49 protein-coding genes, 2 pseudogenes and 1 other annotated feature (1 of these 52 running past the window's edge) are annotated in these 57,671 nt (G+C 37.7%); of the genes and pseudogenes, 28 read left to right on the top strand and 23 right to left on the bottom strand.

Annotation, left to right across the window (positions count from 1 at the left end):
* The 10 genes and pseudogenes from allD to lrp form a co-directional block, all read right to left on the bottom strand.
* Positions 1-925, bottom strand: partial view of an ureidoglycolate dehydrogenase gene (gene allD, locus M997_RS07520; protein WP_064719493.1) — the 5' portion only. The gene continues 125 nt to the left of window position 1, outside the view; 925 of the gene's 1,050 nt are visible here — the first part of the coding sequence; it begins with the start codon at positions 923-925; its stop codon lies off the left edge, out of view.
* Between the two features lie 284 nt (positions 926-1,209).
* A complete protein-coding gene (locus M997_RS07515) occupies positions 1,210-2,034 on the bottom strand; it encodes a MetQ/NlpA family ABC transporter substrate-binding protein (protein ID WP_064719492.1) in 825 nt (274 codons plus the stop codon).
* A 55-nt stretch (positions 2,035-2,089) separates the two neighbouring features.
* Positions 2,090-2,776 carry a methionine ABC transporter permease gene (locus tag M997_RS07510; protein ID WP_064719491.1) on the bottom strand — a complete coding sequence of 229 codons (687 nt, stop codon included), beginning with the start codon at positions 2,774-2,776 and terminating at the stop codon, positions 2,090-2,092.
* 17 nt (positions 2,777-2,793) lie between these two features.
* Positions 2,794-3,780 (bottom strand): methionine ABC transporter ATP-binding protein, encoded by a 987-nt coding sequence (locus M997_RS07505; RefSeq protein WP_064719490.1) that lies wholly within the window; start codon positions 3,778-3,780, stop codon positions 2,794-2,796.
* A gap of 298 nt (positions 3,781-4,078) precedes the next feature.
* Positions 4,079-5,368 carry a serine--tRNA ligase gene (gene serS / locus M997_RS07500; RefSeq protein WP_064719489.1) on the bottom strand — a complete coding sequence of 430 codons (1,290 nt, stop codon included), beginning with the start codon at positions 5,366-5,368 and terminating at the stop codon, positions 4,079-4,081.
* Between the two features lie 135 nt (positions 5,369-5,503).
* Complete coding sequence (locus tag M997_RS07495; protein ID WP_064719556.1) at positions 5,504-6,853, bottom strand: replication-associated recombination protein A; 1,350 nt, start codon at positions 6,851-6,853, stop codon at positions 5,504-5,506.
* A 7-nt stretch (positions 6,854-6,860) separates the two neighbouring features.
* Complete coding sequence (lolA, locus tag M997_RS07490; RefSeq protein WP_064719488.1) at positions 6,861-7,469, bottom strand: outer membrane lipoprotein periplasmic chaperone LolA; 609 nt, start codon at positions 7,467-7,469, stop codon at positions 6,861-6,863.
* Between the two features lie 112 nt (positions 7,470-7,581).
* Positions 7,582-10,080 (bottom strand): annotated as a pseudogene (locus tag M997_RS07485) (DNA translocase FtsK); the annotation flags it as partial.
* 738 nt (positions 10,081-10,818) lie between these two features.
* A pseudogene (locus tag M997_RS17930) lies at positions 10,819-11,220 on the bottom strand (DNA translocase FtsK 4TM domain-containing protein); the annotation flags it as partial.
* A 245-nt stretch (positions 11,221-11,465) separates the two neighbouring features.
* On the bottom strand, positions 11,466-11,960 hold the full coding sequence (gene lrp, locus M997_RS07480) for a leucine-responsive transcriptional regulator Lrp (RefSeq protein ID WP_004244566.1): 495 nt from the start codon (positions 11,958-11,960) through the stop codon (positions 11,466-11,468).
* Positions 11,961-12,503: 543 nt separating this feature from the next.
* On the opposite strand from lrp, the gene trxB reads away from it, so the two are divergent.
* The 5 genes from trxB to infA all read left to right on the top strand — a co-directional run bounded on the left by trxB (position 12,504) and on the right by infA (position 18,365).
* Positions 12,504-13,463 carry a thioredoxin-disulfide reductase gene (trxB, locus tag M997_RS07475; RefSeq protein ID WP_064719486.1) on the top strand — a complete coding sequence of 320 codons (960 nt, stop codon included), beginning with the start codon at positions 12,504-12,506 and terminating at the stop codon, positions 13,461-13,463.
* A 140-nt stretch (positions 13,464-13,603) separates the two neighbouring features.
* Positions 13,604-15,373, top strand: coding sequence for a heme ABC transporter permease/ATP-binding protein CydD (cydD, locus tag M997_RS07470; protein WP_064719485.1), 1,770 nt, complete (start codon positions 13,604-13,606; stop codon positions 15,371-15,373).
* 2 nt (positions 15,374-15,375) lie between these two features.
* Complete coding sequence (cydC, locus tag M997_RS07465; protein ID WP_064719484.1) at positions 15,376-17,127, top strand: heme ABC transporter ATP-binding protein/permease CydC; 1,752 nt, start codon at positions 15,376-15,378, stop codon at positions 17,125-17,127.
* Position 17,128: 1 nt separating this feature from the next.
* Positions 17,129-17,821: a leucyl/phenylalanyl-tRNA--protein transferase gene (gene aat / locus M997_RS07460; protein WP_064719483.1), complete on the top strand. Its 693-nt coding sequence runs from the start codon at positions 17,129-17,131 to the stop codon at positions 17,819-17,821.
* Between the two features lie 325 nt (positions 17,822-18,146).
* Complete coding sequence (infA, locus tag M997_RS07455) at positions 18,147-18,365, top strand: translation initiation factor IF-1 (RefSeq protein WP_004244560.1); 219 nt, start codon at positions 18,147-18,149, stop codon at positions 18,363-18,365.
* Between the two features lie 155 nt (positions 18,366-18,520).
* On the opposite strand, the gene clpA is transcribed toward infA, so the two are convergent.
* Together clpA and clpS are read right to left on the bottom strand one after the other, a co-directional pair.
* The gene (clpA, locus tag M997_RS07450) at positions 18,521-20,815 is read right to left on the bottom strand and encodes an ATP-dependent Clp protease ATP-binding subunit ClpA (RefSeq protein ID WP_064719482.1); all 2,295 of its coding nucleotides are present in this window, start codon (positions 20,813-20,815) and stop codon (positions 18,521-18,523) included.
* A gap of 30 nt (positions 20,816-20,845) precedes the next feature.
* Positions 20,846-21,160: an ATP-dependent Clp protease adapter ClpS gene (clpS, locus tag M997_RS07445; RefSeq protein ID WP_064719481.1), complete on the bottom strand. Its 315-nt coding sequence runs from the start codon at positions 21,158-21,160 to the stop codon at positions 20,846-20,848.
* Between the two features lie 292 nt (positions 21,161-21,452).
* Between clpS and cspD the strand changes: the two genes are divergently transcribed.
* Entirely contained in the window at positions 21,453-21,662 is a 210-nt protein-coding gene (gene cspD / locus M997_RS07440) for a cold shock domain-containing protein CspD (protein WP_064719480.1), read from the top strand.
* Positions 21,663-21,870: 208 nt separating this feature from the next.
* Here the strand turns inward: cspD and macB are convergent, their stop codons facing one another.
* From macB to M997_RS07425, 3 genes are all read right to left on the bottom strand, one after another.
* Entirely contained in the window at positions 21,871-23,823 is a 1,953-nt protein-coding gene (gene macB / locus M997_RS07435; protein WP_064719479.1) for a macrolide ABC transporter ATP-binding protein/permease MacB, read from the bottom strand.
* The gene (gene macA, locus M997_RS07430) at positions 23,823-24,932 is read right to left on the bottom strand and encodes a macrolide transporter subunit MacA (RefSeq protein WP_064719478.1); all 1,110 of its coding nucleotides are present in this window, start codon (positions 24,930-24,932) and stop codon (positions 23,823-23,825) included. Before macA ends, macB begins: the two co-directional genes overlap by 1 nt.
* Before the next feature lie 118 nt (positions 24,933-25,050).
* On the bottom strand, positions 25,051-26,724 hold the full coding sequence (locus M997_RS07425; protein WP_064719477.1) for a DUF2813 domain-containing protein: 1,674 nt from the start codon (positions 26,722-26,724) through the stop codon (positions 25,051-25,053).
* Between the two features lie 345 nt (positions 26,725-27,069).
* Here M997_RS07425 and M997_RS07420 point away from each other — a divergent pair, with 345 nt between their 5' ends.
* From M997_RS07420 to artM, 6 genes are all read left to right on the top strand, one after another.
* A complete protein-coding gene (locus tag M997_RS07420) occupies positions 27,070-27,972 on the top strand; it encodes a LysO family transporter (protein ID WP_064719476.1) in 903 nt (300 codons plus the stop codon).
* A gap of 52 nt (positions 27,973-28,024) precedes the next feature.
* The gene (locus tag M997_RS07415; RefSeq protein WP_064719475.1) at positions 28,025-29,482 is read left to right on the top strand and encodes a DUF2867 domain-containing protein; all 1,458 of its coding nucleotides are present in this window, start codon (positions 28,025-28,027) and stop codon (positions 29,480-29,482) included.
* 112 nt (positions 29,483-29,594) lie between these two features.
* A complete protein-coding gene (gene artP / locus M997_RS07410; RefSeq protein WP_064719474.1) occupies positions 29,595-30,323 on the top strand; it encodes an arginine ABC transporter ATP-binding protein ArtP in 729 nt (242 codons plus the stop codon).
* A 14-nt stretch (positions 30,324-30,337) separates the two neighbouring features.
* A complete protein-coding gene (gene artJ, locus M997_RS07405; protein WP_064719473.1) occupies positions 30,338-31,072 on the top strand; it encodes an arginine ABC transporter substrate-binding protein in 735 nt (244 codons plus the stop codon).
* A 31-nt stretch (positions 31,073-31,103) separates the two neighbouring features.
* On the top strand, positions 31,104-31,808 hold the full coding sequence (gene artQ, locus M997_RS07400) for an arginine ABC transporter permease ArtQ (protein WP_064719472.1): 705 nt from the start codon (positions 31,104-31,106) through the stop codon (positions 31,806-31,808).
* Positions 31,808-32,476 (top strand): arginine ABC transporter permease ArtM, encoded by a 669-nt coding sequence (gene artM / locus M997_RS07395; protein ID WP_064719471.1) that lies wholly within the window; start codon positions 31,808-31,810, stop codon positions 32,474-32,476. The genes artQ and artM overlap by 1 nt, the downstream gene beginning before the upstream one ends.
* 100 nt (positions 32,477-32,576) lie before the next feature.
* Here the strand turns inward: artM and M997_RS07390 are convergent, their stop codons facing one another.
* The 4 genes from M997_RS07390 to M997_RS07375 form a co-directional block, all read right to left on the bottom strand.
* Entirely contained in the window at positions 32,577-33,761 is a 1,185-nt protein-coding gene (locus tag M997_RS07390) for a multidrug effflux MFS transporter (RefSeq protein WP_064719470.1), read from the bottom strand.
* Between the two features lie 105 nt (positions 33,762-33,866).
* Positions 33,867-35,000 (bottom strand): 23S rRNA (uracil(747)-C(5))-methyltransferase RlmC, encoded by a 1,134-nt coding sequence (gene rlmC / locus M997_RS07385; RefSeq protein ID WP_064719469.1) that lies wholly within the window; start codon positions 34,998-35,000, stop codon positions 33,867-33,869.
* A 24-nt stretch (positions 35,001-35,024) separates the two neighbouring features.
* Positions 35,025-35,549, bottom strand: coding sequence for a YbjN domain-containing protein (locus tag M997_RS07380; protein WP_064719468.1), 525 nt, complete (start codon positions 35,547-35,549; stop codon positions 35,025-35,027).
* A gap of 168 nt (positions 35,550-35,717) precedes the next feature.
* Positions 35,718-36,020 carry a YbjC family protein gene (locus tag M997_RS07375; protein ID WP_064719467.1) on the bottom strand — a complete coding sequence of 101 codons (303 nt, stop codon included), beginning with the start codon at positions 36,018-36,020 and terminating at the stop codon, positions 35,718-35,720.
* Positions 36,021-36,191: 171 nt separating this feature from the next.
* Between M997_RS07375 and M997_RS07370 the strand changes: the two genes are divergently transcribed.
* A complete protein-coding gene (locus tag M997_RS07370; protein ID WP_064719466.1) occupies positions 36,192-36,455 on the top strand; it encodes a GrxA family glutaredoxin in 264 nt (87 codons plus the stop codon).
* Between the two features lie 253 nt (positions 36,456-36,708).
* Here M997_RS07370 and M997_RS07365 read toward each other — a convergent pair whose 3' ends face one another.
* Positions 36,709-37,134: a secondary thiamine-phosphate synthase enzyme YjbQ gene (locus tag M997_RS07365; RefSeq protein WP_064719465.1), complete on the bottom strand. Its 426-nt coding sequence runs from the start codon at positions 37,132-37,134 to the stop codon at positions 36,709-36,711.
* A 244-nt stretch (positions 37,135-37,378) separates the two neighbouring features.
* On the opposite strand from M997_RS07365, the gene ybjG reads away from it, so the two are divergent.
* The 4 genes from ybjG (at position 37,379) to M997_RS07345 (ending at position 43,757) form a co-directional block, all read left to right on the top strand.
* Positions 37,379-37,990, top strand: a complete 612-nt coding sequence (gene ybjG / locus M997_RS07360; protein WP_064719464.1) for an undecaprenyl-diphosphate phosphatase — start codon at positions 37,379-37,381, stop codon at positions 37,988-37,990.
* A 916-nt stretch (positions 37,991-38,906) separates the two neighbouring features.
* Entirely contained in the window at positions 38,907-40,223 is a 1,317-nt protein-coding gene (locus tag M997_RS07355; RefSeq protein ID WP_064719463.1) for an HAAAP family serine/threonine permease, read from the top strand.
* Positions 40,224-40,350: 127 nt separating this feature from the next.
* Complete coding sequence (locus M997_RS07350; protein WP_064719462.1) at positions 40,351-41,715, top strand: L-serine ammonia-lyase; 1,365 nt, start codon at positions 40,351-40,353, stop codon at positions 41,713-41,715.
* A 371-nt stretch (positions 41,716-42,086) separates the two neighbouring features.
* On the top strand, positions 42,087-43,757 hold the full coding sequence (locus M997_RS07345) for a formate--tetrahydrofolate ligase (RefSeq protein ID WP_064719461.1): 1,671 nt from the start codon (positions 42,087-42,089) through the stop codon (positions 43,755-43,757).
* Positions 43,758-43,850: 93 nt separating this feature from the next.
* On the opposite strand, the gene M997_RS07340 is transcribed toward M997_RS07345, so the two are convergent.
* Positions 43,851-45,053 (bottom strand): serine hydrolase, encoded by a 1,203-nt coding sequence (locus M997_RS07340; RefSeq protein WP_064719460.1) that lies wholly within the window; start codon positions 45,051-45,053, stop codon positions 43,851-43,853.
* A gap of 157 nt (positions 45,054-45,210) precedes the next feature.
* On the opposite strand from M997_RS07340, the gene M997_RS07335 reads away from it, so the two are divergent.
* A complete protein-coding gene (locus M997_RS07335) occupies positions 45,211-45,831 on the top strand; it encodes a glutathione S-transferase family protein (RefSeq protein WP_064719459.1) in 621 nt (206 codons plus the stop codon).
* A 1-nt stretch (position 45,832) separates the two neighbouring features.
* Here the strand turns inward: M997_RS07335 and M997_RS07330 are convergent, their stop codons facing one another.
* Positions 45,833-46,654 (bottom strand): SDR family oxidoreductase, encoded by an 822-nt coding sequence (locus tag M997_RS07330; RefSeq protein ID WP_064719458.1) that lies wholly within the window; start codon positions 46,652-46,654, stop codon positions 45,833-45,835.
* A 324-nt stretch (positions 46,655-46,978) separates the two neighbouring features.
* Positions 46,979-47,108: a sequence feature (His leader region), on the top strand.
* A gap of 44 nt (positions 47,109-47,152) precedes the next feature.
* Between M997_RS07330 and hisG the strand changes: the two genes are divergently transcribed.
* From hisG to hisIE, 8 genes are read left to right on the top strand one after another with little or no spacing between them, the layout of a single operon-like run.
* Positions 47,153-48,052, top strand: coding sequence for an ATP phosphoribosyltransferase (gene hisG, locus M997_RS07325; RefSeq protein WP_064719457.1), 900 nt, complete (start codon positions 47,153-47,155; stop codon positions 48,050-48,052).
* Positions 48,053-48,058: 6 nt separating this feature from the next.
* Entirely contained in the window at positions 48,059-49,375 is a 1,317-nt protein-coding gene (hisD, locus tag M997_RS07320; RefSeq protein ID WP_064719456.1) for a histidinol dehydrogenase, read from the top strand.
* A 3-nt stretch (positions 49,376-49,378) separates the two neighbouring features.
* Positions 49,379-50,461 carry a histidinol-phosphate transaminase gene (hisC, locus tag M997_RS07315; protein WP_064719455.1) on the top strand — a complete coding sequence of 361 codons (1,083 nt, stop codon included), beginning with the start codon at positions 49,379-49,381 and terminating at the stop codon, positions 50,459-50,461.
* A gap of 46 nt (positions 50,462-50,507) precedes the next feature.
* A complete protein-coding gene (gene hisB / locus M997_RS07310; RefSeq protein ID WP_064719454.1) occupies positions 50,508-51,575 on the top strand; it encodes a bifunctional histidinol-phosphatase/imidazoleglycerol-phosphate dehydratase HisB in 1,068 nt (355 codons plus the stop codon).
* Positions 51,575-52,165, top strand: a complete 591-nt coding sequence (gene hisH / locus M997_RS07305) for an imidazole glycerol phosphate synthase subunit HisH (RefSeq protein ID WP_064719453.1) — start codon at positions 51,575-51,577, stop codon at positions 52,163-52,165. The genes hisB and hisH overlap by 1 nt, the downstream gene beginning before the upstream one ends.
* A 6-nt stretch (positions 52,166-52,171) precedes the next feature.
* Positions 52,172-52,909 (top strand): 1-(5-phosphoribosyl)-5-[(5-phosphoribosylamino)methylideneamino]imidazole-4-carboxamide isomerase, encoded by a 738-nt coding sequence (gene hisA / locus M997_RS07300; RefSeq protein ID WP_064719452.1) that lies wholly within the window; start codon positions 52,172-52,174, stop codon positions 52,907-52,909.
* Positions 52,891-53,664, top strand: a complete 774-nt coding sequence (hisF, locus tag M997_RS07295; protein ID WP_064719451.1) for an imidazole glycerol phosphate synthase subunit HisF — start codon at positions 52,891-52,893, stop codon at positions 53,662-53,664. The genes hisA and hisF overlap by 19 nt, the downstream gene beginning before the upstream one ends.
* Positions 53,661-54,281: a bifunctional phosphoribosyl-AMP cyclohydrolase/phosphoribosyl-ATP diphosphatase HisIE gene (gene hisIE / locus M997_RS07290; RefSeq protein ID WP_064719450.1), complete on the top strand. Its 621-nt coding sequence runs from the start codon at positions 53,661-53,663 to the stop codon at positions 54,279-54,281. Before hisF ends, hisIE begins: the two co-directional genes overlap by 4 nt.
* Before the next feature lie 486 nt (positions 54,282-54,767).
* Here the strand turns inward: hisIE and yiaY are convergent, their stop codons facing one another.
* Positions 54,768-55,919: an L-threonine dehydrogenase gene (gene yiaY, locus M997_RS07285; RefSeq protein ID WP_064719449.1), complete on the bottom strand. Its 1,152-nt coding sequence runs from the start codon at positions 55,917-55,919 to the stop codon at positions 54,768-54,770.
* A 313-nt stretch (positions 55,920-56,232) separates the two neighbouring features.
* Here yiaY and M997_RS07280 point away from each other — a divergent pair, with 313 nt between their 5' ends.
* Both M997_RS07280 and M997_RS07275 read left to right on the top strand, forming a co-directional pair.
* Positions 56,233-56,727 (top strand): YbaK/prolyl-tRNA synthetase associated domain-containing protein, encoded by a 495-nt coding sequence (locus M997_RS07280; protein WP_064719448.1) that lies wholly within the window; start codon positions 56,233-56,235, stop codon positions 56,725-56,727.
* 434 nt (positions 56,728-57,161) lie between these two features.
* Positions 57,162-57,671: cation:dicarboxylate symporter family transporter (locus M997_RS07275; RefSeq protein WP_156510814.1), on the top strand; the 510-nt coding region annotated here is incomplete at its 3' end.

The following is a 57,671-nucleotide window of genomic DNA, read 5'->3' as shown; positions in this document are numbered from 1 at the left end:
TGTTCTCTCCAGGATATAATACTTTTTCAACTCCTTCTGCCGGCTTAATGTCATTAAGTTCACTCATCACTTGAGAAATATGCTCTCTAAATAAGGTGGCATCAGTAAAATAGGCAGGATTAATAACAATATGTAATTGGCCTAGCTCTCGCCCCTGTGTTAAATCGTGATACATCGAACTGACATGTTTACCAAAAGGAAGCCCAAGCAAGATACCAGACAACACATCAACCATCATCATTAAACCATAACCTTTAGGCCCAGCAATAGGTAATAAACCTTTTACAGCAAAGGGATCTGTTGTCGGTTTTCCCGTTTTATCAACAGCCCAAGTATCAGGAATTTCAGCGTGACGTGAACGAGCATCAAGTACTTTACCCCATGCTTGTACTGTGGTTGCCATATCAAAAGTAATATGTTTGTCGCCTACTCCTGGTGCAGAAAAGGCGATAGGATTAGTGCCATAATAAACTTCACTGCCGCCAAATGGCACGACCATTGGATCTGACTGACAAAGAGATATGCCTATCATTCCAGCTTGTGATGCTTGCTCAACAAAATAAGACAGCGCACCACTATGACCAATGCGTCTTACTCCCACAACAGCGACGCCCTTTTGTGTTGCCATTTCAATAGCGCGTTCCATTGCCTCTTTTGCCGCAACATGACCTGCACCATTATCACCATCAAACACCGCACTGCAAGGTCCTGTTTCTGTATAAACAAAGTTAGGTGTGGTATTTGTGCCACCTTTACTAATACGCTCTGCATAATATTCAACACGCACAGCACCATGAGAATGAATACCTTTAGCATCCGCATGTACTAATACATCAGCAACCGTATCAGCATGAATTTGATTAAGTCCTGCAAGATGTAATTTATTTTTTATCAGTTGATGTAACTGTTGTTTGAAAATTATCATAAGATATGCTCTTTTTTGTAGGGTTCTAAATAAATAGAATTATCAAAAACAATAAAATATTGCTGATAAATCCGAGCGATATCCTCAATGTAGCAGCATAAAAAGAAACTGCTGTGATCAACTTAGCTGATAAAGTATTGCGTTATATTTTTGTTAAATAACCATTTTTTTATTAAAAAGCTTTTAATAATAACCGTATTAATAAATGAAAAAGTGGAATAATTGCTTATTCCACTTTGGTTAACATCAACTCAATAAGTAATTTTTTATTTACGATTAAAAAATTACGGAACGGGAACTGCCTCCCCTTTAAATTTTTCAAGAATAAACTGTTTAGTTGCAGGAGCCCGTAGTTCTTCCATTAATTTTGTAATACGTGGATCATCTTTACTTTCTTCTCTTACTACCACTACATTAGCAAATTTACTATTTGCGGCAGATTCGGTATAAATCACCTCTTTAGTTAAATCTAAACCGGCATTGATGGCAAAGTGTCCATCAATAGAAGCGACATCCGCTTCACCATTTTTATAAATTTGTGGTAGTAGTGGTCCATCGTAAGTAAATAAAAATTTAATATTACGTGGGTTTTCTACAATATCATCAATAGTTGAATCATCAGGATCAATACCTGAACGCAATTTAATTAACCCCTCATCTTGAAACAATTTTAAAATATGTCCATGCTGTGCCAGATTATTGCTACTAATCATTTTTGCACCATCGGGTAAATCTTGTAAGCTTTTATATTTTTGTGAGAAAAAACGATAAGGATGCATATGTACAGCACCAACAGAGACTAAATTCCAATCTGGATGATCTGCTAATGTTTTATTTAAATAAGGGACATGCTGAAAAAAGTTAGCATCTAATTCTTTTTCGGCTAAGGCTTGATTAGGAATAATATAATCATTGAAAACTCTAATATCTAATTCTAGCCCATTTTTTTTCAATTGCGGTTTAATAAATTCTAATATTTCCGCATGAGGTGTACTGGAGGCACCAATAATAAGTTTATTTTCCAGCTTTTCATCTGTTGGTTTACAAGCAGATAGAGCCAAACTAACAAGCAGCAGCGAACCCAGTTTTTTAAATACTGTTAATCTCATTTTTATGACCTTTATTTTAAATTTATTTTTAATACACTCTGTGATTTGTTTTTTATTAACGTTTATCTATGCTGCGTACTAAGCTGTCTCCTATTAACTGAATACATAAAACAATCAGTAAAATAACTAATGTAGCAACCCAAACAACATCATTATGGCTACGTTGAAACCCTTCTAAATAAGCAAGATTTCCTAATCCACCGGCTCCAATAGCACCAGCAACAGCTGTTCCACCTACTAATGAAATCAGTGTTACTGTTAAACCTGAAATTAAAGCCGGTGAAGACTCTGGTAATAATACTTTAAAAACTAATGTAGATAAGTTGGCACCCATTGATTGACTTGCCTCAATAACACCTTTATCAACTTCACGTAGTGCTAACTCAACTAACCTCGCATAGAAAGCCGCCGCTGAAATAACTAATGCAGGTAATGCTGCGTTAACACCTAAAATGGTTCCAACTACCCATTTGGTAAATGGGAAAAGAAGAATAATTAATATGATAAAAGGTACTGCTCTAAATACATTAACAATAAAAGAGAGTATTCGATAAATAAAAAGCTGCTCTTTTTTTCCTTCTTTGGCTGTTAAAAATAGAGCTACGCCAATTAATATTCCTAATATGCAAGATAATGCACCAGAAACTAATGTCATATATAAGGTGTTTATTGTTTCTTCGCCTAGTACATTTAATTTTAAATTAGGAAAATAAATAAATGACCACTGTTGTATTCTATCCATATTAAGTTACCGCTATATTAAAGTATTGATATATTAAATTTATTATTTTTAAGATACTGAATAATCTCATTTGATTTATTAGTTAATTGCAAATAAATAAAACCATTTTCTTGTGAAAAATTTCCCCTTACTAGTTTAATAGGCTCATTAAACTGAGAAACTAAGTCATAAAAAAGATAATCAAAATTTTTATTTTCTTGTAAAAATAAACGGATCACTGTACCTTGCTGTTTTATTTTTTCAATATCATCTATATTATCTGTAATATACGCTGTCTGTGATAAAAATTGCTGTGTTACTTTATGTTTTGGTTTATTAAATACATTTTTCACATCGCCCTGTTCTATTATTCGCCCTTGTTCTATTACCGCTACTTTGTTACAAATTGCTTTCACCACTTGCATTTCATGAGTAATAAGAACAATTGTAATATTCATTTTTTTATTTATTTCTGCTAACAACGATAATATTGTTTGTGTTGTTTTTGGATCTAATGCCGATGTAGCTTCATCACACAACAAAACATCAGGATTGTTAGCAAGAGCACGAGCAATGCCGACACGTTGTTTTTGTCCACCACTTAGCGTCGATGGGTATTCATCTGCTTTATCAGTTAAACCAACTAATGCCATTAATTCATCAGCACGCTGATGGCGTTTTTGTCTATCAACACCCGATATTTCTAATGGAAATTCAATATTTTCTCTAACAGTGCGTGACCATAGCAAATTAAAATGCTGAAAAATCATACCTATTGAGTGACGTATTTTTAGAATTTCTCGTTCACTGCTCGTTGTTATATTGTGTTTTCCTACAATCACCTCACCGTTTGTTACTGGCTCTAAGCGATTTAATAAACGGATCAGACTACTCTTTCCTGCACCACTATAGCCAATGATGCCAAAGATATCTCCTTGTGCAATGTTGAGGTTAATATCATTCACAGCAACAGTTTGCTTTTTTCCTCGGCGATAAATTTTGCTGACATTTTTTAGCGTTATCATTTTCTACTCACCTTTAATTGGATTTCTAGACGTCTAAACATCTAGAAATCCAAATTAATAATAATCTGTGAGATTGTCAAGAAAGTAATAAAGAATAAATAAACTTTTAAAATATATCATAGGATTAAACGTTATCTTTTGGGCCTAACATTGAATTTTATATCTAATATTTACGATATAACCAACGCTTTATATTGTTATAACGGATATTTTAAGATTGTAAATTTATTACAGATAATAAAAAACCCTCTGTAAAAACAGAGGGTTAAATATTTACATCATATTAATTGTTTGAAAATCAACCGATATATTCTAAACCATTCATATAAGGGCGTAACGCTGCTGGAATTTCAATACGGCCATCAGCCATTTGATAGTTTTCCATAATAGCAACCAATGTACGACCTACTGCTAATCCAGAACCATTTAAGGTATGAACTAGTTGAGTTTTCTTATCACCTTTAGAGCGGAAACGCGCTTGCATACGGCGTGATTGGAAATCCCAGCAGTTAGAGCATGAAGAGATTTCACGATAAGTATTTTGAGCAGGAACCCAAACTTCTAAATCGTATGTTTTACGAGCACCAAAGCCAATATCACCTGTACAAAGTACAACTTTGCGATATGGCAGATCTAGCAATTGCAGGACTTTTTCTGCATGGCCAGTTAACTCTTCTAATGCATCCATTGATTTTTCAGGATGAACGATTTGAACCAATTCAACTTTATCAAATTGGTGCATACGGATAAGACCACGAGTGTCGCGTCCGTAAGAGCCTGCTTCTGAACGGAAGCAAGGTGTATGTGCTGTCATTCGCAGTGGTAAATCGTCTTCATCAAGAATAACGTCTCTTACCATATTTGTAACAGGCACTTCCGCTGTTGGGATCAGTGCATACTGACTTTCAGCTTCTTCTTCTAGTGGTTTAGTATGGAAAAGGTCACCACTAAATTTAGGTAATTGGCCAGTACCATACAATGTTGCGTGGTTTACCAGATAAGGAACATACATTTCCTGATAACCATGTTCTTCAGTATGAAGGTTTAACATGAATTGAGTAATAGCACGATGCAAACGTGCAATTTGTCCTTTCATGATAACAAAGCGCGAACCGGTAATTTTAACTGCTGAAGCGAAATCTAAACCATCGGTTAACTCACCTAACGTTACATGATCTTTTAATTCAAAATCATAAGTTTTAGGTGTTCCCCAACGAGAAACTTCAACATTTTCACTATCGTCTTTGCCGTTTGGTACAGCGTCATCAGGCATATTCGGGATAGTTAATGCATAATCACGAATTTCTGCTTGAAGCACTTCAAGTTCTGCTTTTGCAGCTTCAAGTTTATCACCCAGCAGATTAACTTCCTGACGAAGTGGCTCAATGTCTTCACCACGCGCTTTGGCAGCACCAATGGACTTCGATCGAGAATTACGTTCTGCTTGCAGGGATTCAGTTTCAACCTGTAACACCTTACGGCGTTCTTCTTGTTGACGGATTTTTTCCACATCGAGGGTGAACCCCCTGCGAGCCAGTTTTTCGGCGACCGCGTCTAGCTCATTACGCAGTAGATTTGGATCGAGCATGCTTATCCTGTGCTTATCGATAGATTAATAAAAACCTTCTCTACGACTATATAAAAATACTCGTTATGTGATAAACACATATGAGAAAAGGCATAGTTAAGAAATTAATAATATTTAAACAACCTTACCGCATCTTTACAATTTACGATAGCGTTTTGTCGTACTATTTTGATCTTGCTGAGTAAGCCAGTCTAATTTCTCAGCAACCTTGATCTCTAGCCCTCTTTGAGCCGGATAATAATACTCCGTATTTGCCATTTCTTCAGGGAAATAGACCTCTCCTGCGGCATAAGCATTAGGCTCATCGTGTGCATAACGATATTCTGCACCTAGCCCCATTTCTTTCATTAATTTAGTTGGGGCATTGCGTAAATGAGCAGGAACATCGTAATCAGGCCGATTTTTTGCATCAGCTAATGCTGCTTTGTAAGCAGTGTATACTGCGTTACTTTTTGGTGCACAGGCTAAATAAACGATAGCTTGTGCAATTGCACGTTCACCTTCAGCCGGCCCTACTCGGGTAAAACAATCCCATGCAGCAATAGCCACTTGCATTGCTCGCGGGTCTGCATTACCGACATCTTCTGAAGCTATTGCCAGTAATCGACGAGCAACATAAAGCGGATCTCCCCCAGCTGTAATAATCCTTGCATACCAATAAAGAGCAGCATCAGGCGCAGAGCCTCGTACCGATTTATGTAAAGCAGATATAAGATCGTAAAATCTGTCGCCTTTGTTATCGAAACGGGCACTTCGCTCACCACTAATTTCTTTTAGCAACTCAGGCGTTAAGGTGCGTTTTCCTTGGCTATCGATTTCAGCCATATCTGCCATCATTTCAAGCAAATTCAGAGAACGCCGCGCATCTCCATTCACTAACTCAGCAATCATTCTGCGCGTATCATTAGGTAGAATGATATTTCTACCTCCTAAACCACGTTCTGTATCATCTAATGCCTGCTGTAAAACTTGCTCAATATCTGCTTCAGTAAGTGATCTTAATAAGTAAACTCGTGCTCTTGAAAGTAATGCAGAATTAAGCTCAAAAGAGGGATTTTCTGTTGTCGCACCAATAAACGTGATCGTACCATCTTCGATGTGCGGTAAAAAAGCATCTTGTTGGCTTTTATTAAAACGATGAACTTCATCCACAAATAAAATAGTTCTACGCCTTGCATTTCTATTTTGTCGTGCGATCTCAATAGATTCTCTGATCTCTTTAATACCCGATGTCACCGCAGAAAGTCGCTCAATATCCGCTTGTGCATAACGTCCTATAATTTCAGCCAGTGTTGTTTTACCTGTCCCTGGCGGGCCCCATAAGATCATCGAATGCAATTGACCCGCTTTAATTGCACGAGGAAGAGGCTTTCCTTCAGCAAGTAAATGTGTTTGGCCAATATATTGCTCCAGCGTTTCAGGTCGCATTCTTGCGGCTAAAGGCTGAAATTCATTGTGTGAAAAATCGAGCGATAAGTTACTCAAAACATCCTCACTGACGTTGGTCATCCACAGTGACACCAGCAGGTGGCGTAAAGCGGAAAGTTGATGCATCGATAGGTGCAACAGTTTGTGCTGTTAGCTGATAATTACTGACTTGGCCATCTTGCTCTGTGGCAGCAAATTGCTGAATTTGCCCATTAGGTAATACTGTAATAGTAAAGTGTTTTAAGTTGTTTTCTGTTTTAGGCGTTAACTCAAAACGATCACCACTTTGTTTTACTTCATAGTGTTGCCACTCTTTGCTGTCATTACGTGCAATTAACATAAATGGCGTGTTGGTTGTTGCGCTTTCAAGCCAAGTTGCCGTTACTTGTTCAACAAAAGGATTATAAAACCAAAGAGTTTTACCATCAGAAATTAATGTGCTTTCGTCAGGTGCAGTCATTTGCCAATTAAATAAATCAGGGCGTTGTACCTTTAAGTGACCTTCGCCTTTTTGGATTAATGCACCTTCGTTGCTTGTTACTGTTTGGCTAAAATTAGCTTGAAAGCTATTCACTTTATTTAAACGTTGCTGTAAGTCTTGGCGAGCATCAGCCCAAGTAACTTGACTAGCAAATAATGTTATTGCACACGCTGATAGTAGTATTTTTTTCATTCCACAAGCCCTCGGCATGAAACAGCGCCGACATAATGTCGGCGCATGATTTATTAATGATGATGCAGATTACCATGCTAGTTAAGTCGCTGATAACTGTGTTTTCAAGATATTACATATCTGAAGAAGGTGGCGCTAGTACTTCTCGGCTACCATTGTGTCCAGGTGAGCTAACGATATTTTGGTTTTCCATTTGCTCAACAATTCTTGCCGCACGGTTATAACCAATTCTAAATTGGCGCTGAACCCCAGAAATAGATACACGTTGTTTGTCGACAACAAAGGCAACTGCTTGATCAAACAATGGATCAAGCTCTTCACCATCATCAAATCCACCACTATTTTCGCCTTCTTCGCCACATTTAGTAATAGCTTCAATATACTGTGGACGACCTCGTGCTTTCCAGTCTGTCGCTACAGCATGTACTTCGTCATCACTAACAAATGCACCATGTACACGAACAGGAACTGCGCCATTAGGGGCATAAAGCATATCCCCCATACCTAATAATGATTCTGCACCTGCTTGGTCTAAAATAGTTCGCGAGTCTATTTTACTTGATACCGTAAACGCAATACGGCTTGGAATATTGGCTTTAATAAGTCCAGTAATAATATCAACTGAAGGACGTTGGGTTGCCAATACCAAGTGAATACCAGCGGCACGCGCTTTTTGTGCTAAGCGAGCAATAAGTTCTTCTACTTTTTTACCTGCGGTCATCATTAAGTCGGCGAACTCATCAACGATAACAACAATGTAGGGTTCTTTCTCAAGCATTGGCATAGTAGGAGACATACTGTCTGTTGGTTTCCAGAACGGATCAGGAATTGGCCGTCCCATTGCTTCAGCTTCTTTGATTTTCTCGTTATAACCCGCAAGGTTACGCACACCAAGCGCGGACATCATTTTATAACGACGCTCCATTTCAGCCACACTCCAGCGTAGCGCGCTCGCTGCATCTTTCATATCAGTAACAACTTCCGTTAAAAGGTGTGGAATACCTTCATATACAGAAAGCTCAAGCATTTTCGGGTCAATCATTATAAAACGAACATCTTCTGGTTTCGCTTTATAAAGAATACTGATAATCATTGCATTCACACCCACTGATTTACCTGAGCCTGTTGTACCCGCTACAAGTAAATGAGGCATTTTAGCTAGATTAGCAACAACAGGCTGCCCACCAATATCTTTACCTAATACAACCGTTAATGGCGATCCCGTGTCACGGAATTTATCGCTATCTAACAACTCACGCATATAAACCGTTTGGCGCTTTTTATTAGGTAATTCTAACCCGACATAAGGTTTTCCAGGAATAACTTCAACAATACGAACTGCAACAGCAGAAAGAGAACGCGCTAAATCACGAGAAAGATTCGAGATACGAGCTGCTTTTACACCCGGTGCTAATTCAAGTTCAAAGCGAGTAATAACAGGTCCTGGAGAAATACCAACAACTTTGGCTTTAACGCGATAATCGTTAAGTCGTGCCTCAATAAGGCTTGCGATACGTTCTAATTCAAACATATCAACAGGCTCTTCTTCTATTGGTGGTGTTGTCAGCAAATCCAATGATGGCATTGGTGTTGTTGATTTTGGCAATGGCTGATCATTACGCATCAGTAATGGATGAATAAGAGATTGTTGCTGTTGCTGTTGCTGTTGCTGTTGCTGTTGCTGTTGCTGTTGCTGTTGCTGTTGCTGTTGCTGTTGCTGTTGCTGTTGCTGTTGCTGTTGCTGTTGCTGTTGCTGTTGCTGTGCAAAATGTTGAACCATATTAGATTGAGGTTCAATACCAGCTTGCGGTGCAATATTTTGTTTAACTGCCTCTGTAATAATGGGAATAAATACAGGCTCGGCGGGTTCTTCATCTAAAAGATCATCAATAGGTGAAAACGCCTCTAATGCTGAAAGGTTTTCTTTTAGCTCAATAGTCGGGCTGTACTCTTCTTCTTCGTCATCACGGGGGGATATTTGCAAAAATGCATTACTGGTTGGGTAATTCATTTTTTTTGCTATCTCATTTGTCTCTGCTGCTTTAGGCGTCGATTGTGATGCAAAAGAATGTTGAATATGTGGCTGATAGCCTGCTACAACGGGTTGTGTGGTTGCTGCAACTACTGCCCCTATTGTTGATATTTGGGGCAAAATTTCATCGTCGTCTTCAAATGGAGCATCATCACCATAACGCGATTGCAACTGTTGTTTAAACTGCGCCGCAAGTTGCTGTTCTTCTTCATCAACCTCGTTATCATCTGTTGGCGAAAATGTATTTTCTGTAATGGTTGGCTCAAAATCATTGTGATTATTTTGCTGATAATCAGACGTTAGTGCATCTGATTCGTTATGTTGTTGTGCATCATCTTCACCATAACGTTCACGTTGTTGTTCAAGAAATTGCTGACGCAATTCTTGCTCAAAGTTAGCTTGTTCTTGAATATCTTCAAGCTCATTTTCAGATCCTGGCTGAATAGCCTCTTCTCTACGACGTAGTTCAGCTTCTCGCTGAGAAGGAATATGAATGCCATATAATTCACGGCGAGTAGGTAAGCGAACAGGATTGGGTCTAGGAAGTTCTGGTCCTAAGCCTTGTTTTACTTGTGCTGCATGAGCAACGACAGCACCGGTTGTCGCCGATGCTGTTTGAGCAAAAGAAGCCCCCTCATTTTCAGACGACAATGTAAAAGTCGGCTCTGCTCTACCCACACTAAATGCGTTTTCTGCTGGTTGTTGAGTCGATATTGTCGTTCTATCTTCAGTAAATGGTGAAAATGAAGGTACAACTTCTTGTACTACTGAAGTTACTGTATCCGCTGCATCTAACGGTGTTTCTGTTTTCAAAAATGCTTCGGGAATATCAAAACGATAATGTTCAGGCTCGTCATTTAATTGCTCTGTAGTTTGTTGAGCATAAACAGGTGTTTCAGCTTTAGCTGTATTTGAGGCTGTTGCAACATTTAAACTAGATTCAATTTCAGGTTTTACTGCTAATTCAGCACTTTCGTTTGTCGCTGAGAAAGAAGGTAAATTGAGATTTTTTTCTGTCTCTTGTTGTAAAGAATCAAGATCTTTTTGACGAGCTAATTCAAGTGCTGATGGTGCAGAAAATAGAATATCGTCACTATCTTCAGTTGTGCTATCTTCAGCCACAGTTATTTGTTGTTCGTTATTTTTTTCAGTATCTTCGATAAAGTCATCTGTTTGCTCTTGTGCTTCATCTTCATCATATTCTGCTTCATGTTGACCTCGGTTAGTAATAAAGCCAAGACCACCTAAAATAACTGCACCAATTTTTTCAGTAATGGTCAACCATGACCACCCGGTGAATAAAGTAAAACCAATAGCCCAAACAGACAGCAATGCAAGCGTTGCACCTAATAGATTGAACCACGGTAATAAAGCTTTACTAAATAAGCTGCCAATAACCCCGCCTGAGCTAAAATTGTAGATATCATCAAAATTAAGATCGGCTAATGCACAAGATGTCAATATCAACGCTAAAGCGCCAATTGTGCGTAATGAAAGCGAGAAGAAATCAGTATATTCGCGATTTTGTTGATAACGTAAAGAGTTCCAACAACCCAATACCACAACAACTGGGATAGCATAGGCAAGTAAGCCGAAAGCAGAAAATAGTATATCAGCTAACCATGCTCCGATATTGCCGCCTAAATTTTGAATAGGCTCATTCCAAGTAGTTTGTGACCAACTCGGATCAGAGGGATTAAAGCTAAATAACGATACCATTAAAAAGATAGCACCGAGGCCAATCAATATGAGAATAGCTTCCCAAACACGACGACGGTTGCTTATCTTGGTCAAACGAATATTTTTATCTTCTGTATATTCCTGGCTCAAAGAGGGCTCTCCAGGTTTAGCTTAGGGTTAAAAGTTAAAACGGAACAACGCTGAGATATCCCAGCGTTGAAACTGTATGCATAAACAGGAGTGTACCTAAAATTTTCCTATTTTGCACCAACCTATTAGTTGGCTTAGCGAGTTTTAATAACTAGGCGGTTACTCTGTTTAACTTCTTCCATAACCACATAGGTACGAGTGTCATTGACACCAGGAAGACGTAACAGGGTTTCACCCAGTAATTTACGATAAGCGGACATATCAGGCACACGAGTTTTCAACAGATAGTCAAAATCACCAGAGACTAAATGACACTCTTGGATTTCTTCTAATTTTTGAACCGCCATATTGAATTGTTCAAAAACATCTGGAGCACCACGGTTTAATGTAATTTCCACAAATACCAGTAATGATGCATCAAGGTAATGAGGATTCAACAGCGCAGTATAACCAGAAATAAATCCTTGGCGTTCCAAGCGACGTACGCGCTCTAAACATGGTGTTGGTGATAAACCTACACGTTTAGATAACTCAACGTTTGAAATGCGGCCATCTTTTTGAAGCTCATTTAGAATATTCCGGTCTATTCTATCAAGGTCTTTACCCGGACGTTTTTTATTATCAATCATCTCTATACTCTCTTTCTCTTTTTCTCTTACTTTATTTTCCTATACCCATACCTGTACACCATCAGAATCAGTGTTGAAACTTCGGTATCAAACGGTCAGAGCAAACTACCAATCTATTTTCTTTTAATGCCAGATAAAATAAATGTTTTATCTAAATACTCATTAGCTAATTTTGTAAAATAACTATCTCATACCCTGTCTGTCTATAAAATGATGCATATAACGCTTGAGGATAATTGTCTTTTACAATCATGTTTTCGCAAATGTACAGCGGATTGTCAAAGTAAATGAGTAAAAATCAGAACAAGGCGCTATGTTATTCTCTATATATGCAAGATAAGCATCAATTGTAAAGCAAAAAGTGTCAGGTTAATTCGATGATGTCAACGCAATATAACTCTATAATTAATAACTACATAGCTAGTGACTATTGCTAAAATAGCTAAAATATTATGTCTATTTCCGCTCCATCGCTTTTTTTAACCTCTTATTTCTCCTACAATCGCTCATTTCGCATCAAGCATAATCAGAGATGAGGTATTCATGAGCACCATCAAACATAGCAAGCTTATTATTTTAGGTTCAGGTCCTGCTGGCTATACAGCCGCTGTTTATGCCGCAAGAGCAAATTTGGAACCAGTGCTGATTACTGGTGTTGAAAAAGGGGGACAGCTTACAACAACAACAGAAGTTGAAAACTGGCCTGGCGACCCAGAAGGGTTAACCGGACCCGGTTTAATGGATCGTATGCTTCAACACGCAGAAAAGTTCCAGACAGAGATTATCTCTGACCATATTAATAAAGTCGATCTGAAAAACCGCCCTTTCCGCCTATTTGGTGATGAACAAGAATATACTTGTGATGCTTTAATCATCGCAACAGGTGCATCTGCTCGTTATATTGGCTTGCCTTCAGAAGAATCCTTTAAAGGCCGCGGTGTTTCTGCTTGTGCAACTTGCGATGGTTTTTTCTACCGTAACCAAAAAGTCGCTGTTGTTGGTGGTGGTAATACTGCCGTAGAAGAAGCGCTCTATTTAGCTAATATTGCAGCTGAAGTGCATCTTATTCACCGTCGTGATTCTTTCCGTTCTGAAAAAATCTTAATTAATCGCTTAATGGATAAAGTGAATAACGGCAATATCATTTTACATACTGATCGTACACTTGATGAAGTTCTTGGCGACGAGATGGGTGTTACTCAAGTTCGCTTGAAAGATACCAAAAGTGACAATACAGAAGTATTAGATGTTATGGGTGTCTTTATTGCTATTGGCCATAGCCCAAACACCGCTATTTTTGATGGTCAACTTGAACTTGATAATGGCTACATCAAAGTACAATCTGGTACACAAGGTAACGCAACACAAACCTCTATTGAAGGTGTTTTTGCTGCTGGCGATGTTATGGATCATATTTATCGTCAAGCAATTACCTCTGCCGGTACTGGTTGTATGGCTGCTTTAGATGCAGAACGTTACTTAGACGCACTAAAAGACAATTAAAATCATCACTTCCTTTCAAGGCGCTATTTCAGTAGCGCCTTTTAACATGTAACATACTACGCTGGTTGCCAATAGTAAGAACTTTTACTTATGGCCTTTCTGATACTTTGTATCTCACCTGCAGATTTGAATCTTTTCTTATGGATAAAACTAAACAAAATGAATTGGTTCGATGGCTGAAACAGCAAAGTGCTCCAGCCCGCCGATGGCTACGGCTATCAATGTTTTTAGGTGTAGTAAGTGGTTTATTAATTATTGCTCAAGCATGGTTACTGGCCGTTTTACTTCAAGCGTTTATCATGGATCATCTTAGCCGTGATGCTCATATACCAACCTTTCTCACACTTATCGGTATTTTTTTCTTACGTGCCATCATTACGGCAATCCGCGAGCGAGTTGGTTATCGTTGTGGCATGGCAGTCAGGCAACAAATTCGTAAAATAGTACTCGACAGGCTACAAGAACTAGGCCCAGTTTGGGTTAAAGGTAAGCCAGCGGGGAGTTGGGCAACAATTATTCTTGAGCAAATAGAGGATATGCAAGACTACTATGCACGCTATTTGCCACAAATGTATTTAGCAACCATTGTTCCTATTCTTATTTTAATTACTGTATTTCCTGTTAACTGGGTTGCAGGCTTAATTTTATTTATCACAGCACCGCTTATTCCTTTGTTTATGGCATTAGTCGGTTTAGGCGCCGCTGATGCTAACCGCCGTAATTTTCTCGCATTAGGTCGATTAAGTGGTAATTTTCTCGATAGATTAAGGGGCCTTGATACTTTACGCTTATTTAATCGCGGTGAAGCAGAAGTAAAACAAATAACACAAGCGACTGAGGATTTTCGTAAACGCACGATGGAAGTATTGAGAATGGCATTTCTCTCTTCTGGTGTTCTGGAATTCTTTACGGCTATATCTATTGCCGTAGTTGCTGTTTATTTCGGTTTTTCTTACTTAGGTGAGCTGAACTTCGGTAGTTATGGTTTAGGTGTAACGCTATTTTCTGGTTTTTTGGCGTTGATCCTTGCACCTGAGTTTTTCCAGCCACTACGTGATTTAGGTACTTATTATCATGCCAAAGCACAAGCCGTAGGTGCGGCTGAATCTCTAGTGGAATTTCTTGAATCAGATGGTGAAACACCACAATTTCAAGGTAAAGCGTCAATTGACGCCACTGAAAGTATTGAAATTACAGCCTATGAACTCGAAATCTTATCTCATCAAGGGGTGAAATTAGCAGGGCCATTAACTTTCACTATTAACCGTAATCAACGCGTTGCGATAGTAGGCCAAAGTGGCGCAGGCAAAAGTTCGTTGCTAAATGCTCTACTCGGTTTTTTACCTTATCATGGTTCATTAAAAGTTAATGGTATTGAATTAACTGAACTTTCACCTGATTTATGGCGAAAATGTTTAAGTTGGGTTGGTCAAAATCCTAATTTACCTGAACAAACGCTAATTGATAATATTCGCTTAAGTAATCCTAATGCTAGCGAAGCCCAAATTAATCAAGCAATAGAAAAAGCTTATGTTAGCGATTTTATTAACGAATTACCTGAGGGGTTAAATACTGTAATTGGTGATAACGCTGCACGCCTTTCTGTTGGGCAGGCACAACGTATTGCTGTTGCGCGTGCTCTATTATCCCCTTGTCAGTTTCTGTTATTAGATGAACCCGCGGCAAGTCTTGACTCTCATAGTGAACAACGTGTGATGCAAGCACTAAATAATGCCTCTTTAAACCAAACGACTCTGCTTATCACCCATTTATTGGAGGAAACGCTAAGTTATGATCAAATCTGGGTTATGGAAAAAGGCAAAATTATTCAGATGGGTACTTATGAGTCGCTAAGTCATCAAGATGGTGCATTTGCCCGTCTTCTTGCTCACCGTAAAGAGGAACTTTAATCATGAGAGTATTGCTTCCTTTTCTCGCGCTTTATCGCCGTCACTGGTTTATGTTGTTACTTGGTATTGTACTTGCCATTTTAACGTTACTGGCCAGTATCGGACTTTTAACTTTGTCGGGTTGGTTTTTAGCAGGAACATCTATTGCGGGTTTTGCTGGTATTTATAGTTTTAACTATATGTTACCTGCGGCGGGTGTTCGGGGTGCTGCGATCTTTCGTACTGCAGGGCGCTATTTCGAACGATTAGTGAGCCATGATGCGACCTTCCGTGTACTATCCCACTTGCGCGTATTTACTTTTAAGAAAATATTGCCTCTATCACCGGGGGGGATTGCTCGTTTTCGCCAAGGTGAATTATTAAACCGTTTAGTGGCGGATGTCGAAACATTAGATCACCTCTACATTCGTGTTATTTCACCAATTATCGCTGCTTTTGTCGTGATTATGACCATTATGTTTGGTCTTGGCTTAATCGATGCGCACTTGGCAAATACTTTAGGTGGCATAATGCTAGCCTTACTTATTATTTTGCCATTTATCTTTTATTACGCAGGAAAACCGATAGGTCGTGATTTAACTGATTTACGCGGCCAATATCGCACTGTTCTTACGAGTATGTTGCAAGGACAAGCAGAGCTGACCGTTTTTGGTGCATTGCCGCGCTTTAGAAAAAACTTAGCACAGCTAGAAAACAAGTGGTTACGTAGACAAGCACAGCAAGCAAACTTGACAGGTTTATCTCAATCTTTAATGATCCTTGCTTCTGGCCTAACAGCAACACTTATTTTATGGTTAGCCGCAGAAGGTATTAATCACAGTTTTATGCCCGAAGCTTTAATAGCACTATTTACTTTTTGTGCATTAGCCGCATTTGAGTCTTTAGCTCCTGTGACGGTAGCTTTTCAGCACTTAGGCCAAGTAATGACATCTGCAACACGCCTTTCTCATTTAATTGAGCAAAAACCCGATGTCACTTTCCCTGAAAAAGGGGGAGATAAACAAAATAGTGCCACATTAGCTTTAACTGATGTGTGCTTTACTTATGCAGGCCAACCAATGCAAGTAATCAATAGTATTAGCTTAAACATTGTTGCTGGCGAACATATTGCATTATTAGGAAAAACTGGCTGTGGTAAATCAACGCTGTTGCAACTAATAAACCGCGCTTTTGATTGTACAAAAGGTCAAATCACACTTAATAACTTGCCATTATCTGATTATGACGAGCCCACGTTACGTGCAATGATGTCTGTTGTTCCCCAGCGTGTTCATGTATTTAGTCATACATTAAGAGAAAACTTAATTATGGCAAAACAAGATGCTACAGATGAAGAACTTACTCACATACTTCATCAAGTTGGCCTCGAACAGCTACTTGAAAATGATGAAGGCTTAAATGCTTGGATGGGCGATGGTGGCAGACAGCTCTCTGGTGGCGAACAGCGCCGTTTAGGTCTTGCCCGTGCGTTATTACACAATGCGCCTTTTGTTTTGCTTGATGAGCCGACAGAAGGACTTGATGCGGATACAGAGCAGCAGATCCTTGCTCTACTTCATCAGCATTGTAAGGAAAAAACAGTGTTAATGATTACCCATCGGCTTCATGGTTTAGATAAAATGGACAGAATTTGCGTTATGGATGGTGGTGAAATCGTTGAAACAGGAACACATCACGCCTTGCTACAACAACAAGGTCAATACGCAAAGTTTCATCAAAGACAAGCATTGTTTACATCGACTCACGAGGCATAATATGCCGTTGTTTCAATTAGATGATAGTGATTTTGATTTTCCTGAACCACATTTAGCATTGAAAGAGCCAAATGGTTTATTAGCAATAGGGGGAGATATCTCCCCTTCACGATTAAAAGTTGCTTATCAATTAGGGATCTTTCCTTGGTATTTTCCATCAGAGGCCCCTTTATGGTGGTCTCCTGATCCAAGAGCTGTACTACCTGCAGGTTCGCTTCATATTGGACGCACCTTGCAAAAATTTTTGCGGCGTCATCCTTATAAAATAACGCTAAATCATGCATTTTCATCTGTTATTGAATCTTGCTCTATTCGTGAAGAAGGAACATGGATAGGCACTGATATTAAAAAAGGTTATGAAGGATTACATCAAGAAGGGCTGGCTCATTCTGTCGAAGTGTGGGAAGCTGATGAATTGGTTGGTGGCTTGTATGGTGTCGGTGTCGGTGCTGTTTTTTGTGGTGAATCAATGTTTAGCCGCAAAGATAATGCATCAAAATGCGCCTTTATTGCTTTTTATAACCATTTTCTGCGTTATGGGGGTCAACTATTTGATTGTCAGGTGTTAAACTCTCATACTTCAGCGTTAGGTGCCACTGAGATATCTCGCGAAAGCTATTTATCCTCATTATCTCGTTGGAAAAAAGTGATTATTGATAAAAAGTGTTGGTATCAACAATCGTTGGAATTATAATCACTGCTTATTTTTGTAAGGCCTTTATTGTTTAAGTCAAAATTGGCAAAGCCATTTTACGGTTGATACAAAAATTCAATCTTACTACGCCCATTACGTGGTTTGGGTGTAGCTTCTTTATTGCTATAAACACCACGATACTCAGAATTATTACTTCTGTTATTACGTAGCTTTAAGCAAGTAAAACGCAAGTAACGGTAAGGAAGTTAAACAAATTAGCAAGATTCACACGCTTGCTATCCAATAACATTCCTTTACATAGGTCAATATTTTCGGCATTATCTTGCCGTTTAAAAAATATGGTTATTAAAACTTAGAGGATTAGATGGCCAAAGAAGACAACATTGAAATGCAAGGCACTGTACTAGATACTCTGCCAAACACGATGTTCCGTGTAGAATTAGAAAACGGACATGTCGTTACCGCTCATATTTCAGGAAAAATGCGTAAAAACTATATTCGCATCCTGACAGGCGACAAGGTTACCGTTGAACTGACCCCATATGACCTGAGCAAAGGCCGTATCATCTTCCGTAGCCGTTGATATCAATCTGTTCTCTCCCAATATCGTTCAATTTTAAATGAACATATATTAGGGTGAAAAAAAACACCACAGGCAAAGCATTTATTAATGCCCAACCTGTGGTGTATGTTTTTTCACTAAAACGGTTTTACTCAATATTAAGTAACTGCCATCACTTAGATGACAGTATCTTCTTTTCTATTCGCCAACTTCTCTTGGCTTAAAAATTCATAGTTTAACTCGTTAGACTGGCTATTTAAGGTTACTGAAACTGAGCCACCATTAACTAACAAACCAAACAAAATTTCATTAGCTAATGGTTTTTTCAGATTTTCCTGAATAACTCGAGCCATTGGTCTTGCGCCCATCGCTTTATCGTAGCCTTTATCGCACAACCACTGGCGGGCTTCTTGGCTGACTTCTAAAGAAACACCTTTATCATCTAACTGAGCTTGAAGCTCAACAATAAATTTGTCCACAACCATTGCGATAATTTCTGGTGATAAGGCATTAAACCAAATAATGCTATCTAAACGGTTACGAAATTCTGGAGAGAAGGCTTTTTTGATTTCGACCATTGCGTCTGTACTGTTATCTTGCTCAGTAAAACCTATGGATTTACGTTGCGTTTCGCGTACACCTGCATTAGTTGTCATCACTAAAATAACGTTACGAAAATCAGCCTTACGTCCATTATTATCAGTTAATGTTCCGTTATCCATAACTTGTAATAAAATATTGAACACATCAGGGTGTGCTTTTTCAATTTCATCAAGTAATACAACCGAATATGGATTTTTAATCACCGCATCTGTTAGTAATCCACCTTGGTCAAAACCCACATAACCAGGAGGCGCACCAATAAGTCGACTAACAGTATGTCGTTCCATATACTCAGACATATCAAAACGCAATAATTTGATATTCAACGCTTTTGCCAATTGAACAGTAACTTCAGTCTTACCAACCCCTGTAGGACCTGCAAACAAGAAAGAACCCACAGGTTTATTATCTTGGCTTAACCCTGCTCTGCTCATTTTTATTGATTCGGATAATGCATGAATCGCCTCATCTTGTCCGAACACCAACATTTTCAGTTGATTATCAAGATTTTTCAGTGTTGATTTATCACTACTAGATACTGTTTTCTCAGGAATACGGGCAATTTTTGCAACAACCGTTTCAATATCCGAGACATTGATGGTCTTTTTACGTTTACTTGGAGCAATTAAGCGAGTTCTTGCCCCTGCTTCATCAATAACGTCAATCGCTTTATCAGGAAGATGTCTATCTGTAATATATTTAACCGATAAATCAACAGCTGCCTGAATGGCTTTATTGGTATAACGTACCTCATGATGTTCTTCGTACTTCTGACGTAACCCTTTAATAATTAATACGGTTTCGTTAGTCGAAGGCTCTGTTATATCAATCTTTTGGAATCGACGAGCAAGCGCTCGGTCTTTTTCAAAAATATTACTAAATTCTTGATAAGTGGTAGAACCAATCACACGTATACGGCCACTTGATAGTAATGGTTTAATCAAGTTTGCTGCATCAACTTGTCCACCAGATGCGGCCCCGGCACCAATAATAGTGTGAATTTCATCAATAAATAGAATACTTTTTTCATCTTTCTCCAACGTTTTAAGTAGTGCTTTAAAACGTTTTTCAAAATCACCACGATATTTTGTACCCGCCAATAGCGATCCAATATCAAGAGAATAGATGGTATAATCTTTCATCACATCAGGTACATCGTCTTGCTCAATACGCCATGCAAGCCCTTCGGCAATAGCTGTTTTACCGACACCTGATTCTCCCACCAGCAGAGGGTTATTTTTACGGCGGCGGCAAAGTACCTGAATAGTACGTTCTAATTCAGCCTGACGACCAATAAGAGGATCTATTTTACCCTGACGCGCTAACAGATTTAAGTTAGTGGTAAAATTATCCATATGATCGTCACCTTGTGGCATCTCTTGCTGAGATTGAGTATTCATATCTCCCATATCTGAAGGATCATCATTTTGTTGATCATCTTTCAAAATACCGTGAGAGATAAAATTAACCACATCAAGGCGACTAACGTCGTGTTTACGTAATAAATAAGCTGCGTGAGATTCCTGCTCACTGAAAATAGCCACTAGCACATTAGCACCAGAGACTTCATTTTTACCTGATGATTGAACATGAAAGACAGCACGTTGTAAAACACGTTGAAAACTGAGCGTTGGCTGAGTTTCTCTATCTACATTCTCAGGTAGAACTGGGGTTGTTTTACGAATAAATACTTCGAGTTCTTCACGTAAAGCGGCTAAATCAACTTTACAAGCCTCTAATGCTTCACGCGCAGATTTATTACTTAATAGCGCCAGCAACAGGTGCTCTACAGTCATAAATTCGTGTCGGTTATCACGGGCTTTCGCGAATGCAACATTAAGACTAAGCTCTAATTCGTGATTAAGCATAAGCACCTCCTCCTTAAAAGACTAATCGGATTATGCCTTTTCAAGTGTACACAAAAGTGGATGACCATTTTCTTTGGCATACAAATTAACTTGTGTCACTTTAGTTTCAGCGATGTCCGCACTATAAACCCCACAAACTCCCTTTCCTTTATGGTGAACGTCCAACATAATTTGTGTGGCTCTTTCCTCATTGAGGAAAAAATACATCGTAAGTACTTCTACAACAAAATCCATGGGGGTGTAATCGTCATTATTCAAGATCACCTTATACATTGATGGTGGCTCATTAAGCTGACCGACTTGATCCCCAAGTATGGTTTCTGTTAAAAAATCAAACTGACCCATTATTTTGCGCTACTCATTTATTTGTTAAAACGTCTTATCTATGACGTATAGTTTACCATCTCACAGGAAACTCTGCCTATCAACGGTTTTTTATTACCTCTTTTTACACCTAAATAAATAACAAAGCGTTAGCTACATCAAAATTTCACTTATTCGAAACAATTTCTACCGCCCTAGCCCCTTGACGACAGAAACAATAAATTAGAGTATGTTTTATGAACAGCTCAGTAAATATACTGAAGGTAATGTTAAGTAAATAAATACAAGTACAAGTATATGAGAGATGCTAAGTATGGAGACAGGTACAGTTAAGTGGTTCAATAATGCTAAGGGTTTTGGTTTCATTACCCCGGCAGAAGGTGGTGAGGATATCTTTGCCCACTATTCATCAATTCGAATGGAAGGCTATCGTACACTAAAGGCGGGGCAGAAAGTTAGTTATAGCACGATAAAAGGGCCTAAAGGTGATCATGCAGATCTTATCATTCCTATCATTGAATAAAAGGCTGCATAAAAATGAGTATGACTAGCACCTCTTTTATCAACGTTTTGTAATTCAGGCTCACTAAATATTCACCTGATAAGACATCATTTAATCTATTCAAATAGTGCACCTTTTATACAGGTGCACTATTGTTATCATCTCTCGTCATATTAGCCTAAGCATCATTATAAAATAATGAGCGCATCGAGAGCATAAACATATAAAATTATTCTCTTGCCAAAGCATCAATAGGATTCATTCTTGCAGCACTCCTTGCAGGAAGAAATCCAAAGATAACACCAATTGCAGTTGAGCAGGCAAAAGCACTAATCAAGGCTATGGGTTGAAAGATAAAATCCCAATTAGGTAACAAATAACTGGCTATCATCGCAATACCAAATGAAAGCCCAATACCAATTAAACCACCCACCAAACAAACCAAGACAGATTCAATCAAAAATTGTTGCATTACATCCGTTGCTCTTGCGCCCACCGCCATTCTGATGCCAATTTCTCTCGTTCTTTCAGTTACAGAAACCAGCATGATATTCATCACACCAATACCACCAACAATTAAGGAGATCACGGCAACTAATGTTAAAAACAGCTGCATCGTATGCGTTGTTTTTTCTGCCGCCTTAAGCAAACTATCTATGTTATAAGTGAAAAAATCCTTCTTTCCATGTCTTACTGTAAGTAAACGGATAATTTGTTGCTCTGCAATATTAGCATCGTAGCCTTCCCTCGCTTTTACTGTAATGCTGTCAAGATAAGCTCGGTTTAAAATACGGCTATTTAATGTGCTATAAGGCACCCAGACTCTTAACGACTTACTGTTACCAAATGCTGATTTTTGTTCAGAAATTACGCCAATAATAGTTGTTGGAATATTACGAATAATAATTTGCTCACCAATAACTTGTTTTTTAGTGCCAAAAAAACGACGTCGCGTATTTTCATCAATAACGACAACTTGTGCTTGACGCTGGATCATGTCCGTTGAAAAGGTACGCCCTTGTGCAAACTTCATCGCATAAACAGTAAAATAATCGTCACTCACACCAGCAACTTGAGCGGGAGAGTCTTGATTACCTTTACGTAATCGTGTACTAAAGCTCACTTCAGGGGTTACTGCTTGAATATAAGATTGTTGTTTTAATGCATATACATCTTGAATAGTTAAAGATTGTCTATCTTCAGGATCATCACTCCCAAAATCTTTTCCAGGATAAAGATCGATAGTATTTGAACCTATGGCTTTGATATCCGCTAACACCATACTTTTCGCCGCATCACCAATAACAATAATGGTAACAACAGAAGCAATACCAATAATAATCCCTAACATGGTTAAGAGTGTACGAGTTTTATTCACCACCATTGCACGCCAAGCCATATCTAATGCTTGAGTAAAACGACCTATGACTTGACTAATATATGAAGAATTTGAAGCCTTTAGCGTAGATACTTCTTTGTTTTTTTTACTGCTATCTATTTGATGATGATTATCACTGATTATTTTACCGTCTTGAATTTCAATTATTCGTGATGCTTGTTTAGCAATTAAAGGATCATGAGTGACAATAATTACAGTATGCCCCTGCTCATTTAATTGCTTTAGGATTGACATCACTTCTTTACCAGAATGACTGTCTAATGCACCTGTAGGCTCATCTGCAAGAATAACCTCACCGCCATTCATTAACGCCCTGGCAATACTAACGCGCTGCTGTTGACCACCAGAAAGCTGATTAGGGCGATAATCAACTCTGTCACCAAGGCCTAGCCGTGTTAATAAAGCCTTTGCACGCTCTTTACGCTGAGCTTTATTCTTGTCGGCATAAATAGCAGGGATCTCAACATTTTGCTCAGCGCTAAGATGCGCCATTAAATGATAACGTTGGAAAATAAACCCGAAATGTTCTCGACGCAATGCTGCAAGTTGATCACTTTCCATCGTTTCGATGCTTAAACCTGCGACTTTATATTCTCCACTGCTTGGTTTATCTAAACAGCCAAGAATATTCATTAACGTTGATTTACCCGAGCCAGAAGCGCCAATAATAGCGACCATTTCACCCGCATTAATTTTGAGCGAAACTTTATCGAGAACAACGGTTTCTTGTTCGCCATTGGTATATAAACGACTAACGCTATCAAGTTCTAATAATGCAGACATTATGACTCCTCTGAGGTTTCGCCTAAAATAACCTTATCGTTTTCATTTAATCCGCTAAGAACTTCCGCATAAACATCGGTACGCATACCAATTTTCACAACACGTTTTTCTGGTTTCCCATTGACTAATACATCAACGCTATACTGATTTGTACTTTCTTCATCACCTAATGCTGATAAAGGGATCAATAATACATTCGCTTTATTTTCAAGTAAGATTTTTACTTGAGCCGTCATTTGTAAACGTAAAAGATGCTGATCGTTAGGAACTTCAAAACGAGCATAATAAAAAATAGCATCATTAATTTTTTCAGGTGTTGGAAGGATATCTTTTAATTTACCGCTAAATGCCTTATCAGGCGCGCCTAATACCGTAAATGAAGCACTAAGATTGGGTTTTAAATAAATAACATCTGCTTCAGATACCTCTGCTTTCACTAGCATAGTATCTAGATCTGCTAAGGTTAAAATAGTTGGTGCTTCCTGTGCTGCAATAACGGTTTGCCCTTCAAGCGTTTTAATAAAAGTAACAACACCATCCATAGGCGCAGTAATCCGTGTATATTGCAGATTTGTTTTTGCCGTATCGAGAGTAGCTTGATTTTTCTTTATTTGAGCTTCATAGGTAATGATGCGTGCTTTTTTAACTTCAACATCTGTTTTGGCACGATCTAACTCTTCTTGTGCTATTGCATGAGTACCCATTAATTTGAGTTGTCGCTGATAAGTTAACTGAGCTAAACGTAGTTCAGCTTTTGCTTGTTGTAGATTAGCTCTTAATTCGTTATCAGTTTCTTGCGATTCAGTAACATCATTCTGTGCTTTTTTAGGATCGATAATCGCTAACAAATCGCCTTTTTTAACAGCATCCCCTTCTTTAACCAACAACGTTTGTAGCTGTCCACTGACCTGAGCACCTACATCTACTTTTCTCACTGCATCAAGTTTACCTGTAGCGGTTACCTCTTTAGAAAGTTCGCCACGGATAATGGTTTCAGTGTGATAAGTAGGTAAATTTTCTCTTGGCCAAAAAAAATACGCTGCAATAACAACAATAATCAAAATAAGGGCAATGACTTTCCCTTGCTTTTTTAAAGGAAAAAAAGCCATAAAACATCCTTCTTAATTCATTAAAGCAAAATAAAAAATGATTAATACTGAGTGTGACGATGAAACGTCACACTGGGATATTTATAAATAAAAAACACGTTACATAAGTATGTTATTTCTAATTTGCTTTCCCTCGTGCTAACCAAGCAACACGTGAAAACATACTTTTTAGTAATGAAGGAATAGAATCTATCCCTCTTTGAGCCGCATTGTTAGCTACTGCGAGTGCGAGATCAGGTTTTGAAGATCGCTGAATAGCTTTAATAATCACGCGTCGAGTTGGCCATTTTTCATTATCAGCAACCCCAGCAACATCGTGATACACATTGCGAAATCCCTCTTTATATAAAAAGTGTTCCATATCTAAAGCGGGTAAACGAGTTAATCGATCACGCTCAGTATCATTCATCCGTAAAGCAAATTCCTTAACTGTGGCTGCGTATTTCTTACCTGCCTCATCACCATCAACTAAGGTATGCCATTCTATCCCCATTAATGTTGCATACTTTAATAATGGCTTAAGTCCACACTGTGCAAACTCAATAACTTTAATTCCCTCTGCCTCAAAGAAATAACTACATTGCCTTGCTAACTCATTCATTAGCCAAATTTCGGTTTCACCTTCAACTAATAACCAGCAACGAGCAAAAAGTGCTGATGGTCGGTTATAACGAATATGAAAAGATATTCGACGCTCTTCATCTGCTTGTAATTGTTTATTGCCTAAACGATAAGCCGCCACTTTATCAGTGTCTCTAACTAAACGACACACACTTTGTAGAGGAGCCAGAGAGAGTAATTCACCCGAGTTAGTTGTGGTAATACGCTGTAAAGAAAATAGATTAAGTAATCCCCATGCAACAGACAACATAATAGGATGTAAGCGTGTTTCTGGGTTTTCGACAATCACAATAGGTCTAGCATAAGGATCAAGCGCGACACTACCACGAGATTGTAAAATGGATGAAAACATTCCCAAAATAATCAAACGAATATTACGTTGATTGGGTTTCGCCAAAATTTTGTTAATATTTTCTAAAGCATGCCATCCTCTAACATGAGGTTCATTGGCTTTATGGTTATGTCGATTAGACTTAAATAATAAAGAGCCATGATCAGCAAAATAGTGGCCTAACAATTGCTGCATTGCATCAAGCCCTTCTCTTAAATCTTCATCAGAAAGATTATACGGGTTGTTAATAAATGCCTTTGTTAACGCATTCATTTTACTATTAAATTCTTCACGCTGTGGTTTATTGTGAGGATCAATCACATCCGTGGTTAACTTATGCATAAAACGCGCATCTTGCAGACGAAGAACCGGGTAAAGTCGTACAATTTCAGCAATAATTTCGTTTGTTTGTCCATTTGGCAAACGAATTTGTTTACCTTCTTTATCAAGAAAATAACGAAACGTTTTTACATTTTTAGCTTCATCCAGCTCAGCACTAATACGATAATAGATATGTTTAAGCTCATCGCCATTCTCTACCCAAATAGGCGCTAATTTGCGAAAACGATAAGAGTGATGACGACCAGGACGAATCTCTGTGAATGTTAAAATAATCTGTAAGCTTTTTTTACTATTTTCAGGTTCATTAGGTAACCGATGAAAATCTTCTGGTGTAAAAACATATTGGTAGGACTCAATTCCTAAGCTCAGCGTTAGCGCATCTAATAATGATGTTTTACCCCAAGCGTTCTCACCGACTAAAACCGTATTCATATCAAGGGGAAGCGATAAGCGATTGAGTCCCCGAAATCCTGCTATTTCCACTCGTTCTAAATACATATTATCCCTCGCAGGTAACGACTAAGTTATGGTTTTATTTTCTTTCCTATTTATCAACTCGTTTTATCGTTATATCAATAATTTTACTTAATAATATTGCCATTAATATCATAGTTAACATAAACCGTAATAAAATTTACTCAACTATTCGATAAACTTCTAAATAGTTTAATTTTCAAGCAATCTACGTTTTTTTTTAATAATCATGTTAGGCTCTTGCTCTGCCAATAAAAATTTTAAACTTATCGTCATTTCTGTATCCACAACATCATTAGCAAATGTTATAATACAATTCACGTTATTAGTTTATTTTATAATTTTGAGACCACTCAGTAAGGAATAGCAATGTTATCAGGGTTATTAATTATCCTACTTCCTCTTTTTGTAGGGTATTTGATTAAACTAAACCATCGTCCTCTACTTCAATTAGCTAATCGCCTACTCAGTGCGATGGTTTACGTTATCCTATTTATCATGGGTGTAAGTTTGGCCATGTTAGATAATATTGGTGAAAATTTAGTCTCTATTTTGTCTTATGCTAGTGTCTTCTTTTTTTGTACTTTTGGCGCGAATTTATTGTTTTTATGGCTACTTGATAAAAAAGATCCGTGGCATGTTCCAGCTCATAAGCAATCTAAGCCACCATCACGCATAAAAATGATACTTGAGTCACTACAATTATGTGGTGTCGTCGTTTTGGGTTTCTTAGTAGGTTTAACTGGTTGGTCTATTTTTAATTATGCCGCTCACGCAAGTCAGGGCGCACTTATTTTCTTATTATGGTTAGTTGGACTACAGCTGCGTAATAGTGGCATGAGCCCAAAACAAATTTTAATCAATCGCCGAGGCACAACGGTCGCTATTGTTATGGGCGTTAGCGCCCTTGCTGGTGGGGCATTAGCTGCTTATTTACTTGGATTACCAATGAAAATGGGATTAGCTATTGCTTCTGGTTATGGCTGGTATTCATTATCCGGCATTGTTTTAACTGATGCTTTTGGTCCAGTTATTGGTAGTACCGCCTTTTTTAACGACTTAATGCGTGAGTTAGCGGCGATTATGCTTATTCCAATTATTGTTAATCGATATAGAAATACCGCATTAGGTATTTGTGGTTCTACGTCTATGGACTTCACGCTACCTGTTTTACAGCGTAGTGGTGGCGTAAGTATAGTTCCTGCCGCTATTGTTCATGGTTTTGTTTTAAGTTTAATCACACCAATATTAATGGCTTTCTTTACTTCATAGAAAAATCAGTAACAATAGAGGTTACTAAGTCATTTTTTACAGTGGGTTAACAATGGATCAGCAGCGTATATTAGTACTCGGTGCAAGTGGGCACATTGGTCAAAATCTTATTCCAGCATTAATTCGCCAAGGGTATCAAGTTACTGCGGGTGCCCGTCGAATAGATTGGATGATGTCTCAAGGTTGGGAAAATACACGCTGTGTTTTTGTCGATTTACATAACCCTGACACCTTAAAAAAGATAATGCACGACACAGATATTGTGTATTACCTTGTGCACAGTATGGGTGATGCACACAATTTAGTTGAGAAAGAACGTATTGCGGCACTTAATGTTGTGGATGCACTAGAAGGTTCTGACGTTAAACAGATCATTTTTTTAAGCGCATTACAACATAAAGATCAGCAATATTCGCCCCACCTCATTGCAAGAAAACTCACCGGAGAAGTATTAAGAACCTGTACTATTCCTGTTACAGAGATTCGTACATCTATGATTGTTGGCCCGGGTTCAGCGGCTTTTGAAATTATGCGCGATATGGTTTACAACCTTCCTATATTAACGCCACCACGTTGGGTTCGATCAAAATCATCCCCTATTGCGTTAAAAAACTTAATTCATTATTTAACTGAAATTATTGCGCATCCAACCCATCAACATCGTATTTTTGATGCAGGTGGCCCTGAATATATTAGTTATCAAACACTCTTTGAGCGCTTTATTAAAATTTCAGGGAAAAAACGTCTGCTAATTCCATTACCTATTCCTGAGAGTATTATTTCCGCTGGTTTTATTAGCATGATAACGTCTGTTCCCACCTCAATTGCTAAAGAACTTATTCAAGGACTAAAACACGACCTACCGGCGAAAGACGCACCTTTACGCAAACTTATTCCTCAAACACTTATTTCATTTGATGATGCAGTTAAAGAGACACTTGCGGATGAAGAAGCGGCTATCGATAACCAAGATTGGGGTTACGATCCCGTTGTTCGTAATCGTTGGAAACCCGGTTATGGTTATTATCCTAAAAATGCGGGCTATACTGTCTCGACACCAGCCAGTGCCGCATCCCTTTGGCACACTGTTCAACAAATTGGGGGTGAACAAGGTTATTTTTATGCCAATTCTTTATGGAAAATTAGGGCTGTAATGGATGATATTGTGGGTAATAAGGTGATTTATGGTAGACCTGAACATGAAACGCTCAAGCTGGGTGATATGATTGATGGCTGGCGAGTCATTAAAATCCAGCCAGAGAAACAACTTACCTTACTTTTTGGTATGAAAGCACCGGGATTAGGCCGCCTCTCTTTTACTATTCATGATAGTGGTAACCTTCGCTCATTAGATGTTCGGGCTTGGTGGCATCCAGCCGGTTTTAGTGGATTACTTTATTGGTTTGCGATGATGCCCGCTCACTTATTTATTTTCAAAGGTATGGCACAATCAATCAGTAATAGCGCTTACAAATTGGATAAAAATTCACCTAAGAGTGAAGAAATATAGCCAATATATCCATTTTTAAGTAAAAAAATCACTTTATTATGCAGTTTTAGTTGCATAATTATTCTCACCGTTTTATTATTTGAAACAGTTAATGACTATTCAGAAAAAACGCATGAGTATTCAATTAAAAAATATAAATTGTTTCTACGGTTCGCACCAAGCACTCTATGATATTAATCTAGAATGCTCTGCTGGTGAAACAATGGTCCTATTAGGACCAAGTGGTGCAGGTAAGAGCTCTTTAATGAGAGTTCTTAATTTACTGGAAATGCCTCGCTCTGGCGAATTAGAGATTGCGGGCTTAAATTTTGATTTTAGCCAACAACCTAATGCAAAAGCGATTCGTACTTTGCGCCAAAATGTCGGTATGGTATTCCAACAATATAATTTATGGCCACACCTGACGGTTCTTGATAATTTAATTGAAGCACCTTGTCGTGTATTAGGTTTATCAAAGCCACAAGCGAAAGAAAAAGCCATGAAATTACTCGAACGTTTACGTTTAAGTGATTATGCAGGACGTTTTCCTTTGCATTTATCAGGTGGTCAGCAACAACGTGTTGCAATAGCAAGAGCATTAATGATGGAACCACAAGTTCTGTTATTTGATGAACCTACTGCAGCATTAGATCCTGAAATCACAGCTCAGGTTGTTGATATTATTCGTGAGTTATCTGAAACTGGTATTACACAGGTTATTGTTACTCATGAAGTCGAAATTGCACGCAAAGCCGCGAGCAAAGTTGTATATATGGAAAACGGCCGTATTATAGAGCAAGGTGATAATCATCATTTTATTGCTCCACAAACGGAAGCTTTTGCTAATTATTTGTCACACTAAATCGGGATCTGACAATGAAAAAGATATTATTTGCAGCACTTCTGACCAGTATTACACTTTCTGCAACTGCGGCTGAAAAAGAGACAATCCGTTTTGCAACAGAGGCAACTTATCCTCCATTTGAAATGATTGACGCAAATAACAAAATCGTAGGGTTTGATGTTGATTTAGCAAATGCAATGTGCGAAAAAATTAACGCTGAATGTACCTTTACTAATCAGTCATTTGATAGCTTAATTCCTAGCCTGAAATTTCGCCGTTTTGAAGCACTAATGGCTGGTATCGATATTACGCCAGAACGTCAAAAACAAGTTGATTTTACAGATTCTTACTATGATAACTCTGCTGTATTTATTACAGTCACAGGTAAAATCTCTGATGTTGCGAGCTTAAAAGGTAAACAAATTGGTGTTCAAAACGGAACAACGCATCAGAAATTCATCAATGAAGAACATAAAGAGATGAAAACTGTTCCTTATGATAGCTATCAAAATGCGGTATTAGACCTTAAAAATGGTCGTATTGAAGCTATCTTCGGTGACACCGCTGTTGTTAATGAATGGCTGAAGAAAAATCCTGAATTAGGCATTGTTGGTGAGAAAGTTACTGATCCTAACTACTTCGGTGCAGGCCTTGCCATAGCGGTAAGAAAAGGTAATGCTGATTTACAAGATAAATTAAATAAAGCATTAGCTGAAGTTAAAGCCGATGGCACCTATGATGTCATTTATAAAAAATGGTTTGAATAAAAATATCTTAATAACAACAATAGCTTAATAAATGAATGAAATAACAACTCTAGCAGGTGCGGCCGTTACAACGGTCTCACTTGCTATTTCTGCTCTTATTATCGGATTAGTTCTAGCCATGCTGTTTACAGCTTGGGAATCCGCGAGATGGAAAGCCTTTGCTTTTCTAGGAACATGTTGGGTCACGCTCATTAGAGGATTACCAGAAATGCTGGTAGTTCTCTTTGTCTATTATGGCACCTTACAAGGTGTCATGATGCTAATGGATGGTATTGAAATCGGCTCGTTTACTCTTCAAATCGATTTTAATGATACAGATTCATTGCCATTTTATTGCGGTGTAATCGCCCTTTCATTGCTCTACGCTTCTTATGCATCCCAAACCTTACGTGGTGCGTTAAAAGCAGTGCCTTCAGGGCAATGGGAAGCAGGCCAAGCACTTGGAATGAAACGAGCGAGTATCTTTTTGCGCTTTATCATGCCACAAATGTGGCGTCATGCACTTCCTGGATTAGGTAATCAGTGGTTAGTATTACTTAAAGATACTGCATTAGTTTCGCTAATTAGTGTAAATGACTTGATGTTGCAGACACAAAGTATTGCTAATAGGACTCAAGAACCGTTTACATGGTATAGCATTGTTGCTCTTATTTATCTGGCAATTACCTTAGTTAGCCAATATATCCTTAAGTGGTTAGAGATGAGAACGACCCGATTTGAACGGAGAGCCTCATAATGTGGGATTATATTGTTGCTATTCTACCGGGATTACCCACTAGTTTATCCTTAACTTTTGTTGCCTTATTGGTAGCATTTACTTTATCTGTATTAATGACGTTTATACTCTCGTTAAAAACGCCCATTATTACACCTATAGTAAGAGCTTATATTACCTTATTTACAGGTACACCTTTATTGGTACAGTTCTTCTTAATCTATTATGGCCCAGGTCAATTCCCTGCATTAAAAAACTATCCAATCATTTGGGAGTTATTCTCAACACCTTGGTTTTGCGCAATGGTCACGCTAGCACTTAATAGTGCTGCATATTCAACCTTGCTTTTCCACGGTGCTGTTCGCGCAATACCTGCTGGCCAATGGCAATCGTGTCAAGCATTAGGAATGTCGCCGTTGCAAACATCAAGAGTAATTTTACCTTATGCTTTTAAACGCGCACTTTCTTCTTATTCCAATGAAGTTGTACTGATATTTAAGAGTACTTCATTAGCAAGTACCATTACATTACTTGAGTTAACAGGCTATAGCCGTCAAGTTTTTGGACAAAGCTATGATGTAATGGTGTTTGTTGCTGCCGGCATTATTTATCTGTGTATTAATGGATTATTAACACTCATTATGCGAATGATAGAGAAAAAAGCATTAGAGTTTGAGCATCGCAATTAAAGATCGCACAACGAAATAGTAGCTTTAAAAAAAGCACTCCAATGTTAAATACGGTGGGGTGCTTTTTTATAACTAAAGAATAATAGAAATCTTATGAGGTTTATTTTTCTACCAACGCTTCTTTATGACTTACTCTATATGCATTCCATGCTAATAAACCACCAATCAACATAACAATAGCTAACGCTAATTTAGGTTGCACTGGTGAAGCTAACGCTGTTAAGCCAAATACCGCGCCACCTGCCATTTGTATAAAACCAACCAAAGCAGATGCAATACCCGCATTTTGTGAATAAGGCTCAAGTGCATAGCTAGTTGCAGGCCCCATAATAAATGCAAGTCCAGCGCAAGCACTTGCCACAGGAAGCATATAAATAAGCCAATGATTTTGTATTTCGTTTGGCACAAATAATAAGCTTAATAATAAACTAATACCGCCTAATCCCATTAATCCACCACCTAAAATAAGGCAGATGGGCCTACCAACACGGTGAATAATGCGATTGGCGTAGAAGCTAACAAACATTATCCAAAAACCATTAACGCCAAAAACAATTGAAAATATCAACGGAGTTAATTCTGCATCATGCATTAATACGATAGGAGAAAACGAAACATAAGTTAATGCCATTCCCATTGTCCCCGCATTAACTGACGCAAAAGTTAAAAATCGTTTACTGCACAAAATCTCAAGATATGTTTTGCCCAATTTTTGCTGCGATTGAGCAATATTTTCTGGTTTAGTTTCAGGTAAATATAATGTAATCAGAATTAAAACTAAAACTGAATAAAAAATTAAAAAGCCAAAAGGTGCTCGCCATCCCCAATATTCAGCTAATAATCCACCTAGCAACGGCGCTAATGCAGGAATAATATTTAAAGTACCATTTAAAAAGCCAAAAACGCGGGCTGAATCATTACCATTAAAACAATCACGCACACAAGTGAAAACGACGACAGAAGTGCAACAAACCGCTGAAGCTTGCAATAAACGTGAAATAATAAACAGTGTCGAATCAGTCGAAACTGTGGCAATAATTGAACCTAAAATATAAATCACGATACCAATAATCGCGATGGGCTTACGACCAAATCTATCAACCAATGGCCCCGAAATAAGTTGCCCTACGCCCAAAATCAAAATAAATAAAGCGATAGTTGATTGAATAAGAGATTCATTGCTCCCTAAATCTTGAGCAATCGCTGGTATTGTTGGCAAATAAAGATCGATTCCCAATGGCCCTAGCAACACCATCACTAACAATAACGCTTTTAAATTTCGCATAAAATAAAATGCCTATTTAATAAAAAAGAAAACGCCCGATGTTATCCATCGAGCGTTAAATGCTTATTTATACTAACATTCATTATCTATTTTGTAATGAATATCTTAACTCTCTTGTAATACTAACAATGTTAGTACTTCATAATGCGAAGTATGGGGAAACATATCAAACAACTGCACTCTATCAATCTGATAATGAGACAAACGTTCTATATCTTTAGCCATTGTTTGAGCATGACAGCTGGAATAAAGAATATAACTTGGTTTCATCTTATTAAGGTATTCACATAATGCCTCGCCAATTCCTCTTCTTGGTGGATTAACCAGAACTAATTGCGGGACATCTTCTTTGGCCTGTGCGTAACCAGTTGAGTCTAAAGCTTGGAATTCAACATGTTCAAGCCCTAGTTCTTTCGCTGATAATCTTGCACATTCAATGGCTTCAGGACTAATTTCAATACCTGTTAACTTGGTGAATTTATCTGCACAATGTAAACCAAAGCCCCCGGAACCACAAAAGAGATCCCATAACCGAGTGATATTTAATTCTCGTACCCAATTACCCGCTGTTGCATAAAGAGTAGCGGCAACATTCGGATTGGTTTGAAAGAAACCACGAGGCCGAATATGAAGTGGGATCTGATTAAAAGATTCATCTAAAAAAGATTTTTCAGTTAATACTATCTCTTTTTCGCCTTCTAATATTGCCATATGCACAGGCTGAATATTCACTGAAATAACAGCTAGCAGAGGAAGCTGTGTTTGTAACCAAGGCAAGGCAGTGCGTAATTGTTCAAGTTTTTTTTCTGAACGCAAAACAAAGCGCAACATCATTGCACCATCAGCACGACTTTCTGTTAATAGAATAAATTTCAATTCACCGCGGCGGCGCTCAATATCGTAAGGTACCAGTCCCGCTTTCGCGATAAAGGTTTTTATTATTTTGAAAACTGGCTCAAAAGAAGCTGGATAAAGAAGGCACTGACATAAATCGACAGCAGAACCATCGCGCAGTTTTAAACCTAAAATAGGCCTTTCTACGCTACCACTAACGACCATTTTAGCTTTATTCCTAAACTGAATTTGTTGGCTTTCAACTGGTATCAGAGTATTAAAAGAATAATCTTTTGGAAGTCGTTCTAATAAATCGTATTGTTTTTTCTTTATTTGTTCAGGATAAGCAAGAGAGAGCCATTCACAAGAATGACACTCACCCGCACTAAATCGTGCGCATTGCATAAGATTTTGTGACCGTTATAAGAATTAATGTACAGTATAGGCAGAGTCAGTAGATGAAACGTTAATATCTATTTCTTCGTCTTCAACGTCGCCGTCATCACTATCTTCAGTTTCTTGTCTTTCGCCATATAAGAAACCATTATTAAATATTTCACTAATCACCTCAGCTGATTGCTCTTCTGCTTTTTGCAGAAAAAAATCAAACTGATTAAATGAAATACCAACAGCGACAGACAGTGATTGACATAAAACGAGTTTGGGTAAATTGTCATCACTGATTTCTAAAAACGTCTTAATAAATAAAGAACTTGCATTGATTTGACTAAGATTCGCCATCAACGGCACTATAGCTGATGGTTTTAGCTCAGCAATAGCAGTAAAGACTAGCACATCTTCGAGAATATCAATTTTGGCATCAAAGATACCATTGATATATTGAAGATGAGGTAAATGTAACGCCTGACAAGAGTCACATTCATAATAAGCAATCTGTAATTCGTCCAGCCAAGATTTTAGCTGTTCCAGATCTGTAGTAACAACAGCGTCCATTAAAATAACCTTTAAGCGCTAAAAAGAGAGTGCCTTTTGCATGGGCTCTATTTTGCCACTTTTTCTAGCATGAAGGCAGTAATAAATGGAAAATCTAAAAAATTAAACTAATTGAGACTGTAGATATCTCAGCTAAATGACTCAATCTTGACGAATAAAAGCAGTTTGTTATTTTTCAGTATGATCACTTTTCTTTTTATTATCAGCCGGCTTTTGATCAATACCCAAAAAAGTTAAACGATGAATAGCTCGCCAAACAATATGAAATGCTGGAGGGATCATACAAATTACCCCTAATACAACCAAAGTAAGTTGCCCTGTATAAGAGCTAAACCACAAGGGTGAAGTAATATATTGGTTGATATAAAGATAAGCCATAACCAATAGAATAATACCAATCACCTCAATAATAATGATAGGTTTTGGCATATCTGATAATGTTCGCATATCACGATTTGAAGGCTTTCCCATATTTTCTCCACAATTGCTTTACAGCAAGTCCTATCTCATTAATCATCAAATTGGTATAATTTATCACACTAAAAGGCAATAACTGTTTTTGTTTAGCAAAATAAAAAGGCATAGTGTTAAACAATAAAACTTATTATGCCTGAATTTTATTTCCTCAATAAGGAGTGTCGTATGTTTGTTGTTATTTTTGGCCGCCCTGGTTGCCCATATTGTGTACGAGCAAAACAATTGGCTGATACCCTGACTGAAAAACGTGATGATTTTGAATACCGTTATGTTGATATTCAAGCTGAAGGTATTTCAAAAGCCGATTTATCTAAAACTGTCGGTAAACCCGTTGAAACAGTTCCTCAAATTTTTATTGATGAGAAACACATTGGTGGTTGTACAGATTTTGAAGCTTATGCTAAAGAGCATTTAGGCATCTATAACTAATTTAAAAACGCTAAAACAGCTTATTTATCAAACTGTTTTAGCGTTTCTCTCTCTATCTTTACCCTCATTTCTTTTTACCCACCTTCATTTCTAAAAAATATTTATATTTTTTTTCATTAATCAGCGAACTTTCTTTCTAACCCGCAGTCTGAATTAGTGCCACTGCTTTTCTTTGATGTCCCCAAATATTGAGGAGCCCGATAGTTTCAACCCCTTTGGTGAAATAACTGTCGGGTTTTTTATTGTCTAAAAATTAATAACACTCACCTTGTAGTGTCGCAATAATAGTACGGCGGCCTCCATGATTACGGTGCTCTCCAAGATAGATACCTTGCCATATCCCCATATTTAACTCTCCTTGAGTAATAGGTATTGTGACACTTTGCCCTAATAAACTACTTTTTATATGAGCAGGCATATCGTCACTTCCTTCATAAGTATGCAGATAATAGTCTTCCCCTTCTCTAACATTTTTATTAAAGAAATTCTCAAAGTCACTACGCACTGTAGGATCTGCATTTTCATTAATCGTTAATGAAGCTGAAGTATGTTGAATAAAAAAGTGAGCAATTCCGATTTTATATTGTCTCAGTTCCGGTAAATCTTGAATCAAGGCTGGTGTAACTAAATGAAACCCTCTTGGTCTAGCATTAAGTAGGATATTTTTTTGGATCCACATTATTCACACCTCATAAAGTATTAGATGAAAGAGAAGACGAGAGAGCAAGATAGTGATAACTGTAGTTTCTTATTTTTTAGTCGAAATCAGACCTATTTACAAAAAAACTGACATTTCTTTTAAAAAAGCACAATTAAATAAGAAAAATACTCTTTACCCCTATTACTGGCTCATTTACCCTTACAGACTTGCGTATTATGTACCATAAACATCGCTTATCAGCACGACATGTATGGAGCTTACCTTGCTGGAACAACTTAACTTAGCCGTTTTTTCGATAATAAATGCAACACCGGCATCCTCTCCTTTAGAGATTAACCTAGCAATAATCATTGCTAAGTATCTTGTATACCTTTTTCCATTATCATTACTCATTTATTGGCTTTGGGGTAACGAAAAGCACCTTCAACAGCAACGTACTTTAGTTTGCAAAACAGCAATTTCATTAGTTATTGCACTTTCTATATCTTGGCTAATTGGTGTAATTGCACCTCATGACCGTCCTTTTGCTGCTCAAATTGGCTATAACTTTCTCGACCATGATGCAACACCTTCGTTTCCAAGTAATCATGGCACTTTTGTCTTTACCATTGCATTAGCCTATTTATTTTGGCATAGCAATAAGAAAATTGGTGGCATCCTACTTGGTTTAAGTATTGCTATAGCTTGGTCACGTATCTATCTTGGCGTACATTGGCCAATTGACATGGTAGGCGGCTTTATCGTTGGTCTGCTTTCTTGCGGCTTAAGTCAAATTCTCTGGTCTAAAGGTGGAGAAAAGCTTCAATCATGGATACAGCAACTTTATCAATTCTGTTTTGCCTATCCTATTCGTAAAGGCTGGACAAAAGCATAAACCAAAATTCAATGGAAAAAGGCCACATTTACTGTGGTCTTTTTTATATTTAATTTCGGTTAATTTCACTCATCCATATATTAATATATAAATAAAATTATCCTCTACTATTATATCTTTTGTCCAAGAGGTATTTCGGTGTTATTTTAATCAAACAGAATTTGTTATATTCGTTATATAATAAATTATCATACTCATTTATTAACATTATATCTGTATCAAATATGCACAATATTCTATTCGTCCAAAGTGGAACGGTATATTAATTTCATAAAAAGACTTAAGTTCATTAATAAATAATCATATCTAGCCCATTTTATATTCTTGTCTCTCTCTTTTAATATAATTAGTCTAAAATAAAAAACTGTTAATTTTCAATTAACTACAAAGTTAAAATAATGTTTTAATTGTAAACAAAAATAACCTTATTGATTTTAATCATTTATTTTATAAAAAATAAAAAAGAACAAAAATAATCATTAAGATATTAATAAGATTTATTTGGCTTTATTTTTTCATATCGTCAAAATTGGAAATATATTTCAAAATATTTAAAAAAGGCGAATAAAAACACAAAATATAAAAAATGTTACAATTTCCAGTTTTTTAGTTATATTTAGCATTTGAGATGATGATCACGGTACTTTATCCTGAAAAACACTATATTCTGCACCTCTTAAGTCTGGATATAAACTTATTGAATATTTTTTCAAATTTCAAAAGAGCATAATTCTTTTGAAGTTTAATGATTTATCTACTGTGGTAATTGAAGATATTGAGATAACACCAGGTACTCAGTGCACTCATTTATTCATTATTAAATTTATACAGTGATTTGTTCCTTTATAAGTAAGAAAGAACTTATTACTCACTTATTTTTTCATTATTTTTTTACCGCGTTATTTCGGAGAGTATTATGGATACAACCCAAGCTGGTTCTATCACATCAGGTAACACCAAGGGTGATTACAAAGCATGGCGTAAATCAGACACCGTGTGGATGTTAGGTTTATATGGTACTGCTATCGGTGCTGGTGTTCTATTTTTACCTATTAACGCAGGGATTGGTGGTTTAATTCCTCTGCTTATTATGCTGGTTCTTGCATTCCCTATGACATTTTTCGCGCACCGTGGTATGTGCCGATTTGTATTGTCTGGTAAAAACCCTGGTGAAGATATCACTGAGGTTGTTGAAGAACACTTTGGTAAAACCGCAGGTAAACTGATCACTCTGCTCTATTTCTTTGCAATTTATCCTATTTTGCTTGTTTACAGTGTGGCGATCACCAATACCGTTGAAAGCTTCATTGTTAACCAAATGCATATGTCAGCACCACCACGTGCGATTTTATCACTAGTACTGATTGTTGGTATTATGAGCATCATCCGCTTTGGTGAACAAGCTATCGCTAAAGCAATGAGTGTACTGGTGTTCCCATTTGTTGCCGTACTGATGGTCTTAGCTCTGTATCTTATTCCTGAGTGGAATGGCGCGATCCTTGATACTCTTTCTTTTGACCACGCAACCACTTCTGGTATGGGTCAAGGCCTGTTAGTTACTTTGTGGTTAGCTATTCCAGTTATGGTGTTCTCATTTAACCACTCACCAATCATTTCTGCGTTTGCGGTAGCAAAACGTGAAGAATATGGTGAAAATGCTGAGAAAAAATGTTCACGCATTTTAGCTTACGCACACATCATGATGGTTATCACAGTAATGTTCTTTGTGTTTAGCTGCGTATTTAGCTTAACACCTGAGAACTTAGCAGAAGCTAAAGCACAAAACATCAGTATCCTGTCTTACCTTGCGAACCACTTTGAAGCACCAGTAATTGCTTATATCGCGCCTTTCATTGCTTTTGTTGCAATTACTAAATCATTCTTAGGTCACTATCTTGGTGCTCGTGAAGGTTTCAATGGTTTAATTATCAAATCACTGCGTGATAAAGGTAAAACTATTGAGAAAGATCGCTTAAACAAAATCACCGCTCTATTCATGCTAGTAACAACTTGGATCGTAGCAACATTAAACCCAAGTATTCTTGGTATGATTGAAACATTAGGTGGTCCAATTATCGCAATGTTACTGTTCCTGATGCCTATGTATGCCATCCACAAAGTACCTGCGATGAAGAAATATCAAGGCCATATCAGCAACGTATTTGTTGTAATTATGGGTCTTATCGCAATCTCAGCAGTTTTCTATAGCTTAGCAAGCTCTTTAATGGGCTAATGAAGCGTACGTGGCTACTTTCAATAATGAAAGTAGCCATTACAAAGCTTTAGTTTTCAAGACTGACACTTATTACTCTAATAATCACACAGTTGCGCCTTTAAATTAAATTAGGGAGGCGAATATTATGGTTAGCGTCTTTGATATTTTTAAAATTGGTATTGGCCCTTCAAGCTCACACACTGTAGGCCCGATGAAAGCGGGTAAAGAATTTGTCGATTTACTTGCTGAAAAAAATCTTCTCTCTTCTGTTTCCCACGTTATTGTTGATGTTTATGGTTCTTTATCGTTAACAGGTAAAGGCCATGCGACTGATATCGCGATTATTATGGGATTAGCAGGAAATTTACCTGATACGGTTGATATTGATGCCATTGCGCCTTTTATGAAGCAAGTGGCAACAACAGGCCGCTTAATGCTAGCTAATGGCGCGAAAGAAGTTAATTTTCCTGTTAATGGCGGCATGAACTTCCATAAAACCAATCTACCATTACATGAAAATGGTATGACTATCACTGCATTTAATGGTGATCTCACCCTATTGAAAAAAACATATTATTCAATTGGTGGTGGTTTTATTGTTGATGAAGAACATTTTGGTCAACCCGAAGAAAATAGCATTCAAGTACCTTATCCTTACCAATATGCGGCAGATTTGCGTCGTCATTGCAAAGAAACCGGGCTTTCTCTGTCTGCATTAGTCATGCAAAACGAATTAGCATTACGCAGTAAAGAAGAGATATCAGCACATTTTGCTGCCGTTTGGGATGTCATGAAATCAGGTATTGAGCGTGGTGTAAATACCGAAGGTTTATTACCTGGGCCATTGCGTGTACCACGTCGTGCATCTGCATTACGCCGTATGTTGGTAACAGAAGATAAAACTACCACAGATCCAATGACGGTAGTTGATTGGATTAATATGTTCGCGCTTGCTGTGAATGAAGAAAACGCGGCAGGTGGGCGTGTCGTTACAGCGCCAACAAATGGTGCTTGTGGCATTATTCCGGCAGTGCTTTCTTATTACGATAAGTTTATTCGACCTGTAAATGAAAACTCTTATAGTCGCTTTTTCTTAGTGGCTGGCGTTATCGGTTCTCTTTACAAAATGAACGCGTCAATTTCAGGTGCTGAAGTAGGCTGCCAAGGCGAAGTTGGTGTTGCATGTTCAATGGCAGCAGGTGCATTAACTGAACTACTTGGCGGTAGTCCAGAACAAGTTTGTATCGCAGCTGAAATCGCAATGGAGCATAACTTAGGTTTAACCTGCGACCCTGTTGCTGGACAAGTTCAAGTCCCTTGCATAGAGCGTAATGCTATTGCCGCAGTACAAGCCGTTAACTCATCACGCATGGCTTTACGTCGTGTTAGTGATCCTCGTATCTGTTTAGATAAAGTTATTGAAACAATGTATGAAACAGGAAAAGACATTAATTCTAAGTATCGTGAAACCTCTCAAGGTGGATTAGCGATTAAAGTCTCTTGTGATTAATGTTGACATTCTATTGTATTAAATAACTCTAAAAGGCGCTGATATAAGCGCCTTTTTTATATCTAACCCATTTTTAGTTATGATCTTTCTGTAAAACGCTTTCTCTGTACTCAATAAATCATCATCCAGAATGAAAAATACTTCTATTTATAAGGTCTGTGTATATTGAAAAATGGTGATTGAATGGTTTAATAGTAAACTGATTATCGAAAGCTAAATATTTACATGCTTATCAATATATTGGTCATATTTATATTATTAGCTAAAGTTGATTCATCAAGCATTTGTCTCGCACTACGTTGTCGCTCTATCTATAGCGTAGATTAACAAAAATTATTAGATATATATCAACGGGATAAAAGAGAATTAAAATGAAATCAGATATTCAAATCTCCCATGACGCACACCTTTTACCTATTCAGGATATCGCTAAAAAATTAAATATTGATCAAGAAGATATTGAATTTTATGGTAAATATAAAGCAAAGTTTAGTAACAGCATTTGGTCAAAAATAGAACAGAATAAACGTGGCAAATTAGTGCTAGTCACCGCAATTAATCCAACTCCCGCAGGAGAAGGCAAAACAACGGTTACCGTAGGATTAGGGCAAGCGCTCAACCATATTGGTAAAAATGCAATTATCGCACTTCGTGAGCCTTCTCTTGGCCCTTGTTTTGGTATTAAAGGCGGAGCAACTGGCGGCGGATATGCTCAGGTAGTACCAATGGAAGATCTTAATCTCCATTTTACGGGTGATTTTCATGCTATTACATCAGCTAATAATTTACTTTCAGCAATGCTTGATAACCATATTTATCAAGGGAATGAATTAAATATCGATCCTAAAAAGATCACCTTCAAACGCTGTCTGGACATGAATGACCGCGCTTTACGTCATACTGTTGTGGGATTAGGTGGAGCCAAAGATGGTGTGACTAGAGAAGATAATTTTGTTATCACTGTTGCCTCTGAAGTAATGTCTATTCTCTGCCTAGCTCAAGATATTGATGATTTAAAACAGCGACTTTCTCGCATAATTATTGCTTATTCTTATGATGGAAATCCGATAACAGCAAAAGATCTTGGTGCTGTTGGCGCAATGGCAAGTTTACTGAAAGATGCAATTAATCCTAACTTAGTGCAAACATTAGAAAATACGCCTGCCATTGTTCACGGTGGCCCTTTTGCCAATATTGCTCACGGATGTAATAGCGTCAGAGCGACAAAACTCGCCCTTGGATTAGCGGATATCGTGGTTACAGAAGCAGGTTTTGGTGCTGATTTGGGTGCTGAAAAATTCTTCGATATTAAATGTCGCATAAGTGGATTAAAACCTGACTGTGCCGTTATTGTTGTCACTACCAAAGCATTAAAATATAACGGTGGTTTAGGCAAAAGTGAATGGAATAAAGAAGATTTAGCTGCGCTTGAAAAAGGAATTGTGAATCTTGAAAAACATATAGAAAACCTTAAAAAGTACGGCTTACCTGTTATTGTTTCGCTTAATGCTTATATAACGGATAGCGTAGCTGAGCATAAATTTATCGAACAATTCTGCCAAAATAGAGGATGCCGCTTTGCTATTACTAAAGTATGGGAAAATGGCGGTACGGGTGGTATTGAATTAGCCAATCAAGTCGTTGATACACTTCAAAATGAATCAGCACAATTTCAACTACTCTATCCAGATAATTTTTCATTAAATGAAAAAATTGAAACTATAGCTAAAGAAATTTATGGTGCTAAGGGTATAACTTACAGCAATAATGCTCGTAATATGTTAGAAAATATAGAAAAAATGGGCTTTGGTCACTTACCTATATGCATGGCTAAAACACAATATTCATTTTCAGATGATGCAACATTACTGGGTCGCCCTACTGATTTTACTATCAATGTGCGTGAAGTTTATGTTTCTGCGGGTGCAGGCTTTGTTGTTGCATTAACTGGCTCTATTACCACCATGCCAGGTCTTCCTAAAATACCCGCAGCAACAGTAATTAATATTGATAATGATGGGGTTATTAATGGGCTTTTTTAAGCTGTTTTTTAGCTAAAATGATGACCCAAAAATGCCAGCTATTGCTGGCATTGCTTTTATTATTGGGTGAAAAACTCAGTAACAATATAGTTGTTAGCCAAATATAGCATTAAACCAACCAGATACTGTTTTTACCATGAAATCCCAGATACGACTAAAGAAACCACCCTCTTCAACCGCTTCTTTGACCACTAATGGACGCTGTTCAATCACTTCATCATTAAGTAAAAAGTTAACAGTACCCACAACTTGGTTTTTCGCTAACGGCGCTTCTAATACCGGATTAGTTAAAGTAAATGACGCTTTCAGGTTTTTTAACTCACCTTTAGGAATAGTAATAGAAGCATCTGTTGCTACCCCTAACGCCACTTCACCTTTATCGCCATACCATACTTTTTGTGTTGTTAATGGCGCATTTCCTTTAACTGGTGTTACGGTTTCATAAAAACGAAATCCCCAACCGAGTAGCTTTTCACTTTCAGAAAAACGAACTTTATCTGATGGCGTTCCTAACACAACAGCTATTAGGCGCATATCGCCTTCTGTTGCTGAAGAAACTAAATTATAACCCGCACCACTTGTGTGTCCGGTTTTTACACCATCCACATTCATGTTTTTGTTCCACAATAAACGATTACGATTTGGCTGACGAATATTATTGAACGTAAATTCTTTTTCTTTATGGATCTCGTATTCAGAAGGCACATCACGGATCATCGCAGCTGTCAGCAATGCCATATCTTCTGCAGTCGTATATTGCCCATCAGAATCTAGCCCATGAACCGTTTTAAAATGGGTATTTTTCAAACCCAGATTAGCAGCATAAGTGTTCATTAAATCAACAAATGTTTCTTGGCTTCCTGCTACATGTTCTGCTAATGCAATACTGGCATCATTACCAGATTGAATAACCATACCGCGATTAAGTTCAATAACTTTAACCTGGTCACCTGGTTTTAAAAACATCAACGAAGAGCCTTTTAATACTGGGTTGCCTGTTGCCCATGCATTGCGCCCCACTATAACTGTATCGTCGGGTGACAATCGACCTTCTTTTATTGCTTGCCCAACCACATAACTACTCATAATCTTGGTTAAACTTGCAGGATCTAAACGCTCTTCAGGTCGTTCTGAAGCAAGAATTTTGCCGCTGTTGTAATCCATTAAAACATAAGATTTCGCATCAATCTGAGGAGGCACAGGATTATTCACTGCAAATACAGGACTAGAAATTATTAGCAGTAAACCCATTCCCGCGGTAACCTTACCGAGTACGGATGGAAGATTTTTTTTCATTACCGATCACCCTTTTATATCAATTTGTTAAAGCTTTCCTACTATAGGGCTTTCTGGAATAAGACGCCAACATTGATATATAGAGATTTATCTTATATTTATATTTAGCACCCTATAGAGTGGAATTTTGTTATTAATCGTGATTTAGGAGACATTTATGTTAAAAGTCTGGGGTAGAAAGAATTCATCGAATGTTAAAAAAGTCCTTTGGTGCCTAAAAGAGCTTAACGTCCCTTATGAGCAAATTGATGTTGGTGGTCCTTTTGGTGGACTGACTGACACACATTATCTTGCAATGAATCCCAATGCTTCCATTCCAACATTACAAGAAGATGACTTTTATTTATGGGAGTCTAACACCATTATTCGTTATCTTTGCTCAAAACAAGAAGATTACACACTCTACCCTATTGATCCAAAACAACGTGCATCTGTAGAAAAATGGATGGATTGGTCAAATGGCTCACTTTTTTCGCCAATTCAGCAAATGATGATCATGATAGTGCGAACACCAAAAGAGAAGCAAGATCCTCAACAAGTTCAGGCATTAAAAGAAAAACTTAATAAACTGATAAAAATTGCTGATGATCAATTGGCAAAAACGTCTTATTTTGCGGGTAATCACTTCTCTCTTGCAGATATTGCTATCGCACCTTTGGTCTATCCGTGGCTTGAAGTATGTAAAGATAGACCAAGTTTTCCTCACCTTGAACGTTGGTTTGCACAATTGAGTGAACGCACCATTTTCCGCGATATTGTTTTATTACCAGTTAGCTAATTTAGTCCATCGGCATTTTGTCGGGATCAGGATAATGATAATGGAATCCTAGATCTCGACAGATCTCTTGCCCATCAATCTCTCTTCTTGGTGCTTGCTCTTCTTCCACAAATTCAGGTGGAACTAGCGCTAATTGTGCCGATGCCTTGGCGTAAAACTCTTTTTTGCTTGGATGAATAGGCGCACATAAATTATATAAATGCCCGCCTTCATTTTGAGCAAGCAGTTGTTCAACAGCAAAAATAACATCATCTAAATGCACTAAATTAACACATTGCTGAGCGCCTTTTACCTGCTTTTTCCCTGATAAAAAACGTCCCGCATGACGTCCAGGTCCAACTAATCCAGCTAATCGCAAAACATCAACGGTGGTTAACGGCAAACGATGCAGCCAATTTTCAACTTCAGCCATCATTTTTGCTGATAATGTTTCAGGCTTTATATCCATTTCTTCCGTTAACACACCACTTTGGCTACCATATACTGAAGTAGAACTAATATATATCACCCTAGCTACATGGCGTGACATTGCACTATCTACTAATTCTTGAATACTTTCTACATAATCATATCCACCACCACCAGCACTAGGTGGCAATGTAATAATCAAAACATCTGTTTCCATCAAATAGTCAAAATCATCTCTGTCACACTCGATAGCTGGCGTTAATTTCAGTAAACAACAGTCAATACCGCTCATTCTGGCAGCTTCGACACCATCTTCTGTTGTTTTGGTACCTTTGACTTGATACCCTGCATCACGCAATGCACTTGCTAGCGGCAATCCTAACCAACCAAGTCCAACTATGGTTATCCGTTTCATTTTTCTCCCCTACACAAATTGCTCATATGAATTATGCAACAAATATCTTATTTAGCCATTACCAATAAATACTACTTATGATTTTTTATTTTTCTAACAAAGCAATATACTCGCTTACTTATGTATTTAAGTAAATAAGAGAAATATTAAAATAATATTAAAAACATAGAGTTATAAAATATTTAATTTATTATTAAAAAATAGGTTGCTTTTGGCTTTATAAATCATGTAGGTTGAAAGGCAGACAAATTCTAAATGCTGGTAATAATAACGAGCATTGTAATTAGCTAGGAAAATAATCATGTATAGCATTCAATTAAACCATCATCATCACCATCACCCTGACTAGTCTTTCAGGCGATGAGTGCTGGAAGACGTTCAAGTAACGCTTCCGGTGGTCTGAATGCAGATGAAAAAGAAAACCCCGGAAGGCAACTTCCGGGGTTTTTTTATAGCTAATTTTCATAACAAAAATATAAATAAAGATAGGGTGACAACATGTTAGATAAAGCAAGATTAAGAATTGCAATGCAAAAATCAGGTCGTTTGAGTGATGATTCTCGTGCTTTATTAGCACGTTGTGGTATCAAAATTAATTTAAACCAACAACGCCTAATTGCTTACGCTGAAAATATGCCTATCGATATTTTACGCGTAAGAGATGACGATATTCCCGGCTTAGTGATGGATGGCGTTGTCGATTTAGGGATAATCGGTGAAAACGTTTTAGAAGAAGAGTTATTAAAGCGCCAAGCTCAAGGTGAAAATCCAAGTTATGTCACCTTACGCCGCCTTGACTTTGGTGCTTGCCGCTTATCACTTGCTGCACCTGTAGATTTTGATTATCAAGGTGTTGAATGCCTAAACAACTCACGTATTGCAACCTCTTATCCAAATCTTTTAAAACGCTACCTAGATCAAAAAGGAATTAAGTTTAAATCCTGTTTATTAAATGGTTCTGTCGAAGTTGCGCCTCGTGCAGGGCTGGCAGATTCTATCTGCGACTTAGTTTCTACTGGCGCAACACTAGAAGCCAATGGACTCAAAGAAGTTGAAGTTATCTATCGTTCAAAAGCTTGTCTTATCCAGCGTGACGGTGCAATGGATGCTGATAAACAAGCATTGATTGACCGTTTACTCACACGTATTCAAGGGGTGATCCAAGCGCGCGAATCAAAATACATCATGCTACACGCACCAAGCGATTGTCTTGATGATGTTATTGCCCTACTGCCTGGCGCTGAACGTCCAACTATTTTACCTCTAGCCGGTGATCAAAATCGTGTTGCTATGCACATGGTAAGTAGTGAAACATTATTTTGGGAAACAATGGAAAAGCTTAAAGCATTAGGTGCAAGTTCAATTCTTGTTTTACCAATTGAAAAAATGATGGAATAAGGTGAAATGATGAAAACGGGTTTTAATACATTAACTTACTGGAATAAATGCACTAAAGAACAGCAACAAGTGCTATTAACTCGCCCAGCTATTTCTGCATCTGGCGCCATTACAGAACAAGTTGCGAGCATTATTTCACAGGTACGTAATGAAGGGGATAAAGCACTTAAAGCACTTAGCCAAAAATTTGATAAAGCGGCGCCAGAAAGTGTATTGGTTACAAAAACGCAAGTTGATGCAGCTGTTGCAAGACTCGATAGCAAAGTAAAACAAGCTATTGCTCAAGCAATGGGAAATATTCGCCGTTTTCATGAAGCACAAATTCCAACAGCAATAGAAGTCGAAACTCAAGCGGGTGTATTTTGCCAGCAAGTCAGCAGACCTATTAATGCTGTCGGACTTTATATTCCCGGCGGCTCAGCGCCTTTATTATCAACAGTAATGATGTTAGGAATTCCAGCGCAAATTGCGGGTTGTCGAAAAATCATTCTTTGCTCACCACCACCTATTGCTGATGAAATCTTATATATCGCTAAAGAAATTGGTATTGATGATATTTTTCAAGTCGGTGGCGCGCAAGCTATCGCAGCAATGGCATTTGGTACCGAATCTATTGCTAAAGTGGATAAAATTTTTGGCCCTGGTAATGCTTATGTGACTGAAGCAAAACGCCAAGCAAGCCAATCGTTACAAGGTGCGGCTATTGATATGCCAGCAGGGCCTTCTGAGGTATTAGTCATTGCCGATGCTAAGGCAAACCCTGCATTTATTGCAGCCGATTTATTATCACAAGCAGAACACGGCCCTGATTCACAAGTTGTTTTATTAACGCCCGATGAAACCTTAGCAAAAGCAGTAATCAAAGAAACTGAAACACAGCTCGCACTTTTAAGCCGTGCGGAAATTGCTAAGCAAGCACTGGCAGAAAGCCGCGTTATTATTGCGCGCGATATCCAACAATGTATTGAAATTAGTAATAGTTACGGCCCTGAACATTTAATTATTCAAACTGATGATGCAGACGACTGGGTTGATAGCATCACAAGTGCTGGTTCGGTCTTTTTAGGAGCTTGGTCTCCTGAGTCAGCCGGTGATTATGCCTCAGGAACCAATCACGTACTACCTACTTATGGGTATACCGCAACCTATTCCAGTTTAGGATTAGCGGATTTTATGAAGCGCATGACAGTACAAAAATTAACAGCGCAAGGCTTATCAGATTTAGCACAAACGATAGAAATACTGGCTGAAGCTGAACAACTCACTGCTCATAAAAATGCGGTCACATTGCGCGTGAAAGCATTAGCTCAGGGGAATAAATAAGTCATGAATAATCAATTCGATATTACTTTATTAGCAAGAAAAAATGTCCGTGAATTAACACCATACCAATCAGCACGCCGCTTAGGGGGCAATGGAACAGTTTGGTTGAATGCAAATGAATATCCCATTGCACCTGAATTTAGTTTTAATGCAAAAAACCTAAACCGTTATCCAGAATGTCAGCCCGTTGATGTTATTACGCGTTATGCCACATATGCCGGTGTCAAACCTGAACACGTTTTAGTTAGCCGTGGTGCTGATGAAGCTATCGAATTATTGATCCGTGCTTTTTGTGAACCGGGTAAAGATGCGGTTATTTACTGCCCTCCAACTTACGGCATGTACAGTGTTAGCGCCGAAACATTTGGTATAGAACAACGTGTTATTCCTACACTATCTGATTGGAGCCCTGACATTAAAGCCATGGCATCACAACTAGATAATGTAAAACTTATCTATCTTTGTAGTCCAAATAATCCAACTGGAAATATTATTAACCCAGAACTTATTCGTAAAGTGTTAGAAATGACAGCAGGTAAAGCAATAGTTGCTGTTGATGAGGCCTATATTGAATTTTGTCCACAAGCTTCTATTGTTTCGTGGTTAAAAAATTATCCTAATTTAGTGATTTTGCGAACCTTGTCGAAAGCTTTTGCTTTAGCAGGGTTACGATGTGGTTTTACACTTGCCAACCCGCCTGTTATTGAATTATTACTTAAAGTCATCGCACCTTACCCTCTTTCAACTCCGGTTGCAGACATTGCAGCTCAAGCGTTAACGGAAAAAGGTATTGAGGTAATGAATCAGCGTGTTGCTGAAATATCTCGCAACAGAAACGCGTTGTCTGATGCGTTAAAAAAATTGCCTAATGTTGAACAAGTTTATCGCAGTGAAACTAACTATATATTAGTGAAATTCACTGATGCTAGCCGAGTTTTCCGCACTTTATGGGAACAAGGGATCATATTACGCGATCAACAACGTCAATACGGCTTAAATGGTTGTTTACGTATATCTATCGGAACAACAGAAGAGTGTGATAGCGTGATTAACGCCATAAGAAACATTCAAACTGTAAATATATAACTATTAAAAATAATAACGAAAAAATCGCAACTAAGGAACCGCAACCATGAGCCAGAAAATTCTTTTTATTGACCGTGATGGCACACTTATCTCTGAACCGCCAACAGATTATCAAGTTGATAGACTCGATAAGCTTGCTTTTGAGCAAGGCGTTATTCCTGCACTTACCGCTCTGCAAAAAGCGGGTTATAAACTAATAATGATCACCAATCAAGATGGTTTAGGCACAGAAAGTTTTCCTCAAGCTGATTTTGATCCGCCACATAATTTGATGATGCAAATTTTTTCATCACAAGGTATTGAGTTTGAAGAGATCCTTATTTGTCCTCATAAACCTGAAGATAATTGTCCTTGTCGTAAACCTGAAACTGGATTAGTGACCCAATACCTTGTTGATGGCGTATTAGATAAATCAAATAGCTATGTTATTGGCGATAGACAAACTGATATCCAACTTGCTGAAAATATGGATATTCAAGGATTACGCTATAACCCAAATGATTTAAATTGGACGATGATCGCCGAACAATTAACGAAAAAAGATCGTTATTCTCACGTTGAACGTAAAACCAAAGAAACAAAAATTGCGATAGATATTTGGTTAGATCGCGAAGGTGATAGCCAAATTAGTACAGGTGTTGGTTTTTTTGACCATATGCTTGATCAAATCGCCACTCATGGTGGTTTTCGCATGAATATCGATGTGAACGGTGATTTAGTTATTGACGATCACCACACGGTTGAAGATACCGGCCTAGCTTTAGGTGAAGCATTGCGTGAAGCCCTTGGCGATAAACGCGGTATCGCTCGCTTTGGCTTTACATTACCAATGGATGAATGCCTTGCAAGTTGTGCATTAGATATTTCTGGCAGACCTCACTTAGAATACAAAGCTGAATTTAAATATCAGCGTGTTGGCGACTTAAGCACAGAAATGATTGAACACTTTTTCCGTTCTCTTTCATACACCATGGGCTGCACTCTGCACTTAAAATCTAAGGGTAGAAACGATCATCACAAAGCAGAAAGTCTGTTTAAAGTTTTTGGTCGAACTTTACGCCAAGCCATTCGCGTGGAAGGCAATACCTTACCAAGCTCAAAAGGTGTTTTGTAATGAAAGTTGTCATATTAGATACAGGTTGCGCTAATTTAGCCTCAGTGGCTTATGCAGTAAAACGACTGGGTTATGACCCTATTATTTCTTATGAAAAAAATACCGTATTAGGTGCTGATAAGCTGTTTTTACCTGGTGTGGGTACTGCACGTGCGGCAATGGAACAACTTAAAGCTCGCGAGTTGATCCCTTTAATTAAAGCCTTAACTCAACCTGTTTTGGGTATTTGTTTAGGTATGCAAATTCTGGCATCGCTAAGTGAAGAAGGAAAAGACATTCCTTTATTAGGTTTAATTGATGGCACCATTGATAAATTAGATACCGCAGGTTTACCCCTTCCACATATGGGCTGGAATCAAGTGCTTGCAAAACCAGCACACCCATTATTTCGCAATCTCAGTGATGATGCATGGTTCTATTTTGTTCATAGTTATGGTTTAGCTCTTAATTCATCAACTATCGCAGAAACGGAATATGGTTCTCGCTTTAGCAGTGCGATTCAAAAAGATAATTTTTATGGTGTGCAATTTCACCCAGAGCGATCAGGAAAAGCGGGAGCTCAACTTATCAAGAATTTTTTGGAGATGTAACGCGTTATGATTATTCCAGCATTAGATCTGATTGATGGTAAAGTCGTTCGTCTTCACCAAGGTGATTACGCTAAACAACGCGATTACAACGACGACCCACTAACTCGTTATCAGCAATATGAAAAAGAAGGTGCAACCCTTCTGCATTTAGTTGATTTAACCGGAGCAAAAGATCCTTCAGCACGCCAAATCCCCTTACTGAAAAAACTAGTTGCGTGCGTAAATATTCCAGTACAAGTTGGCGGAGGTATACGTACAGAAGAAGATGTGAAATCACTATTAGATGCGGGTGCAAGTCGTGTAGTCATTGGTTCAACTGCAATTAGCCAGCCTGAAATGGTGAAATCTTGGTTTGAACGCTATGGTGCCGACGCTATCGTTCTCGCTTTAGATGTACGTATTGATAAACAAGGTAAAAAATGGGTTGCAGTGAGTGGATGGCAAGAAAATTCATCTTATACCCTAGAAGAAATAATTGAACTCTATCAAGCTGTTGGTTTAAAACATGTTCTTTGTACTGATATTTCACGCGATGGTACGTTAGAAGGCTCTAACGTCAAATTATATAAAGAAATCAACCAGCGCTTTCCTGATATCTTATTTCAAGCATCAGGAGGCATTGGTGATTTACAAGATATCGCAGATCTCCCAGCTTCGGGTGTTGTAGGTGTTATCGTTGGTAGAGCATTATTAGAAGGCAAATTCACATTAAAAGAGGCTATCACATGTTGGCAAAACGCATAATTCCTTGTCTTGATGTTCGTGACAGCCAAGTTGTAAAAGGCGTTCAATTTCGTAATCACGAAATCATTGGCGATATTGTTCCCCTTGCTGAACGTTATGCAAAAGAAGGTGCTGATGAATTAGTTTTTTATGATATCACCGCTTCTTCTGATGGACGCGTAGTGGATAAAAGCTGGGTTTCTCGCGTTGCTGAAGTTATTGATATTCCTTTTTGCGTTGCGGGTGGAATACGCTCAGTTGAAGATGCAGGAAAAATTCTTTCCTTTGGTGCGGATAAAATCTCTATCAACTCCCCTGCACTTTCTGATCCCAATCTTATTTCTCGTTTAGCTGATCGCTATGGTGTGCAATGTGTCGTTGTTGGTATTGATACATGGTTTGATGAAAATACAGGTGAATATCTGGTTTATCAATTTACTGGTGATGAAAAAAGAACTCAGCAAACACAATGGAAAACTCTAGACTGGGTACGTGAAATTCAAAAGCTAGGTGCTGGTGAAATCGTTCTTAATATGATGAACCAAGATGGAGTACGCCAAGGCTACGATTTAAAACAACTTGCCTTAGTACGCCAAGCTGCTGAAGTACCGTTAATTGCCTCTGGTGGTGCAGGTGAAATGTCGCACTTTTTAGATGCGTTTAAGCTAGCAAATGTTGATGGTGCACTTGCAGCTTCTGTTTTTCACAAACAAATTATCAATATTAATGAATTAAAACAGTATCTCGCAGAAAATGGCGTTAAGGTGAGAATATGATTAGCAAAGAAAAAATAGACAATTTAGATTGGCAAAAAGTGGATAATCTTATACCTGTCGTTATCCAAAATGCTATATCCGGTGATGTTTTAATGCTTGGCTATATGAATAAAGAAGCTTTAAATGTCACGCTTGAAAGTGAAAATATCACCTTTTATTCTCGTACGAAACAACGCTTATGGACTAAAGGTGAAACCTCTGGCAACTTCCTTAAGCTGGTTGATATTTATCCTGATTGCGACAATGATACATTGTTAATATTAGCAAACCCAATTGGCCCAACTTGCCACAATGGTACAGAAAGCTGCTTTTCCCCAGCACAAAGCCAGTGGGGATTTCTTTATGAATTAGAAAATATTTTGCGTGAACGTAAAACTGCTTCACCAGATAGCTCCTATACAGCAAGTCTCTACGCCAGTGGAACAAAACGTATAGCACAGAAAGTAGGTGAAGAAGGCGTTGAAACCGCTCTAGCGGCAACGGTTAATGATAGAGAAGAGCTAAAAAATGAAGCCTCAGATTTGCTCTATCACTTAATGGTATTATTACAAGATCAGTCATTATCACTATCTGATGTTATAGGTTGCTTACAAGAACGCCATAAAAAAGCAGAGTAAATAATTCTATTTATCTACGCGTTAGGTAAAACAGAAAGACTAAGCTTAACACTCAGCACGCTTAGTCTTTTTTATATATTAAAAAAGTACTGAATATCAATTTAATCCCCGTATTTAATGCCACTAAACTCATTTCAATGGATAGAGATTTGATGAACTATTTAAAGCTGATCGTGTTAAGCTTTTGATATTAAAACAATACGTAAATGCTCCACTATGAACTAACAAGAGGTTACTGATGCTATAGAGCTCAATGTGACCTTATACATCGTTGAGAAAAAACGTCGAATACTATCGAATATGGCACTTAAAATACTTATATATATAAAAAACAAATATTATCAATTAATTACAATATATTTATATATGATTTAGTGATCGATAAACTAGCTATTTATAAATAGTGTAGATATAAAAACACCCCAAATATCATATTAAATATTTGGGGTATTAATGATTAAATTAAAATCATTTATTTTTTAAGCATTACATCGCTTGACGGAATAACTCGATAACATCACTTTCAGTACCCTGAACAGGGTTAGTGATGGCACAAGCATCTTTCAGTGCGTTTTGAGCTAATGTTTGGAAATCTTCTTCCTTAACACCTAACTCAGTTAAACCAGCCGGAATACCTACATCTTTTGCCATTTTACGAATTTCTTCGATACATGCCTGAGCGCCCTGTTCATCACTCATCGCAGAAACATCAACACCCATTGCTTGTGCTATATCTTTTAAACGACCCGCTGCTGCTTGAATGTTATAAGCTTGAACATGTGGCAATAAAACCGCGTTACAAACACCATGTGGTAAGTTATAGAAACCACCTAATTGGTGAGCCATGGCATGAACATAACCTAAAGATGCGTTATTAAATGCCATACCTGCTAAGAACTGCGCATAAGCCATATTTTCACGAGCTTGCTCATCACCACCGTTATTAACAACAGAACGTAATGATCCGCTGATCATGGTCACTGCTTTTAATGCACATGCATCAGTAATTGGATTGGCAGCAATTGATACATAAGCTTCAACAGCATGGGTTAATGCATCCATTCCTGTTGCTGCGGTTAAGCCTTTAGGCATACCAATCATAAGCTCTGAATCATTTACTGATAAAATTGGTGTCACATTTTTATCAACGATAGCCATTTTGATATGACGTGCAGTATCTGTAATGATACAAAAACGCGTCATTTCTGAAGCTGTACCCGCTGTGGTATTAATAGAAATTAAAGGTAATTGAGGTTTAGCAGAACGATCTACACCTTCGTAATCAGCAATTTTACCGCCATTAGCAGCAACCAATGCAATCCCTTTCGCACAGTCGTGTGGAGAACCACCGCCTAAAGAAATAACACAATCACATTGATTAGCATTTAACAACGCTAAACCAGCTTCAACGTTTTCAACTGTCGGGTTTGGATCTGTACCATCATAAGTCACACTTGAAATACCTGATTCAGCAAGGAGTTTACTTACTTTATCAACCACGCCCAGTTTATTTAAAACACTATCAGTCACGATCAGTGCTTTATGAAAGCCAAAGTCTTTCATTGAACTCACGGCTTCTGCAAGACAACCCGCACCAAGTTTATTTACAGAAGGGATATAGAATGTTGAAACAGCCATTGTTGACTTCCTTATAGTAATTAAAGCTACGTTTTAATATGTTCTATTGTTTTTGTTCTTAAATTGATCACTGTCAATATATCTAATTAATAGTAATTATTTTTATTAAATAGTGACATTTAAAGATAATCTTAATCCGAAACACCCTATTAATTCAATAGGATAAAACTATTAACATGTTATTATTTGTTGTAAAATAATTTGAAAAGCTTATCAAAAAAATCAAAACCATCTATTTACGTCAAAGCAGAAAATTTTTTTTAATGACGTATAATGACAATATTTAGAATTAATTAAATTTTAGGAGTCATTGATGTCTTTGACTATTTTCGAGCAATTAACATCATTATTAAATGATAATCAGGCAACTTATCGTGTTGTAGAACACAGCACTGCCGGACGTTCTGAAGAAGTAGCAAAAATAAGAGGAACGCAATTAGGTCAAGGAGCAAAAGGATTAGTATGTCATGTTAAAGGTAATGGTATTAAACAACATGTGCTCGCGATTTTACCTGCTGATAAGCAAGCTGATTTAGCTAAACTAGCAATACAAATTGGTGGTACAAGAGCCTCGTTAGCCAGTCCAAAAGAAGTAAATACTCTTACGCAATGTGTTTTTGGCGCTATCCCCCCTTTTAGTTTTCATCCTTCGTTAAAATTAGTTGCTGATCCGCTACTTTTTCAGCGTTTTGATGAACTTGCTTTTAATGCTGGCACATTAGAGCGTTCAATTATTTTAAATACACAAGACTATAAACGAATAGCTCAACCCGAATTAATTAACTTTATTCGTGAAGATGAAAACTAATAAATGCTTTTTAGTAATATAATTCTTATTTAGTCAGATAAATTGCCTCATATGTTAAATTATGAGGTAATAATTAATACTTCCCATTACAGAATATATCTACTCCCTCGTCTAACAATACCACCATTAGATAATATAATCTGAAAAAATAATAGAATTTAATACCATAAAAAAATAAAAACAAAGAATAAATAACAGTAATTTAACTTTTTATCGCTTTTAACACCAAAAATCGCACAAAATACAAATTTTGAATATTTTTTTTCGATTCAGCACACAATAATTAAAGAAATCGATTTTATCTGATTGACCTGATTTATTCATACATTTAAGTTAGCATCAATATAAACACAAAAATGTAAACTTTTATTTACAACTAATTATCTAACTTATAAATAAATATAATTGTGCCACTCAGGTGCAGGGAATTCTTCATGCAAACATCAACCAAAAAACAGCCACTTTATAAAGTGCTTTATGTACAAGTTATCGTAGCAATTTTGCTCGGTATTATGCTTGGTCACTTTTACCCTGACATAGGTGAATCTTTTAAACCGCTAGGTGATGGATTTATCAAAATTGTAAAAATGATTATCGCCCCCGTGATCTTCTTAACCGTTGTTACGGGGATCGCAGGTATGAATAACATGAAAGCTGTCGGTACAGTTGCGGGTAAATCCATGGCTTACTTCCTAACTTTCTCAACAATAGCCCTGATTATTGGTCTTATTGTTGCAAATGTTATTCGCCCTGGTGATGGTTTAAATATTTCGCCTGCTTCGTTAGATGCAAGCAAAGTAGAAAGTTATGTTGCTAAAGCGCATGATTCTTCTATTGTTGGTTTTTTAATGAATATCATCCCTGAAACTGTCGTGAGCCCTTTGGTTAACGGTAATATTCTGCAAGTGCTGTTTGTATCTGTCGTGTTTGGTATCGCTTTAGCA

Origin of the sequence: Proteus hauseri ATCC 700826, from assembly GCF_001654965.1 — a bacterium.
Taxonomy (GTDB): Bacteria; Pseudomonadota; Gammaproteobacteria; order Enterobacterales; family Enterobacteriaceae; genus Proteus; species Proteus hauseri.
This window is presented reverse-complemented; position numbering and strand designations above follow the sequence as displayed.

What these genes read in the sequence shown, in the direction of transcription:
- M997_RS07415 (WP_064719475.1), top strand. Translation starts at nt 28,025, where the DNA reads ATGGATCAGCAGCGTATATTAGTACTCGGTGCAAGTGGGCACATTGGT.
- hisH (WP_064719453.1), top strand. Translation starts at nt 51,575, where the DNA reads ATGAAAGTTGTCATATTAGATACAGGTTGCGCTAATTTAGCCTCAGTG.
- M997_RS07355 (WP_064719463.1), top strand. Translation starts at nt 38,907, where the DNA reads ATGGATACAACCCAAGCTGGTTCTATCACATCAGGTAACACCAAGGGT.
- M997_RS07505 (WP_064719490.1), bottom strand. Translation starts at nt 3,780, where the DNA reads ATGATAACGCTAAAAAATGTCAGCAAAATTTATCGCCGAGGAAAAAAG.
- artP (WP_064719474.1), top strand. Translation starts at nt 29,595, where the DNA reads ATGAGTATTCAATTAAAAAATATAAATTGTTTCTACGGTTCGCACCAA.
- hisA (WP_064719452.1), top strand. Translation starts at nt 52,172, where the DNA reads ATGATTATTCCAGCATTAGATCTGATTGATGGTAAAGTCGTTCGTCTT.
- hisIE (WP_064719450.1), top strand. Translation starts at nt 53,661, where the DNA reads ATGATTAGCAAAGAAAAAATAGACAATTTAGATTGGCAAAAAGTGGAT.
- lolA (WP_064719488.1), bottom strand. Translation starts at nt 7,469, where the DNA reads ATGAAAAAAATACTACTATCAGCGTGTGCAATAACATTATTTGCTAGT.
- M997_RS07380 (WP_064719468.1), bottom strand. Translation starts at nt 35,549, where the DNA reads ATGGACGCTGTTGTTACTACAGATCTGGAACAGCTAAAATCTTGGCTG.
- M997_RS07420 (WP_064719476.1), top strand. Translation starts at nt 27,070, where the DNA reads ATGTTATCAGGGTTATTAATTATCCTACTTCCTCTTTTTGTAGGGTAT.
- artJ (WP_064719473.1), top strand. Translation starts at nt 30,338, where the DNA reads ATGAAAAAGATATTATTTGCAGCACTTCTGACCAGTATTACACTTTCT.
- M997_RS07390 (WP_064719470.1), bottom strand. Translation starts at nt 33,761, where the DNA reads ATGCGAAATTTAAAAGCGTTATTGTTAGTGATGGTGTTGCTAGGGCCA.
- hisG (WP_064719457.1), top strand. Translation starts at nt 47,153, where the DNA reads ATGTTAGATAAAGCAAGATTAAGAATTGCAATGCAAAAATCAGGTCGT.
- hisC (WP_064719455.1), top strand. Translation starts at nt 49,379, where the DNA reads ATGAATAATCAATTCGATATTACTTTATTAGCAAGAAAAAATGTCCGT.
- artQ (WP_064719472.1), top strand. Translation starts at nt 31,104, where the DNA reads ATGAATGAAATAACAACTCTAGCAGGTGCGGCCGTTACAACGGTCTCA.
- yiaY (WP_064719449.1), bottom strand. Translation starts at nt 55,919, where the DNA reads ATGGCTGTTTCAACATTCTATATCCCTTCTGTAAATAAACTTGGTGCG.
- aat (WP_064719483.1), top strand. Translation starts at nt 17,129, where the DNA reads ATGCCGTTGTTTCAATTAGATGATAGTGATTTTGATTTTCCTGAACCA.
- macA (WP_064719478.1), bottom strand. Translation starts at nt 24,932, where the DNA reads ATGGCTTTTTTTCCTTTAAAAAAGCAAGGGAAAGTCATTGCCCTTATT.
- M997_RS07375 (WP_064719467.1), bottom strand. Translation starts at nt 36,020, where the DNA reads ATGGGAAAGCCTTCAAATCGTGATATGCGAACATTATCAGATATGCCA.
- infA (WP_004244560.1), top strand. Translation starts at nt 18,147, where the DNA reads ATGGCCAAAGAAGACAACATTGAAATGCAAGGCACTGTACTAGATACT.
- clpS (WP_064719481.1), bottom strand. Translation starts at nt 21,160, where the DNA reads ATGGGTCAGTTTGATTTTTTAACAGAAACCATACTTGGGGATCAAGTC.
- serS (WP_064719489.1), bottom strand. Translation starts at nt 5,368, where the DNA reads ATGCTCGATCCAAATCTACTGCGTAATGAGCTAGACGCGGTCGCCGAA.
- rlmC (WP_064719469.1), bottom strand. Translation starts at nt 35,000, where the DNA reads ATGCAATGCGCACGATTTAGTGCGGGTGAGTGTCATTCTTGTGAATGG.
- M997_RS07335 (WP_064719459.1), top strand. Translation starts at nt 45,211, where the DNA reads ATGTTAAAAGTCTGGGGTAGAAAGAATTCATCGAATGTTAAAAAAGTC.
- macB (WP_064719479.1), bottom strand. Translation starts at nt 23,823, where the DNA reads ATGTCTGCATTATTAGAACTTGATAGCGTTAGTCGTTTATATACCAAT.
- M997_RS07370 (WP_064719466.1), top strand. Translation starts at nt 36,192, where the DNA reads ATGTTTGTTGTTATTTTTGGCCGCCCTGGTTGCCCATATTGTGTACGA.
- M997_RS07340 (WP_064719460.1), bottom strand. Translation starts at nt 45,053, where the DNA reads ATGAAAAAAAATCTTCCATCCGTACTCGGTAAGGTTACCGCGGGAATG.
- M997_RS07350 (WP_064719462.1), top strand. Translation starts at nt 40,351, where the DNA reads ATGGTTAGCGTCTTTGATATTTTTAAAATTGGTATTGGCCCTTCAAGC.
- M997_RS07330 (WP_064719458.1), bottom strand. Translation starts at nt 46,654, where the DNA reads ATGAAACGGATAACCATAGTTGGACTTGGTTGGTTAGGATTGCCGCTA.
- lrp (WP_004244566.1), bottom strand. Translation starts at nt 11,960, where the DNA reads ATGATTGATAATAAAAAACGTCCGGGTAAAGACCTTGATAGAATAGAC.
- M997_RS07515 (WP_064719492.1), bottom strand. Translation starts at nt 2,034, where the DNA reads ATGAGATTAACAGTATTTAAAAAACTGGGTTCGCTGCTGCTTGTTAGT.
- hisF (WP_064719451.1), top strand. Translation starts at nt 52,891, where the DNA reads ATGTTGGCAAAACGCATAATTCCTTGTCTTGATGTTCGTGACAGCCAA.
- trxB (WP_064719486.1), top strand. Translation starts at nt 12,504, where the DNA reads ATGAGCACCATCAAACATAGCAAGCTTATTATTTTAGGTTCAGGTCCT.
- M997_RS07365 (WP_064719465.1), bottom strand. Translation starts at nt 37,134, where the DNA reads ATGTGGATCCAAAAAAATATCCTACTTAATGCTAGACCAAGAGGGTTT.
- hisB (WP_064719454.1), top strand. Translation starts at nt 50,508, where the DNA reads ATGAGCCAGAAAATTCTTTTTATTGACCGTGATGGCACACTTATCTCT.
- cspD (WP_064719480.1), top strand. Translation starts at nt 21,453, where the DNA reads ATGGAGACAGGTACAGTTAAGTGGTTCAATAATGCTAAGGGTTTTGGT.
- cydD (WP_064719485.1), top strand. Translation starts at nt 13,604, where the DNA reads ATGGATAAAACTAAACAAAATGAATTGGTTCGATGGCTGAAACAGCAA.
- M997_RS07280 (WP_064719448.1), top strand. Translation starts at nt 56,233, where the DNA reads ATGTCTTTGACTATTTTCGAGCAATTAACATCATTATTAAATGATAAT.
- M997_RS07345 (WP_064719461.1), top strand. Translation starts at nt 42,087, where the DNA reads ATGAAATCAGATATTCAAATCTCCCATGACGCACACCTTTTACCTATT.
- hisD (WP_064719456.1), top strand. Translation starts at nt 48,059, where the DNA reads ATGATGAAAACGGGTTTTAATACATTAACTTACTGGAATAAATGCACT.
- artM (WP_064719471.1), top strand. Translation starts at nt 31,808, where the DNA reads ATGTGGGATTATATTGTTGCTATTCTACCGGGATTACCCACTAGTTTA.
- M997_RS07510 (WP_064719491.1), bottom strand. Translation starts at nt 2,776, where the DNA reads ATGGATAGAATACAACAGTGGTCATTTATTTATTTTCCTAATTTAAAA.
- cydC (WP_064719484.1), top strand. Translation starts at nt 15,376, where the DNA reads ATGAGAGTATTGCTTCCTTTTCTCGCGCTTTATCGCCGTCACTGGTTT.
- M997_RS07425 (WP_064719477.1), bottom strand. Translation starts at nt 26,724, where the DNA reads ATGTATTTAGAACGAGTGGAAATAGCAGGATTTCGGGGACTCAATCGC.
- clpA (WP_064719482.1), bottom strand. Translation starts at nt 20,815, where the DNA reads ATGCTTAATCACGAATTAGAGCTTAGTCTTAATGTTGCATTCGCGAAA.